This is a genomic window from Enterococcus casseliflavus, assembly GCF_029215545.1.
Lineage (GTDB): Bacteria > Bacillota > Bacilli > Lactobacillales > Enterococcaceae > Enterococcus_D > Enterococcus_D casseliflavus.
This window is the reverse complement of record NZ_CP119393.1, coordinates 3,529,215-3,586,885: the sequence shown is the minus strand read 5'-3', so window position 1 is coordinate 3,586,885 and position 57,671 is coordinate 3,529,215. Positions and strand designations below refer to the sequence as shown.

At 46.2% G+C, this 57,671-nt stretch carries 58 protein-coding genes (2 of these 58 cut by a window edge); 49 read left to right on the top strand and 9 right to left on the bottom strand.

What is annotated here, in order from left to right; genetic code table 11:
* Positions 1–245, bottom strand: partial view of an ABC transporter ATP-binding protein gene (locus P0G38_RS16855; RefSeq protein ID WP_275853401.1) — the start only. It extends 697 nt beyond the left edge of the window; 245 of the gene's 942 nt are visible here — the first part of the coding sequence; its start codon is at positions 243–245; its stop codon lies off the left edge, out of view.
* A gap of 95 nt (positions 246–340) precedes the next feature.
* Between P0G38_RS16855 and P0G38_RS16850 the strand changes: the two genes are divergently transcribed.
* The 5 genes from P0G38_RS16850 to cydC all read left to right on the top strand — a co-directional run bounded on the left by P0G38_RS16850 (position 341) and on the right by cydC (position 7,402).
* Entirely contained in the window at positions 341–1,300 is a 960-nt protein-coding gene (locus P0G38_RS16850) for a helix-turn-helix domain-containing protein (protein WP_275853400.1), read from the top strand.
* Positions 1,301–1,487: 187 nt separating this feature from the next.
* Positions 1,488–2,918, top strand: a complete 1,431-nt coding sequence (locus P0G38_RS16845) for a cytochrome ubiquinol oxidase subunit I (protein WP_005226527.1) — start codon at positions 1,488–1,490, stop codon at positions 2,916–2,918.
* The gene (cydB, locus tag P0G38_RS16840; protein ID WP_005226530.1) at positions 2,915–3,934 is read left to right on the top strand and encodes a cytochrome d ubiquinol oxidase subunit II; all 1,020 of its coding nucleotides are present in this window, start codon (positions 2,915–2,917) and stop codon (positions 3,932–3,934) included. The genes P0G38_RS16845 and cydB overlap by 4 nt, the downstream gene beginning before the upstream one ends.
* Entirely contained in the window at positions 3,931–5,652 is a 1,722-nt protein-coding gene (cydD, locus tag P0G38_RS16835) for a thiol reductant ABC exporter subunit CydD (RefSeq protein ID WP_015508716.1), read from the top strand. The genes cydB and cydD overlap by 4 nt, the downstream gene beginning before the upstream one ends.
* Positions 5,645–7,402, top strand: a complete 1,758-nt coding sequence (gene cydC, locus P0G38_RS16830; RefSeq protein WP_275853396.1) for a thiol reductant ABC exporter subunit CydC — start codon at positions 5,645–5,647, stop codon at positions 7,400–7,402. The genes cydD and cydC overlap by 8 nt, the downstream gene beginning before the upstream one ends.
* 55 nt (positions 7,403–7,457) lie before the next feature.
* On the opposite strand, the gene P0G38_RS16825 is transcribed toward cydC, so the two are convergent.
* Positions 7,458–8,438: a polyprenyl synthetase family protein gene (locus tag P0G38_RS16825; protein ID WP_005226544.1), complete on the bottom strand. Its 981-nt coding sequence runs from the start codon at positions 8,436–8,438 to the stop codon at positions 7,458–7,460.
* Positions 8,439–8,531: 93 nt separating this feature from the next.
* Here P0G38_RS16825 and P0G38_RS16820 point away from each other — a divergent pair, with 93 nt between their 5' ends.
* The 3 genes from P0G38_RS16820 to P0G38_RS16810 all read left to right on the top strand — a co-directional run bounded on the left by P0G38_RS16820 (position 8,532) and on the right by P0G38_RS16810 (position 11,752).
* The gene (locus P0G38_RS16820; protein WP_074535586.1) at positions 8,532–9,434 is read left to right on the top strand and encodes a prenyltransferase; all 903 of its coding nucleotides are present in this window, start codon (positions 8,532–8,534) and stop codon (positions 9,432–9,434) included.
* 31 nt (positions 9,435–9,465) lie between these two features.
* A complete protein-coding gene (locus tag P0G38_RS16815; RefSeq protein WP_015508719.1) occupies positions 9,466–10,674 on the top strand; it encodes an NAD(P)/FAD-dependent oxidoreductase in 1,209 nt (402 codons plus the stop codon).
* A gap of 136 nt (positions 10,675–10,810) precedes the next feature.
* The gene (locus P0G38_RS16810) at positions 10,811–11,752 is read left to right on the top strand and encodes an FAD:protein FMN transferase (protein WP_275853391.1); all 942 of its coding nucleotides are present in this window, start codon (positions 10,811–10,813) and stop codon (positions 11,750–11,752) included.
* Positions 11,753–11,814: 62 nt separating this feature from the next.
* On the opposite strand, the gene P0G38_RS16805 is transcribed toward P0G38_RS16810, so the two are convergent.
* Positions 11,815–12,729, bottom strand: coding sequence for a LysR family transcriptional regulator (locus P0G38_RS16805; RefSeq protein ID WP_275853389.1), 915 nt, complete (start codon positions 12,727–12,729; stop codon positions 11,815–11,817).
* Between the two features lie 262 nt (positions 12,730–12,991).
* Between P0G38_RS16805 and P0G38_RS16800 the strand changes: the two genes are divergently transcribed.
* The 7 genes from P0G38_RS16800 to P0G38_RS16770 all read left to right on the top strand — a co-directional run bounded on the left by P0G38_RS16800 (position 12,992) and on the right by P0G38_RS16770 (position 21,978).
* The gene (locus P0G38_RS16800; RefSeq protein WP_005226550.1) at positions 12,992–13,597 is read left to right on the top strand and encodes an NADPH-dependent FMN reductase; all 606 of its coding nucleotides are present in this window, start codon (positions 12,992–12,994) and stop codon (positions 13,595–13,597) included.
* Positions 13,598–13,615: 18 nt separating this feature from the next.
* Positions 13,616–16,042, top strand: a complete 2,427-nt coding sequence (locus tag P0G38_RS16795; RefSeq protein ID WP_275853385.1) for a flavocytochrome c — start codon at positions 13,616–13,618, stop codon at positions 16,040–16,042.
* A 90-nt stretch (positions 16,043–16,132) separates the two neighbouring features.
* Positions 16,133–17,362, top strand: a complete 1,230-nt coding sequence (locus tag P0G38_RS16790) for an L-lactate MFS transporter (RefSeq protein WP_005226552.1) — start codon at positions 16,133–16,135, stop codon at positions 17,360–17,362.
* A gap of 221 nt (positions 17,363–17,583) precedes the next feature.
* Complete coding sequence (locus tag P0G38_RS16785; RefSeq protein WP_275853382.1) at positions 17,584–19,686, top strand: SH3 domain-containing protein; 2,103 nt, start codon at positions 17,584–17,586, stop codon at positions 19,684–19,686.
* Positions 19,687–19,927: 241 nt separating this feature from the next.
* Positions 19,928–20,431, top strand: coding sequence for a general stress protein (locus tag P0G38_RS16780; RefSeq protein ID WP_275853380.1), 504 nt, complete (start codon positions 19,928–19,930; stop codon positions 20,429–20,431).
* A 268-nt stretch (positions 20,432–20,699) separates the two neighbouring features.
* The gene (locus tag P0G38_RS16775) at positions 20,700–21,266 is read left to right on the top strand and encodes a hypothetical protein (protein WP_275853378.1); all 567 of its coding nucleotides are present in this window, start codon (positions 20,700–20,702) and stop codon (positions 21,264–21,266) included.
* A gap of 298 nt (positions 21,267–21,564) precedes the next feature.
* Complete coding sequence (locus P0G38_RS16770; protein WP_005232820.1) at positions 21,565–21,978, top strand: phosphate-starvation-inducible PsiE family protein; 414 nt, start codon at positions 21,565–21,567, stop codon at positions 21,976–21,978.
* Positions 21,979–22,011: 33 nt separating this feature from the next.
* On the opposite strand, the gene P0G38_RS16765 is transcribed toward P0G38_RS16770, so the two are convergent.
* Genes P0G38_RS16765 through ccpN form a run of 3 tightly spaced genes read right to left on the bottom strand, consistent with a single transcriptional unit; the run spans position 22,012 to position 25,339 of the window.
* Positions 22,012–23,883 (bottom strand): fructose-1,6-bisphosphatase, encoded by a 1,872-nt coding sequence (locus tag P0G38_RS16765; protein WP_275853375.1) that lies wholly within the window; start codon positions 23,881–23,883, stop codon positions 22,012–22,014.
* Positions 23,873–24,691: a pyruvate, water dikinase regulatory protein gene (locus tag P0G38_RS16760; protein ID WP_005232818.1), complete on the bottom strand. Its 819-nt coding sequence runs from the start codon at positions 24,689–24,691 to the stop codon at positions 23,873–23,875. The genes P0G38_RS16765 and P0G38_RS16760 overlap by 11 nt, the downstream gene beginning before the upstream one ends.
* 12 nt (positions 24,692–24,703) lie before the next feature.
* Positions 24,704–25,339 carry a transcriptional regulator CcpN gene (gene ccpN / locus P0G38_RS16755; protein ID WP_005232817.1) on the bottom strand — a complete coding sequence of 212 codons (636 nt, stop codon included), beginning with the start codon at positions 25,337–25,339 and terminating at the stop codon, positions 24,704–24,706.
* Between the two features lie 190 nt (positions 25,340–25,529).
* Here ccpN and ppdK point away from each other — a divergent pair, with 190 nt between their 5' ends.
* Entirely contained in the window at positions 25,530–28,163 is a 2,634-nt protein-coding gene (gene ppdK / locus P0G38_RS16750) for a pyruvate, phosphate dikinase (RefSeq protein ID WP_275853372.1), read from the top strand.
* Positions 28,164–28,244: 81 nt separating this feature from the next.
* Here ppdK and P0G38_RS16745 read toward each other — a convergent pair whose 3' ends face one another.
* Positions 28,245–28,637 (bottom strand): YbaN family protein, encoded by a 393-nt coding sequence (locus P0G38_RS16745; RefSeq protein ID WP_005226569.1) that lies wholly within the window; start codon positions 28,635–28,637, stop codon positions 28,245–28,247.
* A 172-nt stretch (positions 28,638–28,809) separates the two neighbouring features.
* Here P0G38_RS16745 and P0G38_RS16740 point away from each other — a divergent pair, with 172 nt between their 5' ends.
* The 3 genes from P0G38_RS16740 (at position 28,810) to P0G38_RS16730 (ending at position 32,431) form a co-directional block, all read left to right on the top strand.
* Positions 28,810–29,619, top strand: a complete 810-nt coding sequence (locus tag P0G38_RS16740) for an aldo/keto reductase family protein (RefSeq protein ID WP_005226570.1) — start codon at positions 28,810–28,812, stop codon at positions 29,617–29,619.
* Positions 29,620–29,904: 285 nt separating this feature from the next.
* A complete protein-coding gene (locus P0G38_RS16735) occupies positions 29,905–31,950 on the top strand; it encodes a methyl-accepting chemotaxis protein (RefSeq protein WP_167822594.1) in 2,046 nt (681 codons plus the stop codon).
* A 271-nt stretch (positions 31,951–32,221) separates the two neighbouring features.
* A complete protein-coding gene (locus tag P0G38_RS16730; protein WP_005226572.1) occupies positions 32,222–32,431 on the top strand; it encodes a hypothetical protein in 210 nt (69 codons plus the stop codon).
* Positions 32,432–32,463: 32 nt separating this feature from the next.
* Here P0G38_RS16730 and P0G38_RS16725 read toward each other — a convergent pair whose 3' ends face one another.
* Positions 32,464–33,234: an OmpA/MotB family protein gene (locus P0G38_RS16725; RefSeq protein ID WP_275853364.1), complete on the bottom strand. Its 771-nt coding sequence runs from the start codon at positions 33,232–33,234 to the stop codon at positions 32,464–32,466.
* 13 nt (positions 33,235–33,247) lie between these two features.
* Complete coding sequence (motA, locus tag P0G38_RS16720) at positions 33,248–34,012, bottom strand: flagellar motor stator protein MotA (RefSeq protein WP_005232810.1); 765 nt, start codon at positions 34,010–34,012, stop codon at positions 33,248–33,250.
* Between the two features lie 620 nt (positions 34,013–34,632).
* On the opposite strand from motA, the gene flgB reads away from it, so the two are divergent.
* From flgB to P0G38_RS16570, 30 genes are all read left to right on the top strand, one after another.
* Positions 34,633–34,992 carry a flagellar basal body rod protein FlgB gene (gene flgB / locus P0G38_RS16715; protein ID WP_074535599.1) on the top strand — a complete coding sequence of 120 codons (360 nt, stop codon included), beginning with the start codon at positions 34,633–34,635 and terminating at the stop codon, positions 34,990–34,992.
* A 21-nt stretch (positions 34,993–35,013) separates the two neighbouring features.
* Positions 35,014–35,430, top strand: a complete 417-nt coding sequence (gene flgC / locus P0G38_RS16710) for a flagellar basal body rod protein FlgC (RefSeq protein WP_275853359.1) — start codon at positions 35,014–35,016, stop codon at positions 35,428–35,430.
* A gap of 7 nt (positions 35,431–35,437) precedes the next feature.
* The gene (gene fliE / locus P0G38_RS16705; RefSeq protein WP_015508729.1) at positions 35,438–35,761 is read left to right on the top strand and encodes a flagellar hook-basal body complex protein FliE; all 324 of its coding nucleotides are present in this window, start codon (positions 35,438–35,440) and stop codon (positions 35,759–35,761) included.
* A gap of 27 nt (positions 35,762–35,788) precedes the next feature.
* Positions 35,789–37,411 carry a flagellar basal-body MS-ring/collar protein FliF gene (fliF, locus tag P0G38_RS16700; protein WP_275853356.1) on the top strand — a complete coding sequence of 541 codons (1,623 nt, stop codon included), beginning with the start codon at positions 35,789–35,791 and terminating at the stop codon, positions 37,409–37,411.
* Positions 37,412–37,421: 10 nt separating this feature from the next.
* A complete protein-coding gene (gene fliG / locus P0G38_RS16695) occupies positions 37,422–38,426 on the top strand; it encodes a flagellar motor switch protein FliG (protein WP_005226586.1) in 1,005 nt (334 codons plus the stop codon).
* On the top strand, positions 38,410–39,168 hold the full coding sequence (locus tag P0G38_RS16690; RefSeq protein WP_275853354.1) for a FliH/SctL family protein: 759 nt from the start codon (positions 38,410–38,412) through the stop codon (positions 39,166–39,168). Before fliG ends, P0G38_RS16690 begins: the two co-directional genes overlap by 17 nt.
* Positions 39,165–40,517, top strand: a complete 1,353-nt coding sequence (gene fliI, locus P0G38_RS16685; RefSeq protein ID WP_195265588.1) for a flagellar protein export ATPase FliI — start codon at positions 39,165–39,167, stop codon at positions 40,515–40,517. The genes P0G38_RS16690 and fliI overlap by 4 nt, the downstream gene beginning before the upstream one ends.
* Positions 40,518–40,539: 22 nt before the next feature.
* Positions 40,540–40,959 carry a flagellar export protein FliJ gene (gene fliJ / locus P0G38_RS16680; protein ID WP_005226592.1) on the top strand — a complete coding sequence of 140 codons (420 nt, stop codon included), beginning with the start codon at positions 40,540–40,542 and terminating at the stop codon, positions 40,957–40,959.
* Between the two features lie 65 nt (positions 40,960–41,024).
* On the top strand, positions 41,025–42,398 hold the full coding sequence (locus tag P0G38_RS16675; RefSeq protein WP_142965139.1) for a flagellar hook-length control protein FliK: 1,374 nt from the start codon (positions 41,025–41,027) through the stop codon (positions 42,396–42,398).
* 12 nt (positions 42,399–42,410) lie between these two features.
* On the top strand, positions 42,411–42,842 hold the full coding sequence (locus P0G38_RS16670; protein ID WP_003129052.1) for a flagellar hook capping FlgD N-terminal domain-containing protein: 432 nt from the start codon (positions 42,411–42,413) through the stop codon (positions 42,840–42,842).
* Entirely contained in the window at positions 42,839–43,201 is a 363-nt protein-coding gene (locus tag P0G38_RS16665; protein WP_015508733.1) for a flagellar protein, read from the top strand. Before P0G38_RS16670 ends, P0G38_RS16665 begins: the two co-directional genes overlap by 4 nt.
* Positions 43,202–43,279: 78 nt before the next feature.
* A complete protein-coding gene (locus tag P0G38_RS16660; RefSeq protein WP_010748537.1) occupies positions 43,280–44,176 on the top strand; it encodes a flagellar hook-basal body complex protein in 897 nt (298 codons plus the stop codon).
* Between the two features lie 35 nt (positions 44,177–44,211).
* The gene (locus P0G38_RS16655; RefSeq protein WP_005226609.1) at positions 44,212–44,409 is read left to right on the top strand and encodes a flagellar FlbD family protein; all 198 of its coding nucleotides are present in this window, start codon (positions 44,212–44,214) and stop codon (positions 44,407–44,409) included.
* Between the two features lie 11 nt (positions 44,410–44,420).
* Positions 44,421–44,924: a flagellar basal body-associated FliL family protein gene (locus P0G38_RS16650; RefSeq protein ID WP_005472968.1), complete on the top strand. Its 504-nt coding sequence runs from the start codon at positions 44,421–44,423 to the stop codon at positions 44,922–44,924.
* Between the two features lie 14 nt (positions 44,925–44,938).
* Positions 44,939–45,304, top strand: coding sequence for a flagellar biosynthetic protein FliO (locus P0G38_RS16645; RefSeq protein WP_015508734.1), 366 nt, complete (start codon positions 44,939–44,941; stop codon positions 45,302–45,304).
* Positions 45,301–46,065 (top strand): flagellar type III secretion system pore protein FliP, encoded by a 765-nt coding sequence (fliP, locus tag P0G38_RS16640; protein WP_005232783.1) that lies wholly within the window; start codon positions 45,301–45,303, stop codon positions 46,063–46,065. Before P0G38_RS16645 ends, fliP begins: the two co-directional genes overlap by 4 nt.
* 25 nt (positions 46,066–46,090) lie before the next feature.
* On the top strand, positions 46,091–46,354 hold the full coding sequence (fliQ, locus tag P0G38_RS16635) for a flagellar biosynthesis protein FliQ (protein WP_005226613.1): 264 nt from the start codon (positions 46,091–46,093) through the stop codon (positions 46,352–46,354).
* 12 nt (positions 46,355–46,366) lie between these two features.
* The gene (fliR, locus tag P0G38_RS16630; RefSeq protein ID WP_005232781.1) at positions 46,367–47,116 is read left to right on the top strand and encodes a flagellar biosynthetic protein FliR; all 750 of its coding nucleotides are present in this window, start codon (positions 46,367–46,369) and stop codon (positions 47,114–47,116) included.
* Positions 47,117–47,146: 30 nt separating this feature from the next.
* Positions 47,147–48,214 (top strand): EscU/YscU/HrcU family type III secretion system export apparatus switch protein, encoded by a 1,068-nt coding sequence (locus P0G38_RS16625; protein WP_016609019.1) that lies wholly within the window; start codon positions 47,147–47,149, stop codon positions 48,212–48,214.
* Between the two features lie 19 nt (positions 48,215–48,233).
* Entirely contained in the window at positions 48,234–50,309 is a 2,076-nt protein-coding gene (gene flhA, locus P0G38_RS16620; protein WP_159161154.1) for a flagellar biosynthesis protein FlhA, read from the top strand.
* 30 nt (positions 50,310–50,339) lie between these two features.
* Positions 50,340–51,047, top strand: coding sequence for a sigma-70 family RNA polymerase sigma factor (locus P0G38_RS16615; RefSeq protein ID WP_005226623.1), 708 nt, complete (start codon positions 50,340–50,342; stop codon positions 51,045–51,047).
* A complete protein-coding gene (locus P0G38_RS16610) occupies positions 51,044–51,745 on the top strand; it encodes a flagellar hook-basal body protein (RefSeq protein WP_061053556.1) in 702 nt (233 codons plus the stop codon). Before P0G38_RS16615 ends, P0G38_RS16610 begins: the two co-directional genes overlap by 4 nt.
* A gap of 10 nt (positions 51,746–51,755) precedes the next feature.
* Entirely contained in the window at positions 51,756–52,538 is a 783-nt protein-coding gene (locus tag P0G38_RS16605; protein WP_275853339.1) for a flagellar hook-basal body protein, read from the top strand.
* 12 nt (positions 52,539–52,550) lie between these two features.
* On the top strand, positions 52,551–53,261 hold the full coding sequence (locus tag P0G38_RS16600; protein ID WP_005226626.1) for a cell division ATP-binding protein FtsE: 711 nt from the start codon (positions 52,551–52,553) through the stop codon (positions 53,259–53,261).
* 154 nt (positions 53,262–53,415) lie between these two features.
* A complete protein-coding gene (locus P0G38_RS16595; protein ID WP_005226627.1) occupies positions 53,416–54,711 on the top strand; it encodes a methyl-accepting chemotaxis protein in 1,296 nt (431 codons plus the stop codon).
* Between the two features lie 18 nt (positions 54,712–54,729).
* Complete coding sequence (locus P0G38_RS16590) at positions 54,730–55,233, top strand: chemotaxis protein CheW (protein ID WP_074535612.1); 504 nt, start codon at positions 54,730–54,732, stop codon at positions 55,231–55,233.
* Positions 55,205–55,714 carry a chemotaxis protein CheD gene (locus tag P0G38_RS16585; RefSeq protein WP_005226629.1) on the top strand — a complete coding sequence of 170 codons (510 nt, stop codon included), beginning with the start codon at positions 55,205–55,207 and terminating at the stop codon, positions 55,712–55,714. The genes P0G38_RS16590 and P0G38_RS16585 overlap by 29 nt, the downstream gene beginning before the upstream one ends.
* A 15-nt stretch (positions 55,715–55,729) precedes the next feature.
* Positions 55,730–56,740 (top strand): chemotaxis-specific protein-glutamate methyltransferase CheB, encoded by a 1,011-nt coding sequence (gene cheB, locus P0G38_RS16580; protein WP_275853334.1) that lies wholly within the window; start codon positions 55,730–55,732, stop codon positions 56,738–56,740.
* Positions 56,741–56,745: 5 nt separating this feature from the next.
* Positions 56,746–57,519 (top strand): CheR family methyltransferase, encoded by a 774-nt coding sequence (locus P0G38_RS16575; protein ID WP_005226631.1) that lies wholly within the window; start codon positions 56,746–56,748, stop codon positions 57,517–57,519.
* 21 nt (positions 57,520–57,540) lie between these two features.
* Positions 57,541–57,671, top strand: the beginning of a protein-coding gene (locus P0G38_RS16570) for a chemotaxis protein CheA (protein ID WP_010748546.1). It continues 1,921 nt past the right edge of the window; the window shows 131 of its 2,052 coding nt (coding positions 1–131); its start codon is at positions 57,541–57,543; its stop codon lies beyond the right edge, outside the window.

The following is a 57,671-nucleotide window of genomic DNA, read 5'->3' as shown; positions in this document are numbered from 1 at the left end:
TCGCGAATCGCTGCTGGATCTTTGGTCAAGTCGATCCCGTCGATCAGCGCGGTTCCTTGGTCAAAAGGTAGGATAGTGGACAAAATTTTGACTAAAGTGGTTTTTCCAGCGCCGTTTGATCCTAGTAAGACAAATACTTCGCCAGGAGTGACGTCAAAAGTGACCTCTTTCAAAACGGTTTTGTCTTTGAAGCTTTTTTGTAAATGTTTCACGTGAAGCATTTTCTTTTTTATATGGGTATCCATAGCTTTTCCCTCGTTTCTATAAGATAATTCAACTATAAAGGCTCTTTGGGAAAAGCAACTGCTTATTTCAATATATTGAAAAAGAAGGTGAAAAAATGAACAATTATGGTGCGACAGTGAAAGAGCTTCGCAAAAGCAAAGGCTTGTTGTTGAAGGAATTAGTGGATGAACAATTGTCGATGTCTTTGTTATCACAATTTGAAAATGGCAAAACGACGATTTCCTGCGAACGATTTCATCGTTTGCTAGATAAACTAGAAGTGAGTTTTGCCGAATTTCAGCTGCTGCATACGGGGGAGCATCATTCGGAGGCTCAAAAGCTAATGGTTGACTATGTCCGTTCGATGGGGATCGAATCCATTGATGAAGTACCTAAATTAAAAAAGAAATATCAAAAGCTGACCACGTACTTTCAACAGCATTACTCCTTGGAGCTGGACCACTTCTTACAACTGATCCGTTTTGACTACTTGATGAAAGAGGAGCTTTTTAAAGGGGTACCCATCGAGGAGGCTTACCTGAAACACAATTACTGTTTGGACTCTGCCAAGCATTACTTGCTGAATACCGATACATGGGGTGTTTACGAGCTGCGGCTGTTTGCCCGCGTAGCAATTTCGATGGAGCCAGCTTTGCTTTGGCGCTGCTTGACGATCGCCATCAAAAAGAGTCAGCGCTTTGCAAAAATCCCTGGTAACAAAGATATTCTATACAACACGTTTGAGACGGTATTTTCTGTCTTTGCTGTTTTCGACGAGGCGAATTATGCGGAAAAGACCTTTCATTTATGGCGAGATCATGTTTATGAAAAAGAACACATTGAACAAGCGATCTTTATGCCGTTTTTTGAAGGCTGGACGCATCTATTAAAACAAAATAAGGCACAAGCGGCGGACTTGATGCAGCAAACGTTAGATCAGCTGGAAAAATTAGGGATGAAGAACACGTTTGCTATGTATCAATTATTAAGCACATCTGTATTGAAAGAAGAGTTTCCAGGGATTTTATTGAGTGATCCATTGCTTTCTGAAGGAACCCGTTTTGGCTGGGAGTAGCTAGAAAAAGCTGTTTCCCGCCGATGAAAGCGCCTTATGTTTAAGAATCGGAGAGGAAGTGATTAAAAATCAGTAAATGCAAGCAATTTGCTTCTTTTTTACTGATTAGAGGAGTATATTCGAAGTTGGAATTTTTCTTTATTTAGAATTATTTTAATGTACTTTTTATGAAATAGGAGGATGTAGGATGGATATTGTGACACTAGCGCGAATCCAGTTTGCGATGACGACGATTTTTCACTTTTTCTTTGTACCGTTTTCGATCGGAACTGGTGTCGTCGTTGCAATTATGGAGACACTTTATGTGATCAAAAAAGATGAAAAATATCGCCGGATGACGAAGTTTTGGGGGAATATTTTTCTATTGAGTTTTGCTGTCGGGGTCGTGACAGGGATCATTCAAGAATTTCAATTTGGGATGAACTGGTCAGACTATTCTCGTTTTGTCGGGGATATTTTTGGTGCGCCCTTGGCTTTAGAAGCTTTGTTGGCGTTCTTCTTAGAATCGACGTTCTTAGGACTGTGGATCTTTACATGGGATCGGGTCAGTCCCAAGCTGCACGCCACCTTTTTCTGGTTGGTGACGCTAGGTTCGATGCTATCGGCGTTTTGGATCTTAGCTGCCAATAGTTTTATGCAGCATCCAGTGGGGTATACCTTGAACAATGGCCGGGCAGAAATGACTGACTTCGGTGCATTATTGGCAAATCCACAAGTGTGGTATGAGTTTTTACACGTGATCACCGCTGCCATCACGATGGGTGGGATCATTGTTGCTGGTTTATCAGCCTTTCGTCTATTGAAAAAAGACAAAGACATTGACCGCGACTTCTTCAAAAAATCAATGCGGATCGGTTTTGCGGTGGCATTGTTCGGTTCATTCACCGTCTTGCTAGCTGGGGATGAACAAATGAAATACTTGGTTGAAGAACAACCAATGAAATTTGCCGCAATGGAAGGAACTTATGAAGATACCGGGAGTCCTGCGGCTTGGACTGTCGTTGCTTGGGCGAATGAAGCAGAACATCACCAAGTCTTCGGTATTTCGATTCCCTATATGTTGAGTATCTTAGCCTTCAATGAACCCTTCGGCTCCATCGATGGGATGGATACGGTCAATCAGCAATTGATTGAAACCTACGGCGACCGTAATTACTACCCGCCGGTCAACACACTCTTTTGGAGCTTCCGGATCATGGCTGGTTTTGGTGCCTTGATGCTGTTGGTTTCTGGTCTGGGGTTGTACTTTACGCGTAAGAAGAAACCGTGGCTCTTTGAAAAACGCTGGCTGCTTTGGGTAGTGGCGATCACTTTGTTCACCCCATTTATTGCCAATACAGCTGGTTGGCTGATCACGGAGTTAGGACGTTACCCATGGACGGTTTACGGCTTGTTTACGATCGAAGATAGTGTGTCACCAAACGTTTCCGTGACCTCACTCTTGATCTCAAACATCGTTTACTTCCTCTTGTTCTCTGGCTTGGGCGGAACGATGGTCTATCTGGTGAAACGGGAAATGGATCATGGACCTGAAAAAGAAGCCTTCGGCGAAATCAGCCAAGGAGACAACCAAGAAGGGTACGAAGACCCATTTGATAAGGAGGCGTTTGAAGGATGACCGGTCTGCAATTACTATGGTTCACGTTGATTGGGCTTTTATTTTCTGGCTTCTTCTTCTTAGAAGGGTTTGACTTTGGTGTGGGGATGTCTGTGCAGACATTGGCCCACAATGAAGAGGAAAAAGACCAGATCGTTAAAACGATCGGGCCTGTCTGGGATGGCAATGAAGTGTGGCTATTGACCGCTGGCGGAGCGATGTTCGCCTCGTTTCCATACTGGTATGCTTCTTTGTTCAGCGGTTTTTATTTGATTTTGTTATTGATCTTAGTCGGGTTGATCATTCGCGGTGTTTCCTTTGAGTTTCGAGCAAACTTCCCGAAAGAACACAAAAACATTTGGAACTGGACGTTGACGATCGGCAGTACGATCGTACCTTTTTTCTTCGGTCTGATGTTTGTCAGCATGATCCAAGGAATGCCTTTGGGTGAAGATGGCAACATGACGGCAACCTTTACGGATTACGTCAATCCCTTTTCAATCGTTGGCGGGATCGCGTTGACTTTGTTGTGCTACTTGCACGGATTAAACTATATCGCTTTGAAAACGGAAGGTCCGATTCGGGCACGGGCACGCAACTATGCAAGTATTTTTTATGGCATCTTATATGCAGGCTTAGTCGTCTTTGCTGTGATGCTTTACTTCCAAACGGATTTCTTCGAGAATCATTTTGCGACGACGCTTGGTTTGTTGCTCGTGATCGTTGTACTGACACTGATTGCAAATATCGGCGTCTTTAAAGGCAAAGAAATGATGGCTTTCATTGCGAGCGGCTTGACGTTGATCGCTTTGGTGGCATTGATCTTCACAGGGTTATTCCCAAGAGTCTTGATCAGTTCGATCGATTCAAGCTATGACCTGTTGATCGCTGATGCGTCTTCAAGCCGCTACACATTGAAGATCATGAGTTATCTTTCACTGACGATCTTGCCTTTCGTCTTGGCCTATACGGCTTGGAGTTACTATATCTTCCGTAAACGGATCAGTCATACGGAGGCGTTGGAGGGGTATAAATGATTGATAAACAAATCATGAAGCTCCCAGGAATGAAACAACTTTTAGGGCTGCTTGCGGGACTTTCGTTCCTGCAGGCGCTCTTCATTATTGGGCAGGCGTATGGATTGGCACGTGCCATCACTGGCTTATGGGAAGGACGACCATTAGAGGAACAGTGGGGCTGGATTCTGCTGTTCTTTTGTTCGTTTATCGCCCGACAAGCCGTTATCTATTTCCGTTCCAAAAGACTCGATGATTACAGTTACCAGCAAGCCGCCGATCTGCGGGATCAATTGTTGGAGAAATTGTTTCGGGTCGGTCCTCAGATCGCACAACAGCAAGGGACGGGGAATGTAACAACGATGGTCTTGGAAGGGATCAACCAAGTCGAAAACTACTTGAAATTGATTCTTGCCAAAATCATGAATATGTCGATCATTCCTTGGGTCATTTTGGCACTCGTTTTTTATCTGGATTGGGAGTCGGGCTTGGTCTTGCTGTTGGTGTTCCCCTTGATCATCATTTTTATGATCATCTTGGGCTATGCCGCGCAAAGCAAAGCGGAAAAACAATACCGAACGTTTCAATTACTGTCCAATCATTTCATCGACTCTCTGCGAGGGATCGACACGCTGAAATTGTTTGGGGTCAGTAAAAAATATGGCAAGAGTATCTTTGCTTCCAGCGAACGGTTTCGGAAAGCGACGATGGCTTCATTAAAAGTCGGTATTTTATCGACCTTCGCCTTAGACTTTTTCACGACCTTATCGATTGCCGTCGTGGCAGTCTTGCTAGGCTTGCGGCTGATCAATGAAGGAATCTTGCTGTTTCCAGCGTTAACCATCTTGATTTTAGCACCAGAATACTTCTTGCCGATCCGCGACTTTTCCAGTGATTACCATGCAACCTTAGACGGGAAAAATGCGATGACTGCGGTGACGGAGATCTTGCATCAGCCCGAAGCCCAAGTACCGGCAGTAACGGTGCCTCGTTGGCAGGAAGACGCCCAGTTAACGATCGATCAGCTGGCGTTTTCCTACGAGGAAAAAGCGGCTTTGACGGATATCAACTTGAACGTGACTGGCTTCAAAAAGATCGGGATCATCGGTTTGAGCGGTTCTGGCAAGTCTACCTTGATCAATACTTTGAGTGGCTTTCTCGTGCCAGACAGTGGCGAGATTTCTCTTGGAGGGGCGAAGACCACGGCCTTTCGCCAAGCAAGCTGGCAAGAACAGCTGATCTATATTCCGCAAAATCCTTATATCTATCGGTTGACCTTGCAGGAAAATGTCGCGTTTTATCAGCCGACAGCTACCAAAGAAGCCGTACTGAAAGCCATTGAAGTGGCAGGCTTGACTGAGCTTTTAGCAGAGCTGCCGCAAGGGTTGGACACGATGTTAGGAGAAGGGGAACGGCATCTAAGTGGCGGACAAGCCCAACGGATCGCTCTAGCCCGTGCCTTTTTAGACCAGCAACGAAAGATTCTTTTGTTTGATGAACCAACGGCTCATTTGGATATTGAAACTGAAGTTGCCTTAAAAGAACGGATGCTACCGCTGATGGAAAACCGTTTAGTCTTTTTTGCAACCCATCGCTTGCACTGGATGGAAGAAATGGATGAAATCATCGTGATGGATCAAGGAAGAATCGTGGAACAAGGAACCTTGGCACAACTGCAGCAAAAGCAAGGTGCTTTTACAGAACTAGTCAATGGAATGAGGAGGGAACAGCTTGAATAAAATCGGCTTATTGCGCTCATTGAAAACTGATACGTGGGTCAAGCCTTTCTTGTCAAAATACAAAAACGTTTTGGCGCTGGCCTTATTCCTAGGCTTCTTGACCTTTTTCTGTGGTGGGGCACTGATGTTTAATTCTGGGTACCTGATCAGCCGCTCGGCATCGATCCCAGAAAACATTCTATTGGTTTACATCCCCATCGTACTGACCCGAGCGTTTGGGATCGGCCGTCCAGTCTTTCGCTATTTGGAACGGTTGACCAGTCATAGCTGGGTCTTGCGCATGACCTCTAATTTACGATTGAAATTGTACAACGTAGTAGAAAAAGATGCGATCTTCTTTAAGCAAGCGCATCGCACAGGGGATATCTTGGGCTTATTGGCAGAAGATATCAACCATATTCAAAACCTGTATTTGCGGACGATCTTTCCTACCGTGATCGCTTGGATCTTGTATGCGTTCTTGATCATTGGACTCGGCTATTTTTCTTGGTGGTTTGCTTTGGTGATGCTGCTGCTATTAGGGATCATCGTCTTTGTCTTGCCGCTTTGGTCGGTGATCATCAACGGCGCGCGGCAAGAAAAGCAAAAACACATGAAAAACAACTTGTATACGACACTGACGGATAATGTATTAGGGGTTTCTGATTGGGTCTTCTCTCAAAGAGGCAGCGAGTACGTGGCTGCCCATAAGGAACTGGAAACGCAGTTGCGGGCGGTGGATGAACAGATGCTGTCCTTTGATCGCCGGCGTGATTTTCTGTTACAAAGCATCTTTGGAGTGATCGCTGTCGCATTGCTGCTTTGGACCAGCATTCGCTTTCCAGGTAACCACGGAGGAGCAGCCAACTGGATCGCTGCCTTTGTCCTGTGTGTCTTTCCTTTAGTTGATGCATTTGCGCCATTACCGTCTGCTGCTCAAGAAACCAATCGCTACAAAGACTCCATCGATCGCTTCAATGCATTGCCAGAAGAAAATCGCCAAGTCTCCATGGAGCAACCGTCAGTACCTGAAGTGACGGGCCTCGTGTCGATCACAGTCAAGGACTTGCATTTTCAGTATCCTGAAGGCAAAGAAGTGCTTCATGGGTTGGATCTAACGATTCCTGCGCATCAAAAACTAGCGATCCTTGGTCGCAGCGGTTCTGGGAAAAGTACATTTGCCTCCTTGTTGCGAGGCGATCTGCAACCGACGCAAGGGTCGATCACCTTAAACGACGTGCCTGTGACGGCATTGAGTGAGTCGATCAGTGACTTGATCGGTGTCATCAATCAAAGTCCCTATCTTTTCCATACGACCGTCTTGAATAATATTCGGCTAGGCAATGAGTCGGCTTCGGAAGAAGAAGTCTGGCGCGTACTGGAGCAAGTCGGGTTGAAAGAAATGGTGGCAGCTTTGCCTAACGGCTTGGCCACGATGGTGGATGAAGCCGGCTTGCGTTTTTCTGGTGGAGAACGCCATCGTTTGGCCTTGGCGCGGATCTTGCTAAAAGATACTCCGATCATCTTATTGGATGAGCCAACCGTCGGCTTAGACCCGATCACGGAGCAAGGCGTGCTCGAAACCTTTTTCCAAGTGCTGGAGAACAAAACGATCATTTGGATCACCCACCACTTGCAAGGAATTTCGATGATGGACCGTGTGCTCTTTATTGAAGATGGTCAGTTGACCATGAGCGGAAAACCTGCCGAATTGGCAGCAGAAAACAAACATTTTCAACACTTATTGGCCATTGACCAAGGACGACGATAAAAAAAGAGCGTCCATCAATCAGTGATGGACGCTTTTCTTCTCATTGCTCTATGGCTCAGTAATTGCGCTGCAAGAGCAGTTCAGTTAATGAACGAATTTTGGCTTTGCTAGGTGCTTCGGGCAGCAGATCGATGTCGTCTAAGGCTTTTTGCGTGTAGGTGACCGCGAAAGCGCGCGCTTTTTCAACACCGCCGTAACGGACGACAAGATCCGCAACTTCTTGGGCTTCTGCCAAGGAGAGTGCTGCTTTTTTATTCAAATAAGGAGCGAATGCTGCAGGTGCCTGTTCTTTGGCAAATAGCAGCGGTAAGGTATAGACTCCTTGTGCCAAATCTTCTAGAATCGGTTTTTTCAAAGTGCCGCTATCAGAGGTGTAGTCGAGAATATCGTCGAATACTTGAAAGGCGATCCCGATGTTGCGACCGATCTCACCCGCCCGCTCTTGGTTTTCTGTGTCGAGGCCGCCAAAATGAGCGCCTTCGAGACAAGCGAGCCAAAACAGTTCAGCGGTTTTGCCGTTGATGCTTTGCAGATAGTCGTCAATCGATTCATGGATGTTGTAGCGAGTGTGCATTTGATCAAGTTCACCTAAAAGGAGTCGTTTCATGGCTTGTGCGTTGGTTTTTAAAAACGGGGAGCCATTCATACTTTCGATCAAAAGCTCAAAAAATTGGGTGAACAAAAGATCACCCGTGTAGACCGCGATATCCTTGCCGTATTTGGCTTGAACAGTGACTTGACTGCGCCGCAGCGGCGAATCGTCAATGATGTCGTCGTGGATCAAAGTGGCCATGTGTAAAATTTCTAGAGAAGCAGCAATTTTTGTTAATTGGTCGGTTTTTTTATAATGGGGATCGCCTAAGTCAGCAAACAAAAAAAAGAGCGCTGGCCGCAGCATTTTTCCACCTGAATAAGTAAAGTCGATCAAAACATCTTGTATCTCTTTGTTACGAACAGTAACGTGTTCTTCAATGATGGAACATACGGTTTTCAATCGTTGTTCGATCGTCGGATAATCGATCCAAAAGTCAAACATAGTATAACCCTTTCTAACAGTCATTCAGCCCTTATTCTAGCGTAAAGGGGCGTGATTGACTAGTTTAATGCACTCACTAAAGGAGGTGAAGTTGTGACGCTACCTGTATTTTTAGAACTTGTCGAATTTAAAGCAAAAACCGCCAGTATTTTGCCATTTTTCATTGGTGTCTGCTACAGCTGGTACAATTATCAAACGATTCATCTTGGCTATGTCCTATTGTATTTCATTGCCATGCTGATCTTCAATATGGCGGTGGATATTTTAGATAACTACAACGATTACCATCATGCCACAGAAGGGCATGATTACAAAGAAAAAACCAATATCATTGGTCGGGAACAGTTGTCTGTCAAATTGGTTTTTTGGTTGATGGTCTCCATGATCATCGTTTCCGCCGCCATGGGAATCGCCTTGGCAATGGTGGTTGGTTGGCCGCTCTTTTGGATGGGACTGTATTGTTACCTAGTCGGGATCTTTTATTCCTCTGGTCCACGGCCGCTTTCTAGTTTGCCTTTAGGCGAGTTCTTTTCTGGCTTTACGATGGGCTTTATGATCTCATTGATCTGTGTCTACCTTAATGCCTATCAAACCTTTGAATGGAACATTGCCACGATTGGCAGTATTTTCTTGATCTCATTACCCAACACATTATGGATCGCCAACTTGATGCTGGCAAACAACATTTGTGATCTGGAAGAGGATGAAAAAAATGAGCGCTATACGCTGGTGCATTACCTTGGTAAAGCCCGTGCGTTGAAATTATTTATCGCGATGAACGTCTTGGCGTTTGTTGCGATCATTGCCTCAGTTGCCCTCAACATTGCGCCTTGGTCACTGGTTCTGACCTTTTTCGCGGCGCCCTTTGTCTGGCAGCAGACAAAACGATTTATGCAAAAACAAATCAAAAGAGAGACCTTCATTTGTGCCGTTCGGATCCTTGCGGTCGGAGCATGCGTACAAGTGCTGAGTTTTGCGATTGGTTTGATTTTATAATTTTTACAGCAAAGAAAGGAAGTAAGGAAACATGAAGGAAGTTGTCATTTTAGGAGCAGGGTATGCTGGATTGCGAGCATTGCACGTACTGCAAGGAGCAAAAGAAGCGTTTCACATCACATTGATCGACAAAAACGATTATCATTATGAGGCAACCGATCTTCATGAAGTTGCGGCCGGTACGCAACCAAGAGACCGCATTTGCTATCCCATCAATGATGTCGTTCGTCCCCAAAAGACGAGCTTTGTTCAAAAGGAAGTGGCGTCGATCGATCGTAATCAGCAAGTGATCGTTTTTAAAGATCAATCCACGTGCACCTATGATTATTTGATCGTGGCATTAGGCTTTGAATCAGAATCATTTGGGATCCCTGGTGTCGAGGAGCATGCGTTGGAAATGGTGGATGTCGACTCCGCAGAAAACATCTATCATCATTTGTTGAAACAAATGAAGGCATACAAAGAAACACAAAATCCTGACTACCTAAAAATCGTTGTCTGCGGTGCTGGTTTCACTGGAATCGAATTGCTAGGTTCATTGGTGGAAAACCGTAAAACCTTCGCGAAAGCAGCAGGTGTCAAACCAGAAGACATCAAACTGTACTGTGTCGAAGCAGTGACTCGTTTATTACCGATGTTTGATGAAAAACTATCGGATTACGGGATCAAAAATCTCGTTAAGTGGGGCGTAAACTTCCTGACTGGTAAACCCATCAAAGCAATCAAACCAGGTGTCGTTGTCTATCAAAATGATGCCGATACAGGAGCAACAGCAGAATTATCAGCCAAAACCATCGTTTGGACCACAGGCGTCAGCGGCAGCCATGTGATGGCTGAATCAGACTTTTCTGCTCGTCGTGGTCGCGTGATGGTCAATCAAGACCTAACAGACCCTGATCATAGTAACGTCTATGTTGTCGGTGATGTTTCAGCAGTCATGGACCCAGCGACCAATCGCCCGTATCCAACAACGGCTCAAATCGCTTTGAAGATGGGGCAGCATGCGGGTAAAAACATCTTACGTCAAATGAACGGGGAAAAACCAGCAGATTTCCACTTTGAATCATTAGGTTCAGTGGCATCGATCGGCAATACCCATGCCTTTGGCTTAGTAGGGAAAATGGGCATCAAAGGCTATCCCGCTTCCGTGGTGAAAAAAGCCATTATGGACCGTTCCTTGTACCAAACCGGTGGGGTCAAAGAAGTATTGGCGAAAGGCCGCTTCGACTTTTATCATTGAGCAATAGAAACAGCAGACTGCGAGGGTGACCTCGCAGTTTTTTTTCAAAAAAAGCAGCAGGGGTATCCCACAGACTACTTTTTTCTCCCAGAAACTGCTATGATAGCCAAAAGAACAGAACAAAGGAGCAAGGACAATGCCAGAAGGCCAACGAGTGTTACAGGGAATGGGAACGGTGATCACGATTTGGGTGCAGCATGAAACCCCAGAAGCGATCTTAGAGGAAGCAGCCAAAAGAGCTGCGGCCTTTGAACAGCGTTTTAGTGCCAATGACCCGACGTCTGAGTTGATGCAGATCAATCAGCAGGCAGGACAAGGAGCGATCGCTGCCACACAGGAATTGTTTGAATTGATCGCACGAGGGAAAGCCCATAGCGTACCCAAAGATAGCTACTTAAATATTGCCATCGGTCCTTTGGTGCAGGAATGGCGGATCGGGTTCCAAGATGCCCATCTACCAACGCCTGAGAAAATCGCGGAGCTGCTGCCAAAGACTGATCCTGCCAAGATCATTTTGGATGAAACGCTGCAGACCGTCGGGTTAGCTGCTGGCATGAAGCTTGATCTAGGGGCTGTGGCAAAAGGATATTTTGCTGATTTGTTGATGACCTATTTCAAACAGGTTGGTGTCACAGCCGCTTTGATCGATCTTGGAGGCAATGTGGTGACTTACGGCGATGCCCCGAGCCATCAAGATGGCTATTGGCGGATCGGGATCCAAAACCCTTTCTTACCAAGAGGGAATTTTGTCGCAGCGTTGAAGGTTCGTAATCAATCAGTCGTTACATCAGGGATCTATGAACGAACCTATCAGGTAGCGGGCAAGACCTATCATCATATTTTTGATCGAGATACGGGCTATCCGTTAGAGTCAGCCATTGCCAGTGTCACGATTCTCTCCGACCAATCGGTTGATGGAGAGATTTGGACGACCCGCTTGTTTGGCAAAGAGCCACAAGCCATCTTGCAGGAGCTGGCGCCGTTAGAAGGGATCACTGGATTAGTCATTACCAAACAAGGAGAGCTGATCTATCCGCAAGAATTAGCCCGTTTGATCGAAACGCCAACAGCAGAATGAAAACAAGCAGCGATCACCTAGGAATATAGGTGGTGGCTGCTTGTTTTTTTGTAAAAAGAAAGCTAGACGTGTTGCAAAAAGGTCTCGATCAAGTCGGCTTCGCTGTTTGACAATGCCCGTTCGGCTTGATGGGCAATAAAATAGGTGAGGGACAAGAGTTCCTCTGGCATCGGATAAAGATTAAAAGGAGTCGCAGTCGCTGCTTGTAGCACGCTTTCTGGTACGATCGCAATCCCAAGGTTGTTTTCTGCCAATGCTGCTGCTGTATAAATATTGCTGCTTTCTATGAGAACGGTCGCCTCTACTTTGTATTTTTGCAGCAATTGATCGATTTGGCGCCGAATCGCCGAGCCGCTGGCAGTCAAAATCAACGGACTTTGCAGCAAGTCTTTGACTGCCAATGAATCAGGTGCTAAATACCGCTTCTCTGGTTGATACAGGGGAGAACAAGGCGGAATGATCGCTAGATACCGTTCTTGATTGGTACTGTGGACTGTTAGATTCGGTGCGATCGTCTCAGGATTTTGTCCGACAAAAAAGTCCAGCTGCCCATTCAACAGTCGTTTTTCATTGTGTTTGGGCAGGTCTTCCCGTAAGAAAAAGTGTACGTTGGGATAGTGTTCATAATATGCAGGCAAAAAGAGTGGCAGCAGATAGGAACCAAGGCTAGGCAAAATGCCTAAGCGCAAAGAACGCTTCTCGGTCGCGGTATACCAAGACAGCCGACTTTTCAATTTGGCAGACTCTGTTTCCAAGGTTTCCAGATATTGATAATAGATTTTACCAGCTTCCGTCAGTTGAAAATGACCCGGCTGCCGATTGATGATGGGGGTCCCGAGCTCTTGTTCGGCACGTTTCACGGTTTGTGTCAAGTAAGGCTGTGAGATGTAGAGGTCTTTGGCGGCTTTGGTATAGTTGCTATGCTTTAACAAGGTATCGAGGTATTGCAGCATCAGATGGGAATCTTTAAGTGCCATTGCGTGGTCCTCCTAGTCATTTTTCTTATTATAACAAATTTGTTATCGATAGATAGTTAAATAAATATTTCACAAATAAAGAATTCAGTCGTACACTAAATGGGTACTTGGGGAAGATTTTTTTGTTTAGGAAGAAGCCTTTCATCTCAGTAGGTCTAAAAAATCAACTTGAGAAACGATTGAAAAAGAAATCAAAGCCAATGGTCAAAAACTTTTTATTTATTATTAAATGTTAAATTATTCACAATTAGGAGAGATGATAATGAAATTGATTGGAATCGTAGGAACCAACTCGACGCGTTCGACCAACCGTCGCTTACTGCAATTTATTCAAAGCCATTTTAGTGACCAAGCGGAGATCGAACTTTGCGAAATCAGTGATCTGCCGGCATTTAATGAACCAGAAGATCGGACGGCACCAGCGGCAGTCCAAGCCTTGTCAGAGAAGATCGAAGCAGCCGATGGGGTGATCATCAGTACACCAGAATACGATCACTCGATCCCAGCGGTGCTAAAAAGCATGATTGAATGGCTTTCTTATACGACGCGGCCTTTGATCGATAAACCAGTGATGATCACAGGTGCTTCTCTTGGTGCATTAGGTTCATCGAGAGCCCAAGCCCACTTGCGTCAGATCTTAGATGCACCAGAAGTAAAAGCTCGAATCATGCCGAGTGCGGAATTTTTATTAGGGCACTCCATGCAAGCCTTCGATGAACAAGGAAACTTGATCGATAGCGAAAAAGTTGCCGAACTAGAAGATTGTTTCAATGAATTTGTCTTGTTTGTCGAAATCACGAACCGTCTGGTCAGTGAATATTCAACGGCTAAAGAACGAGCAAAGAAATTTTCGTGGGAACAAGCATAAGAAAGAGAGGAACCAGTCATGAAATTTGTCGGCCTAATCGGAACGAACGCCAAAAAATCCACCAATCGCCAATTAGTGGCGTTTATGCAGCGAGAATTTGCTGCCCTAGCAGAAATTGAACTACTGGAAATCAAGGATGTCCCAATGTTCAATGAAACACAAGATCAAACCAATAGTGAAGTGATCCAACGGTTAAATAGCAAGATTTTAGCAGCCGATGGGGTGATCATTGCGACACCAGAGCATAACCATTCGATTCCTTCCGCATTGAAAAGCGTCTTGGAATGGCTCTCCTTCAATCTCCATCCCTTTGATGGCAAACCGGTAATGATCGTCGGTGCATCCTACGATGTACAAGGCTCTTCGCGAGCACAGCTTCATTTGCGCCAAATCCTTGATGCACCGGGTGTCAATGCGACAGTCATGCCAGGAAATGAGTTCTTGCTGGGACGTGCCCATCAAGCCTTTGATGAACAAGGCAATTTAAAAGATCAACGAACGGTCGATTTTTTGGAAAGCTGTTTCCGCAAGTTCGTTCGGTTTACGGAAGTCGCTAATTTGTTGAACGTACCAGAAGAAGTCGTTTATGAGCCTGGCGAATACACCGTCACAGCACCAGGACATAACGGGGATCTACCAATGGTCGTCAAATTGAGTGAAGAACGGATCGAAGCTATCGATATCGATACTTCTGGTGAATCCGAAGGGATCGCTGATGTCGTTTTCGTACGGATTCCTCAAGAGATCATTGAAGGGCAAACCTTAAATGTCGATGCGATCTCTGGTGCTTCGGTTACTAGTAACGGTGTCGTTGATGGCGTAGCAAAAGCCGTGAAAATGGCTGGTGCGAACCCAGATGTCTTGCGCAAACGGCCAAAAGCCGCCAGTGCTTTGCAAACAGAAGATGAAACGTATACCACCGATGTCGTTGTCGTAGGTGGCGGCGGCGCGGGTCTGAGTGCGGCTGCCAGTGTGCTGCAAGCCAATAAAGACGTGATCTTAGTAGAAAAATTCCCAGCGATCGGCGGCAATACCGTACGTACTGGCGGACCGATGAATGCCGCGGATCCAAAATGGCAAAACGGCTTTTCCGCATTGCCTGGCGAACGCAGTGCTTTAGAAGAAGTGCTGACGATCGATGAACAAGAGATCGATGCAGAATACTTGCCAGATTTCAAAGCTTTGAAGGCACAAATCACTGCGTATCTTTCAGAAACGACGCCAGAAAAAGAATACTTGTTTGATTCTGCTTTGTGGCATCGAATTCAAACCTATTTAGGCGGAAAACGCAAAGATTTGAATGGTCAACCGATCTATGGGAAATACGAGCTAGTGAAGATCTTGACGGATCAAGCATTGGACTCAGTGAAATGGCTAGAAGAAATCGGCGTAGAATTTGATATGAACAATGTCGATATGCCAGTAGGAGCGAAATGGCGCCGAGGACATAAACCAGTCAAAAACGAAGGGTATGCCTTTGTCTCTGCTTTGCATCAATTCGTGAAAGAACATGGGGGAACGATCTTAACCGATACGCCTGTCAAAGAATTATTGATCGAAGATGGCAAGGTTACTGGAATCATCGGGGAAGGCCGTAACGGTCAAAAAGTCACGATCCATGCCAAAGCAGTGATTTTAGCTTCTGGTGGGTTCGGAGCGAATACGAAAATGTTGAAACAATACAATACCTATTGGACAGAGATCGAAGACGATATCAAAACGTCAAATTCACCAGCGATCACTGGTGACGGGATCAAACTAGGGGAAAGTGCTGGCGCGGACCTTGTTGGCATGGGCTTTTCGCAAATGATGCCCGTATCTGATCCAAACACAGGGGCTTTGTTCAGTGGCCTGCAAGTGCCACCTGCTAACTTTGTGATGGTCAATCAAAAGGGTGAACGCTTTGTCAATGAATACGAAAGTCGCGATGTATTGACCCAAGCGGCGATCGATAATGGCGGATTGTTCTATTTGATCGCGGATGAAGAGATCAAGAAAACCGCTTATAACACGAGCCAAGAAAAAATCGATAAGCAAGTAGCTGCTGGTACGCTGTTCCGCAGTGAGACCTTGGCTGGCCTGGCAGAGCAGATCAATGTTGATCCAGCCGTCTTAGAGACGACCGTTGCGAAATACAACAGCTATGTGGATGCTGGGAAGGATCCAGAGTTTGGCAAGGATGTCTTCGACTTGAAAGTGGAAAAAGCACCTTTCTATGCCACACCAAGAAAACCAGCGGTTCACCACACGATGGGGGGATTGAAGATCGATCCGCAAACCCATGTGTTGACGAAGGAAGATCAAATCATTGAAGGGCTGTATGCAGCAGGGGAAGTTGCTGGGGGGATCCATGCTGGCAATCGCTTAGGCGGCAACTCGTTGACAGACATCTTTACTTTTGGCCGAATTGCTGGAAAAACAGCAGTCGCAGAACATCTCGAATAAAAAGCCTTGCGCGTTGTGTCTCGACACGCGCGCTAGCTTTTGAAAAAACATGTGAATAAAGTAACATGCTTAAAGCAAAGGAGAGAAAAAATGGAAACAAAAATCAATCGCTGGCTGATTCTGATCGCTTCGACCGCGGTATTGCTGTGTACGGGCGCTGTTTACGCCTTTAGTGTTTTTGCAGGACCTCTTAGTCAATTAAAAGGCTGGTCCATGGAAGAGATCATGTTAGCCTTTACCATCAATGCCGCAGTTGGCCCGATTACCATGATTTTGGGTGGTTTGCTGACAGACCGCGGAGCCGCTAGATGGGTCATCGCTGGTGGAGGCGTGTTGTTCGGAGCGGGCTTCTTCCTGACGGGATTGGTCAACTCACCCGCCATGTTGTACCTGACTTATGGAGTCTTTGCTGGTTTAGGGCAAGGCTTTGCCTATTCGGCTTGTTTAAGCAATACGATTCGGCTATTCCCGGATAAACGGGGACTGGCGTCGGGCTTGATCACAGCAGGTATGGGTGGGGCAGCGATTATTGCCGCACCGATTGCAAATCGTTTGATCGAATCACAAGATGTACTAGCAGCGTTTCGGATTTTAGGGATCGCCTATATCGTGATCGTCTTAGTGGCTAGTCTGTTTATTCGCAAGGCACCAGAAGATTATCGCCCAGCAGGTTGGCAACCAGCTGCGCAAGGGAAAAATGGCCCACAAATCAATCTGAATTGGTTGGACATGCTAAAGACCCCAACCTTCTACTTGATTATCGTTATGTTAGGTGCAGGGGCTTTCTCAGGTTTGATGATTGCTTCTAACGCATCAGTGATCGGGCAAAGTATGTTCGGTTTGACGGCAGCCGCCGCTGCTTTTTATGTCAGCTTGTACTCATTGAGCAACTGTTTTGGTCGTGTCCTTTGGGGCACCGTTTCTGATAAAATTGGTCGGACGAATACGTTGATGATCATCTATGGCGTGGTGGCATTGTCCTTATTCCTATTGACACTTGGTCAGACAACCGTGATCTTCACTGTCGGGATCATCGGTTTAGGACTGTGCTTCGGGGGCGTGATGGGGGTTTTCCCATCGATCGTTATGGAAAATTACGGACCGATCAATCAAGGAGTCAACTATGGAATCGTCTTTATTGGTTATTCTACGGCGGCATTCTTTGGGCCTAGAGTGGCAGCAGCAATCGCTGAAAGTAACCAAGGAGATTATACAAAAGCCTTTTATACGGCAATTTTCTTGGCGGTTTTTGGGCTCGTTCTCAACATTGGCTATGCGATGCTGAAAAAAGCCAAAAAGCCCGCACCTGTTATTAAATAACAATTCAACCAAAGCAGTCTTTTTGATAAAGGCTGCTTTTTTGGTGCCAAAACCACTCTTTTTTCTTTTTTTAAAACAGAGGATTGACTGATGAAGCAAAAGAGAGAACTGTTTCATAGCAAGAAATTATCTCGTTGATTTCACTGTTTTTTCATCTTAACCCCCCATTTTTTAATAAATCGTGTTACAATAAAAAAAGGCTAATACGACGGAGGGATTAAATGACAATTCGTAAAGAACGACGCCGCTTAGAAAAGCGCTTGAAGCGCACACAATATACCCAAAAAAGTATTACGATGGCTACTACTTTAGTAGCGGGATCAACGTTTATCCCGACCTTAGGGCATGCGGCTGAAACGGCAACGACAGAAACTAGCAATGACCTCAAGGTCGTTGAACAAACAACAAACACGACACCAGAAACCGACAGCACACCGATTGAGGAAACGACAGCATCGACGACAGCACCTGTTGTGACCGAAGAAACTTCGGAAACGACGGAGGAGTCAGGGACGGAAGTGGTCACTGAGGGATCAGAAACAGCGACGACAGAAAGCACAACAGTCGCTAGTGATGAAGTCTTAGAAGCAGATGAAGTACCATCAGCCCTTTCGGATTTGACCAGTCGGGCATTATTTTCACGGGCTACGATCGATCCGGCTGCCTTTATCAGTCAGATTTGCGGCTATGCAACGGAAGTAGCGGCAGCAAACGATCTGTATGCCTCTGTCATGATGGCACAAGCGATTTTGGAATCTGGCTGGGGCGCATCAACTTTGACGACCACGGCCAACAATATGTTTGGGATCAAAGGTAGCTATAATGGCCAATACGTGACAATGGATACGTATGAAGATGATGGTTCAGGCAATTATTATTTGATCAGCGCCAAGTTTCGGAAATACCCATCATTAAAAGAGTCTTTTGAAGACAATGCGTATGTGTTGCGCAACACGAGTTTTTCTAGCGGCAACTACTATTACAGCGGTGCGTGGAAAAGCAATACGACCTCTTACACGCAAGCGACCGCTTGGCTGCAAGGGCGTTATGCAACAGATACTTCTTATGCCAGCAAATTAAACAATTTGATCAGTACGTATAATTTAACGCAATATGACACTGGCAGCTCAAATGCAGGCGGCGGCAATAGCAATGAAACGATCGTCAGTGATGAAACAGCGATCAATCAGCAAATGAAAACCACGTCATCCATGAATATTCGTTCCGATGCCTCCACCAGTGCCTCTATTACTGGTTCGTTAGCAGCCAATACGACGTTTACGGCAACGGCGACCAAAACGGGTACCAGCGTCAACGGCAACACCACGTGGTATAAAATTTCTGGCAAAGGCTGGGTCAGCGGTGCATATTTGACGAAGGTTTCGACCGATGCTTCAAATAACAATAGCGGATCAGGCAACACCGGTTCTGACAATAGCAATTCTGGCACGACGATCAACAAAAAAATGAAGACGACGGAAGCGATGAATATTCGTTCCAGCGCTTCTACTAGCGGATCAGTGGTAGGATCACTTAGCAAAGGCACGACCTTTACAGCCACTTCCATGAAAACCGGCACATCAGTCAACGGCAACAAAAATTGGTACTATGTCTCTGGCAAAGGTTGGGTCAGCGGTGCCTACCTTACTGAAGTGACCAACAATAATGCTTCTGAAGCAGAAAAAGAAGACAACAGTTCAAGCATCAATCAAAAAATGAAGACGACGGCCGCATTGAATGTCCGCTCGGATGCTTCTACCAGCAGCCGTGTCGTGACGACGCTTGGTCAAGGGGTGACCGTTACCGTGACAGCGAAAAAGAACGGCACTTCAGTGGAAGGCAATAAAACGTGGTACTACGTTTCTGGCAAAGGTTGGGTCAGTGGTGCCTACTTGACAACAACCAGCAGCTCTTCCAATAACAGCGGTTCAACGACGACAAATCAGAAAATGAAAACCACCGAGATTTTAAATGTTCGTTCCGATGCTTCTACCAGCAGCAGTATTACTGGTTCTTTAAGTAAAGGGGCAACCGTCACGGTTACCGCAACAAAAACCGGGACGACCGTCAATGGCACGAACAAATGGTATTATGTTTCTGGCAAAGGCTGGGTCAGCGGTGCCTACTTGACAGCTGCTAGCAGTGGGTCTTCTAATACGAATACCAGCAGTAGTTCAACGAAGACGCACACGGTGAAATCAGGTGACAGCCTATGGTCACTGGCACAAAAATACAACACCAGCATCAGCCAAATCGCATCATGGAACAAGATCAACAGCAGCTATACGATCTATGTCGGGCAAAAGTTGATCGTTTCCAAATAATAAGCAAAAGCAACCGCGTGTATGCCATTGGCTCACGCGGTTTTTTATGCTGGATCAAGCGTTCACTAAGCTGCTAGCGGTTTATCAAGAAACCACATGTTTTTCGTAAGCGCAATCAAACTATTTGGTCAATCAGGGAACCCTGCGTTAGAATGAAAGAAGCAATAGAAATTGCTAGTTTTAAAAGAATTGCTTCAGAACCAGAACAATCGAAGCGTACACAAAATAAGGAGGATTTCACATGCACAACAGAAACCTAACGATTATTGGCAGTTACGACACTCGAACAGAAGTATTACCGGTTATTGAGCAATTGACAAACGAAGGCTATGGCAAAGACGATATCGTGCTGTATGCGAATCAAACAGTCATCGATCAATTTGGGTTAGAATCCATCGATGATGTGGAAGTGGAGCATGCTGCTAGTGAAGACGAAGATCGTTCGCTTTGGGAAAAAATCAAAGATGCGTTTTCTTTTGGCGATTCAGATCACAGAGACGATGAACATGATCCATTATACGGCTACCGAGATGACATCGAACGAGACAAACTCGTTGTCGGCGTCTACGATTATCAGCCGATGGACAAAATAACGGATCGTGATGCAGATACTGAGCCAATCATCGATCAACCGTTACGAGGTGAAACAGCGATGCCCGATGAGTCCGTTCATCCAACACCGCGCATGGGAGACAGTGATATTGAAGCACCGATCCATGACCCGAATCATCTGCGAAACTTATAAGTAAAAGAATTTCTTAAGTAAAGGAACCATTAAAGCCAGAGGAACGAGCATCCGTCGCGCCTGCCAACCCTTAGTGAAGGGATGGGCCCGCAGGTGATCGACCGTCGCCCTCGGGCTTTTTTTGTTGCGCAACGGGCATTCATGTCTTTGTCATCTTTGAAAATAAAACTTAATTTGTTGACGATTGCTTTTTTTTGTATAATATAAGAATGAGATAGATCATTGACGGAAGGTCCAACCATATTTTTGGGAAAGGATGGGGAGTGCGATGAAATTCAAGTTCAATATGCAGTCGGCATTAGTCAGTTGTTTTGTTGCGGTTTTTTTGAGTGTGGCGATCAATCAAGATGCCAATGCTTTTGTTGCCGCGCCCTTTGTTCGAGATTCTTCCAGTAGTTCCTCCGAGCCACCTTACCAGACTGCAAGCAGCAGTATCGAAGAAACCTCTGATTCCAGTCAGATTTTTTATGAAGCCAGTGTTAGTTCGTATACACCGTCTTCAACGACTAGTCGCTCGATCGAAGCGTCGACAAATGAAGGCACGTCTGTTTCTGTAAGCGAAGTAGAGACAGAGCTTAGCGTCAGTACTTCTGCAAGTAGCGAAAGCAGTTCGAGTACCGCGCCGAGTGGCGGCTCAACGACCACCAGCGATACCTCCAGCAGTAGCGCTAGCAGCAGTTCTTCAAGCTCTTCGTCTACGAGTTCGACCAGTACTACAACAAGCAGCTCCAGCAGTGAAACGACTGAGCCGTCTTCAGAGACCTCCAATAGCGACGAGGAAGCCGCGGAAGATACGAGTGAAAATGTTGATCTAACAGTCGAAGGGGCTCACTGAGCCTGACTGTAAAAATCAATCTCATCTTAAAGGGACCATTTCAGCTAGGCCTTGTGCCTAGCTTTTTTATTTGCTTATGTTCAGAGCCATGAACACACCAAGTGAACGAAAGATGCGCGATTTCTCACTCTGAGACATCAAAAAATAGCAAAGAGGAAGGTTTTTTGGAGGATTGCTGGAACAGAAAAGAGCTGTCTTACGTTTTTATTCACTGCCTCCATAAAAAAAGCTGCACTTGCAAGCATATCATAAAGTGATTCTGAGTAGTTTCGCTATAATAAGTGCGAGGAGGGGTGTTATGGGAAAGTATTTTAAGCACTTCGAAAAATTGATTAGTGTTGTGGTTGATATTATGTTAGGACTGTTGGTTCTGTTGGTTTTGGTGGTGATGGCGGAAGCAATCTACAAAATCGTTGTCCATGTGATCCCACTGCATGAAGTTAGCGATCTTTCTTTATTGATCGAAGAGATCGCGACATTGTTTATTTTACTGGAAATTATTTTGATGTTATTGCGTTACGTAAAAGAAGGTCACCATATTCCGGTGCGTTACTTGATTTTGATCAGTATCACAGCAATTTTAAGAGAGCTGCTTTTAGCGCAAGGAAAAGGGTTAGAAACGCTCTTTTTGGCGTTAGCGATCTTGGTCTTGATCATTGTGCTGCAGGCGTTGGAAAAACTCAAAGCCTTTCATAGTTCCAAAGGACTGTAAAAAAAATCATCCGATTGGTTGACGAATGACTCGTCAAGGGATCGGATGATTTTTTAATTCTTCAAAAAGCACTCGGCTTTCTTGCTGCAGCCGCTTGCCGATATCTGTTTGGCCTACCGTTGTTCTTTCCGTTTGCCGCACGACGATTTTTTTCTGAGTGACGATGTCACGTCGCTGCTGGATGGCTTGCTGGCGATCTGTAAAGGGTTGATGCGCCGCCAAGGTCATGCCGAAGGAATTTGACAACAGCGTGTAACCAGCAATGCCTGTGACGGATTGGTAGGAGCGAGAGAGTCCGCCATCGATCACCAATAAACGACCATTTGCCTTAATGGGCGTCTCTCCTTTACGCACTTTGACAGGGGTGTGGCCATTGATGATGTGGCCTGTCGGCGGCAGACCGAAGGCAGCTAGGACACGGCAGCAGAAGTCTTCGTTTTCCCTTAAAGAATAATAGGCATTTTTTTGTTCCGTATGAGTGTTGCGATCTGCTATAAAGTAGCGCTCAAAGGTTTTCATGGCTTTTTTGCCGAAGAGGGAAGAGCCTTCGCCACACCAAAGATACCAGATCATATCGGTGGCAAGGTCTGTTTGGTTTTCTGGTTGGGCAAAACTTTCCTGCAAACATTGCTGAAAAAAGTCCATCAACGCTTTGCCTGCTAAGGGCTGCTGCTGGAAAGTAAAGGCCAGGAAATCGCCGTTTTCCTGACAAGGCAGGCAGCCGTGATACAGCAGGTTGTCGTTGAAGCGCTGGTACAATGTGCCATGCTCGACTAAAAAGCACATATGCGCAGCTAAGCGGGGCGAGCGTTGAAATTGACTCAGCAAATCTTGCAGTACCTCATGTTCTTCTGCTGTCAAACGGTAAGGATCATCGGGATCTACTAGTTGAAAACAGCCGTTGATCAAAGGATAGGTCTGGCCTAGCTGGATTTGTTGCCGATCTTGAGACAAGCGATGCAATAGGCAGCGCTCTGCCATCGCAAATGCCGGTCGCCGCTGGATCACGGCTGCTTCGACTTTGAATTGGATGATGGCAAATGCCTGTTGCAAAAGCATGGCTGCTTTTTTTTGCTGGCTTGATAAAGGGTCCACTGTTTTTTGCGGATAAAAGCCTTCATTTTCTGTGTAATATTTTTGGCTAAAAGCCAGTGCTTTTGATAGATCGATGCCATAACCATCTTGTAATAATGCCAGATTGCCGTAGCGAGCAGCGATGCGGATCGTATTGGCCAAACAGGGCAGCGAGCCGCAAAAGCTGCCGATCCACAAAATATCATGGTTGCCTAGCTGAATATCCAGTGAGGGCAAAGTCATCAAGCGATCGACGATTTTGTCTGGCGCTGGTCCGCGATCATAAATATCGCCTAAGACGTGGAGATGATCCACTACGAAGCGTTGAATCAAGTACGCCAGTTCTTGGCAAAAAAGCGGGGCTGCCTCTAATTCAATGATCTTATCAAAAATCGCCCGATAGTAAGCTTCTTTATTGAAGTCAGCATCATATTGGTACAACAGTTCTTCTAAGATATAAGCAAAAGAAGACGGCAGTGCTTTGCGTACCTTGGAGCGTGTGTATTTACTGGAAGTAAAGCGGGCAACTTTCACTAGCTGTGCCATCTTTAAGCGCCAATCGGCAGGGGTCCATGCCTGTTCTTGTAATAGCTCCTCTGGATAATAAATGACAAAACAAAGTTCGGTCTGTTCTTCTTTCGTCAAGACGCCAGTAAACAAAATCTCGACTTTTTCTCGGATACTGCCAGAACCATTCCGCAAAATATGGTCAAAGGCATCGTATTCGCCATGCAGATCGCTGACAAAGTGCTCGGTGGCTTTCGGCAGCTGCTGGATGGCTTCCAAGTTGATGATCTCGGTCAGGTTTGCCAAGGCGTCTTTATTGAACATGGGCCTGTTCTTTGGCTTGTTCTTCAATCAGCATCGCGCTTTCTTCAATGGAACGTTTGCTGACATCGATCACCGGAATGTTCAGCTTTTTGAACCATTCATTCGCGTAGGCTAATTCTGCTTCGATTCGTTCACAATTGGTGTAATGGGTTTCTTCTTTCAAGCCCAATGAATGCATCCGGGACCGCCGGATTTCCGTAAGGGATTCTGGATTCGTAGTCAAACCGACCATTTTCCGTGGGTCTACTTGGTGCACTTCGGCTGGCAAAGCGACTTCAGGAATCAAAGGCAGATTCGCCACTTTGTAGCCGCGATTTGCCATGTATAGGCTCAATGGGGTCTTTGAGGTTCGCGAAACCCCTAATAGGACAAAGTCAGCATCGAGAAATCCCCGTGGGTCTTTGCCGTCGTCGTATTTCACCGCAAATTCCATCGCGGCCACCCGGCTGAAATATGCTTGGTTCAAGCGATGCAAGGCACCAGGCTCTTGGACGGCTTCTACACCGAATGTTTTTTCCAGCATCGTGGTCAAGGGCGACATAAAGTCGACATGCTGCAAGCCAGTCCGTTTGGCAAAGGCATCAACAAAAGCGACTAATTCTTTATTGACTAAGGTGGTAACGACGATCGATTTGTCTAGCAAGGCATCTTTGAGGATCTCGCCTAAGCTCTCTTCATCATTAGTAAAGGGAAAGAGCTGGATATCTGAAAGGTCGATCGTGGGAAACTGCGCGGAAACGGCGGCGATCAGCTTTTGTGCCGTTTCGCCTACGGAATCTGAAATCAAATATATTCGAACGTTCTTCATTGTTTTTGCCCCCTAAAAGTGTGTGTTGTCACTGTCATTGCCTGCTTGAATAAAGTAATTCATCAGCCGCGTCTTCGTGATTTTGCCGATGACTTTTTTTGGTTCCTGTGGATCGACCACTGGCAAGGTATCGACTTCATGTCGTCCTAACAACGTACCAGCCGTCAAGATCGTTTCTTCCGGTGTGATGGTCACGATGTTTGGCATGCGAGTCATGATCATCGCTACGGGTGTTTTTTCCGGTGCGGCATTGCTGATCGCAAAGCGCAACAGATCTTTGCGGGAGAGTACCCCAATCAGTTCGTCTTGGTCATTTTTGACATAGAGGGAACCGACATCGTACATAAACAAAGTCGTGACTGCTTCATAAACGGAGACCGTTTGTGAGATCAGCAACGGTGGGATCATGACTTCTGCAACTTTGGTATGGTAGAGTTTTTCGAAAAGCAAAGGCTCAACGGTTTGTCCTGTATAGAAATAGCCGACTTTCGGTCGGGCGTCTAATAAACCGGTCATGGTCAAAATCGATAAGTCATTCCGCAAGGTTGCGCGGCTCAAACCCAACTGCTTCGCAATGGTCTCCCCACTGATCGGCTGATGCTCTTTGACGATCTCAATGATTTTCATTTGTCTTTGGCTTAATTCCAATGTGTCACCTTCTTTCTTTTATGTGCTATGCTATTGATTATATGATTTTCCGAATGAAAAGGCAATCCTTCTCTTTTAAAAAGGATAAATCCCTTAAAAGTTTTCTTTTTTTGGCTTGACGATTAAATGTGTCATACTATATACTGCTAATTAATCGAAATAGTATATAACATTTAAAAGGAGGAACATGATGGAAAAAGCAGTCGTATGGTTTTCAGAAGGCACGAAAGAGCAAAAAGCATTATTAGGCGGGAAAGGGGCAAATCTTGCGGAGATGACCAATTTGGGTTTGCCTGTTCCTCAGGGATTTATCGTCCCGGCCACCATTTGCCTGACCTATTTAGAAGAACAGGTTCTTCCTGAGGCGATCATCAAGCAAGTCAAAGCTGCCATCGAAGAATTGGCAGTCCGCAGGAACAAAACATTTGGCGGACTGCACTCGCCGTTATTGGTTTCTGTCCGCAGTGGTGCCAAGTTTTCCATGCCAGGGATGATGGATACGATCTTAAACCTTGGGTTGAATGATGAAACCGTCCAAGGGTTGGCTCAGCAGACGGGGGACCCCGTCTTTGCTTATGATTGTTACCGCCGTTTGATCCAGATGTATGGGGATGTGGTGAAAGGTGTAGCAAAAGAACACTTTGAAGCCTATTTGACAGATTATAAGAAACGGCAGAATTATGTGTCAGACCAAATGATGACCGGCAATGACTGGCAAATGATCTGCCGCGTGTTTCAAAGTATTTATATGGAACATACCCAAGAAGCGTTTCCCCAAGACCCGTTTCAGCAATTATTGGCAGCCATCACGGCAGTTTTTCGCTCATGGAACAACCCACGGGCTAAGACCTACCGTTCCCTCCATCGCATCCCTGACGATCTAGGGACTGCCGTAACGATTCAAGAAATGGTTTTTGGCAACAGCGGGATAAATAGTGGGACGGGTGTCGCCTTCACCCGCAATCCAGCAACCGGGGAACCGGGACTTTTCGGCGAATTTCTAGTGTGTGCTCAAGGGGAAGATGTTGTTGCTGGCATTCGTACACCACAACCGATCCAAGCGTTGGCGCAACAACATCCTGTGATTTATCAGGAACTAAAGCAACTGGCTGAGGGTTTGGAGGATCACTATCAAGACATGCAAGACATTGAATTTACCATCGATGACGGCCAGTTGTTTGTCTTGCAAACAAGAAACGGCAAACGAACCGCCGCTGCGGCAGCGCAAATTGCAACGGATATGGTCGCAGAAGGTCAGATCACCATCAGGCAAGCCTTAGACCGAATCACACCAGAAATGATCGATCAATTGTTGCACCCGTTATTTGCCCCCGAAGCCTTGCAGCAAGCCGAAGCTTTTGCGCAGGGCTTGCCGGCTAGTCCAGGGGCAGCTTCAGGACATGTCTATTTCACTGCAGAGGCGGCGGAAAAAGCCAGCCGCACAGGAGAAAAAGTCCTGCTGCTGCGGCAGGAAACCTCACCTGAAGACATTGAAGGCATGGTGGTGAGTGAAGCGATCATTACCGCTCGTGGGGGGATGACTTCTCATGCGGCGGTGGTCGCCCGTGGTCTGGGGGTCTGCTGTGTGGTAGGGTGCGAGGCACTAAATGTCGATGCATTTTTGAAACAGGCCCGCTGCGGCGAGCTGCTGATTGAAGAAGGTGACGTACTTTCCGTAGACGGCAGCACTGGCAAACTGTATCAAGGGCAGCTGCCTATGACCAGTGTACAGGAGCGGGTTTTGCTGGATCAGCTTTTGACGTGGGCACAAGCCCAGGCAGATCTAAAGGTTTACGCAAATGCGGAAACGAAAAATGACATTGAGGCTGCGCTGGCCTTTGGGGCAGCGGGCATCGGTCTGGCACGGACGGAGCATATGTTTTTTGGGGAAGCGCGTTTGTGGAAAATGCGGGAAGTCATTTTGGCAGAAACGAAGGCGGAACGATTGAAGGCGTTGGCTGAGATCAAGGCTTATCAAAAAGCCGATTTCCAAGAAATGCTGCAGGCCGCACAAGGAAAGAAGTGCACGATTCGTTTATTAGATCCACCACTTCATGAATTTTTGCCCCATGAGCATGAACGCCTTGAAATGGCTCGCCGTAGTCAAAAATCATTGGCAGTGATCGAGCGGCGAATTGACGAGCTGCAAGAGGTCAATCCCATGATGGGGCATCGCGGCAGCCGTTTAGGACTGAGCTATCCAGAAATTTATGAAATGCAAACAGCGGCGATTTGTGAAGCGGCTGTGGAATTGCGGCAGCAAGGAGTCGAGGTAGAGGCGGCGATCTTATTGCCCCTGATCAGTTTGCCAGCAGAGCTGCAGGTGTTGAAAGCGACGTTGACACAGGTGATCGCTCAAGCAGAAGCAACCCTGCAGCAACCATTGCACATCGAGATCGGCATGATGATCGAGACACCTAGAGCGTGCTTGATCGCTGGGGAGTGTGCTGAAGATGCTGCGTTCTTTAGTTTTGGTACCAATGACTTGACCCAAATGACGTTTGGCTTTTCGCGGGATGATGCAGGCAGCTTTATTCAAGCCTATTTGCAGTCGGGGATCTTACAAGAAGATCCTTACCAGCACTTAGATCAGGCGGGTGTTGGCACCTTGATGCGCCAAGCGATCACTGGCGTAAGAGATCGTCAGCCAGAGCACTCGATCGGTGTTTGTGGCGAAGTCGGCAGCGATCCCTATTCCATTGCATTTTTGCGAGAGATCGGCATCGACTATGTTTCTTGCTCCCCATACCGAATCCCTGCTGCCTGGTTAGCGATCGCCCAATCCGCCCCCATCATCGAAGAGGCGTCAGTGGGCTCCCGCTAAAATAGGAGAAAAAAATACACCGCAGTCCACTAGCAAGGCTCGCCTGCTTGGTGGATTACGGTGTGTTCGTGCAGCTTCACCTTACAGGGGCTGATCCGTTTTTTGAATCGCGGGTTTGCGTCCTTTTAAATACCAAGTGATCCCAATAACATGGGCGAGGTAGATGGCAGCGAGGACGAAACGTACCAGCAGATTAGGGATCAATAGTGCAGGAATTGCAAAGACTACCAGCATCATGGCAAACATCCGAACCATTCCCTTGGTACTCAGCTGTTTTTGTACGAGTGGTTTTTCAATGTATTTTTGATAATTTTCTGATTGAACCAAGCGTTGATAATAGGTATCGGAACTCCGCAGCCAGAAATAAGCCGTCAGCAAGTAAAAGACCGTTGTGGGTAAGAAAGGTAAAAAGATTCCTAAAGTACCTAGACCGAATGTCAGTGATCCACAAAGAAAAAATAGTGTTTTTTTCAAAAGTAACCCTCCTTATTTGGGTGTTTCGTGTCTTACCCTCAGTATAACGGAGGAGGGGCAGCTTGAACATGCGTTTTGTGTTTTTCCCCGTTTTTTAGCGACAATAAGAGTTTTTCTTCCCCATACTCCTGCTTTTTTGATAGACTAGAAACAACACAAAGGGGGAAGCAGCATGGAAACGATTGAATTGAATACCGGCATTCAGATTCCAGTGATCGGCAGTGGGACGAATACATTTGGGAAAGAAAACCGAGAATACCAAGGTGCGATCAATGATGATACGACAGAGCTGTTGACTGCCATCAAGCTTGGGTATCGGCATTTTGATACGGCGATTTCTTACCGCAACGAAGCCGTGGTAGGCAAAGCCATCAAGGAAAGCGGGATCGACCGCAGCGAATTTTTCCTGACTTCTAAGATTCCTGGCAAACCAGAGCATACGCAAGATGCAGCTGCCGTGAAAGCGTCTGTCGAAGCGAGTTTAGCAGCCTTGCAGACGGAATCGATCGATCTTTATTTGATCCATCATCCGTGGGACAACTTGGCAGAGATCGCCGCTGTCTGGGCGGTTCTTGAGGCTTATGTCGATAAAGGAGTCTTAAAAGCGATCGGGGTGTCCAATTTCCAAGAAGAAGAACTTAGCTATTTATTGGCAAACAGTCGCATCAAACCAGCGGTCAATCAAATCGAATCGCATCCAGGCAAGTGGAACGATGCGATCATCGCCTATTCCTTAGCCAATCAGGTAGTTCCAGAAGCCTGGGGGCCACTTTCACGGATTTCAGAAGCGGCTCGGGAAACCTTGACCCAAATCGGTGAAGCGTATCAAAAAACCTGGAGCCAAGTGGTCTTGCGTTACCAAATCGAGCGTGGGGTGATCGTGATTCCGAAATCCCATTCAGAAAAACATCAAGCCGAAAATTTAGCGCTCTTTGATTTCGCTTTGACTGCGGAAGAAAAAGCCGTCATCAAAGAATTATAGGCAATAAAAAGCAGTCCCATTAAAGGGGCCCCTACAGCCAGTGCGGAAACTTCCGTGCTGGCTATTTTTATGCAGTCGCAACGCTCCTTCATGACTGAGGAGCTTTTCTATTCGTTAGATCAGCAACCGTAAGCCTTAGCAAAAAAGAAAATGCGCTTGCAGCCGTTTCTGCCAATGAACCCTCTTAATCATTCAAAGAAATAACCGATTATCCTTACTAAGGGTCGTCTACGGACGAGTCTTCATTGGATCGTGTGAAATTGGAAATGAAGGAGTGGCACAGTTGTGAAAAAAAGAAAAAAGACGATAGGAATTTATGTGATGATCACCTTGATGCTGGTTGCGGGGATCCCGATCATTGTCATGCTGACAAGTTCCTATTTAACCACCAAGAACTTATTGATTGAACGAAATGATTTGAACAAAGAAAGTGCCGTCAATTTGATCTTGGCGGAAGAAAAGAGTTTGCGCCGATCGACGGAAAGCAAATTGAAGTCAATGGCTGAACTGCCAGCGATGAAAACAGAATTCAGCACGGGACGCATCCGTTCAGATCTTTCTTTAGCGATTGCTGGAAGCAACAGCTTCTTAGCGGTGACTTTTGGAACAGAAGATGATGAATATGTAACCTTCAATCCCTTACCAGATGATTATAAGCCTACGATTCGGCCATGGTACAAAGGGGCCGTAAAAGCCGAAGGAGAAGTGTATTGGACAGCACCTTATTTAGATACAGTGTCGAATCAATTTGTGACGTCGGCTTCGATCAGGGTCAAAAATTCCCATAATCAAGTGGGGGTTTTAAGCGTCGATGTTTCCTATGAAAGCATTCAAAACATCTTGTCTTCCTTTACCGTAGGGCGGACTGGGAATGTCACCTTAGTTTCAGAATCTGGGGTCATCGTGACCTCAAAAAACACCAAACAAATCGGTAAGAATATCAAAGAAGAAGAAGTGTTCCAAAAAATCAAAGAAGCTAAAAACCCGACAGGCATGGTTGGCTTAGGCGACTCGAATAAAGTCAACGATGTGTTGTATGACAAGTCTGCTGATTCCAATGTTTGGGCGTACTCCGAAGTCAAAGCTAGTGATCTAGACAAAGAGTTAGGAGCGTTAGTCCGCACCACCATTATCGTTACGATCTTGATGCTGCTCTTTGTAGGACTGGTTTCTTATGCCGCGATCAAAGTAGTCGCAGCGATCATCGATTGCTTCAATCGTTACTTTAGAAAAGTCGGTGAAGGCAAACTAGAGAAGATGAGCAAAACCAAAAGAGCCAAAGGCGAAAAATGGACATGGGATCAATTGGCACGCCGAGTTGTATATCCAGACAAAGCAGGCAATGAGATTCAGCAAATGGCGGACAATTACAATGTGATGATCGAAGGCACGGGTGCATTGATCCAAAAAGTACAAAAAGAAAGCAACAGTGTCGCAGGAATGTCGGATTCTTTATTAGAATTGTCAAAACAAACCAATATTGCGACAGAAGAAGTCTCTCAAACCATTACGGGTATTGCTGAAGTGACCGGTGCGCAAGCCCAAGAAACAGAATACAGCGTGTCACAAATGCAAAATCTGTCGCAAGTCGTGAAAGAATTACGAGAAAATGTTGGCGGCATGAGCAGCAAGTCACAAGAATCTACGAAGATCAATCAAGAAAACTTAACGATCATGGATCAAGTCGATGACAGCTGGCGACAAGAGTTGGCACAGATGGAGCGTTTGATGTCGAACATGACGGGAATGAATGATAGTATCCAAAACATCAACTCGATCATTGGGGTCATCAACGATATTTCTTACCAAACCAACTTGCTAGCCTTGAATGCATCGATCGAAGCCGCAAGTGCAGGTGAGTCGGGCAAAGGCTTTGCCGTCGTGGCTGCTGAGATCCGTAAATTGGCGGAACAAAGCAAGGCCTCTACCAAAGAGATCGAAGCGATCATTGAAGAAATTCGTGAGCAGTCTAGTCAAATGGTCAAACAAACGTCGGCATCTGTCAAAGGCGGCGTTCGCCAAACCAACTTGATCAAAGAAGCAATCTCGTCTTCAAAAGAAGTTTTCCAACGCAGCAGCTATATGATCGAAGGCATCCATCATATTGAAGCAGCCAGTGCCCGTATCGAAAACATTCAAAACAGTGTACTGGAAAACTTAGAAAACATTTCCGCATCAACGGAAGAAAATGCCGCTGGTACACAAGAAGTTTCCGCAAATGCAGAAGAAGTCTTGGCAACCATGGATGAATTTACCAACCATGTGGCAGACCTCAGAGACATTGCAGAAGAGTTGAAGCGATTGACCAATCGGTTTGAAGTGGAAAAATAAATGATTGACTAGCGAAAGCTGATCATCCCCCCATTACCAATAAATTCGTTGGTAATGGGTTTTTTTTGATGTGTATGGTTAAATCAGAATTGTCCAACTGCAAAAAAGAAGGTCAGGTAGGAAACCGTAGGGTGAGGCATGCAGCATCTGTTATAATGAGAAGAAGCAACCAATGGCTGTCGACTTTTGCCAAGCAGCAACATCAGACTGGTGAACTGTGATTGCTCATTAAGAAAGCGTACACTTTAAGTTGAGAAAAGGAGGGGTACGGTTGCTGAAGATTTTTGGAAAAGAATACCAATTGATTCGTCTCGCCTCTTGGCTGATGCTAGTTATGGGTATCATCATTTTAGGCTTAAAAGGGTTGCTTTTTATGGTTTTTGAGATTCCTTTTATTGACCGTTCCACATTGGTGGGCATTGTCATCATTTGTTACGGCTACTACAATTTATTTATAGATAAAAAAAACGATCGCCTTTGAAAGGGGATCGTTTTTTTAATTGGAAAGGTTATTTATTGAGCAGCTGCCGTTTCAGTCCGCTGAATGATCATCTCCACGCGGCGGTTTTCCGAGCGGCCTTGGGGGGTGTTATTATCGGCTTTCGGTTCGGTATCGGCAAAGGCTTGGATGGCAGCATTTTTTTCTAAAACGGCGCCTTTGCTGATGAAGTATTCCATAACGGTAATGGCCCGAGCGGAACTAAGATCCCAGTTAGATTGGTAGCGGCCATTGCCTTTTTCGGGTACGTTATCGGTATGTCCGGCGATCACGATTTTGTTGGCTTTTAGTTTTTTCAGTGAGTCCGATAGTAGATCCAGTGACTGACGAGTGGTGTCCGTGATCTCGGCGCTGCCAGAGGCAAACAAGATACTGCTGGCAAGCGTGATATGCAAGCCATCGGATTCCAAGCGGACTTCTGTCTGCTCTTTTAAGCCAGAAGCTGCCAGCTCTTGTTCCAGCTGGTCGCTGATTTTTTCTAGTTGCTGATTTTCCAGTTGGGTCCGAACCGCTGCTTCTTGCGCTTGTGCTTCGGCAGAAGTGGCGGCTTTTTTTCGCGGCGTGGTCTCGCCCATATCGATCACCGACCCAATCACAGATGAATTGCTGTGGTGGCTGGAAAGGATGGTGCCAAATTCGCTTTTGATTTCTTGGAACTTCTCATCATCGACTTTCGCCATGGCAAACATGACGATGAACAAAGCCAGCAGCAAGGTCAACATATCCGAGTAAGGCAAAAGCCACGCTTCGTCTACATGTTCTTCATGTTTCTTTTTTCGCTTCATGTCGCTTCACCCTTTATAATTGTTCTTGCCGTTTTTTCGGATCGATCAAGCTGTATAATTTTTTCTCAATGCTTTTCGGCGATTGTCCGGCTTGGATCGCTAAGACCCCTTCCACGATGATCGACATCATTTGGACCTCTTGCTCCGATTTCAAGGTCAGGCGTGAGCTAAAGGGAATGAACAGGACATAGCCGAAGAAAATACCATAAAGGGTCGCCACGAAGGCCGCCGAGATCATGTGCCCCAGTGCCTCTACATCCTCTAAATTACCTAGCGCCCCAATCAGCCCGATCACGGCTCCTAATACCCCTAAGGTCGGGGAACTCGTGCCGGCGGTTTTAAAAATAGCCGAGCCGATGCGATGCCGTTCTTCGATCCCATAGATCTCATTTTCCATGATTTCTTGGATCTGTTCGGCAGCGATGCCATCAACCACCATTTCCAAGCCCTTTTTTAAAAAAGGATCTTCTAAGTTTTGGATGGCACCTTCAAGAGATAACAAACCATCGCGCCGGGCTTGGTTGGCTAATTCAACGATGGTATTGATGGTTGTTTTTAAGTCGTATTCTTTATTTTTCAGCAGAACGCCGAAGATCTTCGGGATTTTTTTGATATCACTGCTGGGAAATGAATTGATAACGGCTGCGATCACACCAACGAAAATGATGATCGCGGCTGCCGGATTGATCAAAACGGCCACATTGGCACCTTTTACAATCATCCCAACCACCACAGATATCAATCCTAAAATAATACCGATCAGCAAGAAAAAATCCATTTGTTGCGTCCTCCTAAATTCTATTTCCAGGTTTTAAACCCTCATTTATTTTATCGGTGAATTAAAATCATTCTTAATAGCAAAAAAAAATAATCCTAAAAATAACTAAAATAAATTTTCAGCTTCTTCTTTTTTTGTTGTTTTTTGGACAAGTTGCGGCGAATTTTTGAAATGGTACAGCTTGCAATTTTTGTGAATATTTATAGATGGTACCGTTTTTTTTCGTGAAGCGTTTCTCAGGGTTTGTCATGTCATTCAGCACAAATGAAAATGTTTTAATCAATTTTTCGAATAATGCTTGTTTTTTTATCAAAAATCATCTTTTGATCAAAAAGCATAGATATGCTTGTAAAACGCTTTATATCGATCGTTTGCTTTTTATAACTGGGGACGAAATTGCGATGAAACAGTGTTTAACAAATAACATAACATGCTTGTAACTTAAATGTCATATCCGTAAAGTTGCAAAAATCAAATTGTAAAATAAAAATAATTCTACTATAATGACATCACGTCTTCTTGTTTTTTTAATCTATAACAAAAAAATAAATAAATATATTTGTTTCTGTTCCATCGCTGAAAAAAACGTTTGGTACAGAAGGTGGAAGGAGCAATTATTGTTGGATACCTATGATTTATTAAAAACAGCCATGAACGTTTCTGCCCAACGCGCAGAATTGATCTCGTCTAATATCGCTAATGTCAACACGGATGGGTACAAAGCAAAACGCATCGTGTTTGAAAGCGAATTAAAGCAGGCACTCACTTCATCAGGGACGGACGCTGCAACCGAAGCGTCAGTTTCTCAAGTAAAACCGAAAATCACTGAAAATGCAACTACCAGCATCAAAGACAACGGCAATAACGTGGATCTTGAAGTGGAGATGTTGGATCAAGCAGCCAATGGGTTATATTACAGTGCATTGACCGCACAAGTCAACGGTCGCTTGCAAATGATGAACCTTGTATTGAGTAATTGATAGAAAGCGCAGGAAAAACAAATGGGTATGTTTAATGGACTAACGATCAACGCGAGCGGTCTAGCATTGGAACGGTTAAAACTAGATACGATCTCTAGCAATATCGCAAATGTAAATACGAATCAAACACAAACAACCGCTGCTTATCAAAAAAAGAGTATTCTTTTTTCAGAAAATTTAAAAAATAGTCGCGAAGGAACACCGGCTACATACGGTGTCAAAGTGACGGGGATCGCTGCCGATGAGACGGAAAAACTGACCTATGATCCTACCAATCCCGCTGCCAACGATGAGGGATATGCCGGTCAATCAAATGTGGATATTGCCGATGAAATGGTGGCAATGTTGCAAGCGGTTCGAACGTACGAAGCCAATGTTTCTGCTTCAGAAATGAATAAAACGATCTTGAAAAAAGCATTAGAAATATCAAAGGGGTAACGAGAAAATGGATGGACTTTTAACGACAGGATTAACGGACTACCAAAACGTTTTGCGGACACTAGGCACGGGGGCTGCTTCAAACGAGACCAGTGCTGCAGGCGCCAAGGAAAATCAGTTTTCTTCTTACTTGACCCATGCGGTCGATCAGTTGAATCAAAAAACGGCGGTCATGGATCAAGATACTGTAAATTTGATCACCGGCGATGAAAGCGATCTAGGGAATGTGATGATTCGCATGACGGAGGCGCAATTGGCGCTACAAACAGCCGTTCAAGTACGAAACAAGTGTTTAGAAGCTTACAATGACGTGAAAAATATGCAGTTTTAGCAGTGGGTGAGGGAATAAGGATAAATGATGGATAAAGTGAAAGAATGGACAGAACAACTCAAAGACCGTTGGAAAATGCAAAGCTCTTTAAAGAAAATGATCGTTGTTCTTTCCGTTATCAGCGTTCTCGGAATCACAGCAGCTGTGTATTATTTAAATACGCGAATTGAATACGGTATCTTGTTTACGGATCTAAGCGATGCCGATGCGGGAACGATCAGCAAGGATTTGGAGGAACAGCAGATCGCCTACAAATTAGCCGACAATGGGACGACTATTTTGATCGACAAGGACCAAGTCGATGAATACCGCATCAATCTTGCCGTGGACAATAAATTACCAAATACCAGTACAGGCTTTGAATTATTTGATGATGCCAACATGATGACAACCGACGAAGACCGCAAGATCATGTATCAGCGGGCAGTAACGGGCGAACTGCAACGGGCGATCGAGTCGATCGATGCGGTCAAATCCGCCAAAGTTTTACTCGTGATGCCAGAAGAAAGTGTCTTTTCTTCTGAGGAAAGTGCGCCAACTGCTTCTATCGTGTTGACCTTAAAAAATCAGCAGATTTCAGACGAGTCCGTGCAAGGGATCGTTACCTTGACTTCAGGGGCAGTGGAAAAGCTGAAGCCAGAAAATGTAAAAGTCGTTGATAGCGCGGGCAATACCTTGACGAGAACCGAAGATGAAGCCAGTCAATTAAGTGGCCTGAACAATAAATACATTGCCATCAAAGATTCCTACGAAAAAACACTAGAAGAAAAAGTAGCGAAGCTGCTGACACCGATCTATGGCGCAGACAAATTCCAAGTGTCGATCAATTTAGACTTGAATTTTGACTCGATCGAGCGGAAGAAAGTTACTTATGATGACCCAGAGATCAAGAGTGAGACAGTGCAGGCTGCTGGTTCGCAAGGGACCGTCCAAGAAGCCCAAACAGGGACGGTGGATGACAATGTCTCCAATGTGACGGGCACGGATGGAGAGGGAAACAATTCCTACAGCCGTTCGGTGGAAAACGAATTGGATACCGAGACCACCACGACCATTACGGCCCCTGGCATGATCGAACGAATGACTAGTTCGATCGTGATCAATGCGAACCTTTCGCAAGCGGATCAAGCAGAATTGCAGCAGTTGATTGCTAGTGCCGTCGGCTATGACAATGACCGTGGTGATCAAATCGCGATCCAAGGATTTGACTTTGCCCAAGCAGAGGTTGATCCAGCCGTTGATCCGCAAGGGAATGAACCGATTGCAGCTGCCAAAGGTTATCTCAAGTATGCCATCATCGGCGGCATCGTGTTGACCTTATTCTTAGTGATCTTAATGATCGTTGGCGTGATCCGACGTCGTCGTAAAGAAGACGAGTTGGAAGTCGATGTGACGGAGGAAATGGTCACTTTTGCACAACCGTCAGCAGTTAGCACTGGTACAAGTCCGTCAGTTGCACAAGAAGTCGTTTTTGGCGGTGTCGGCAATCGGTCTGCTGAAACGAAACCAGCGGTGCCAGAAGCATCCACACAAGAAGCCGCAGCAGAACATTCAGGAGAACCAACATTGGATCAAACGGCTAGAAATTATGCCGAAAGCAATCCTGAAGTAGCGGCGGAATTGATCAAAGCTTGGATGAAAGAAAAATAAGGGGGCAGCCATGGATACAATAGACGGGGTAAAAAAAGCAGCGATTCTTCTGATCTCTCTAGGATCAGATACCTCTGCAAAGATCATGAAGCTGCTGCCAGAATCATTTATACAAAAGGTGAGCTATGAGATCGCCAATATCGACTTTGTCAGTCCCGAAGAGCGGGATCAAGTGTTGGAGGAATTTTCTCATACCGCAACGGCTCGCAAATATGTCTTAGACGGCGGGATCGATTATGCCAAAAATTTGCTGAACCAAGCATTAGGCCCTCAAAAAGCCAAAGAAGTCATTGACGTATTGACTCAGATTCAGCTGCGGGAACGGCCCTTTAATATCGCTCGCAAAGCCGATGTTCAACAGTTGACCAATCTGTTGATCGGCGAACATCCACAAACGGTAGCGTTGATTTTGTGCTACATGCAGCCGGACAAAGCGGCCAGCGTCTTGTCACAGTTTCCCGATCATTTGCAAGTGGAGATCGCTGAACGGATCGGGACGATCTCCAGTACGTCGCCTTTGGTGATCGAACGGATCGAAAAAGTGATCGAGAACAAATTCTCGAATTACATTGAGAACGATACGGAAAATGTCGGTGGTGTGCATACACTGGTAGAAATCTTGAACTCAGTCAGCCGCAGCACCGAAAAGAACATTTTGAACGACTTAGAAAAGCGGCAACCGGAACTATCCAACGAAGTGAAATCCAGCTTGTTTACTTTCGAGGATATCGTGACCCTCGATCGCTTGGATGTTCAAAAAGTCTTGCGAGATGTTCAAAACGATGTGTTAGTCTTAGCGCTTAAAGGCACGACCGATGACATCAAGAACTTTATTTTCTCCAACCTCTCATCACGGGCGGTGGAAAATCTGCAAGAAGAAATTCAATTTATGGGTCCTACCCGCTTGTCTGCTGTAGAAGAAGCCCAACAAAGTGTGGTGGCTGTGATTCGACGGCTAGATGAAACCGGTGAGATCTACATCGGAAGGGGCGACCAAGATGCAGTGGTCAAATAGCAGTTTATTGAAGCAGCAGGCGGTCAAAACGACCGAAGCTGCGCGCAGTATTTTGACGGATACGACCATCAAAGCGCCGATTGAGAAACCAAGCTTAGACCCAGAACTGCAAGCGGCTAGACGTGCACGCCAGTTGGAGCAGGAACGGCATCTGCAGCAAATGGAAGCCTTGAAGCAGCAGATTTTGACCGATGCACAAGAACAAGCGGCGCAAATTCTAGCAGAAGCGAGAACGGAAGGCTTTCAAGCAGGACAAGCAGACGGCTTTCAACAAGGCTATCAAGAAGGACTCAATGCCAGCAAAGAAGCCGCGCAAGCATTGATGGCCCAAGCCCAAGCCAATGTCGCTGAAGCCGTTTCTGAGATCAACACCTTTCGCTCAGAGAAAAAGCAAGAAATGATCGCTTACGGCACGGCAATCGCTGAAGCCTTGATTAATCAACGTTTTACAGATGAGCAAGCAGGCTTCCTGCCTTTTGTGGAGTCTGTGCTATGGCAATTTGAACAACCCGATCAATTTGTGACTGTTCGCAGCCAAGAGCAGCATCTTGCAGGGGTGCGAGAATTGTTGGAAACCAAAAAGCAGACGATCAGCGGGTTTCGCTATTTACTCATGGCAGATGACAGCTTGGCGGAACACGATTTTTGTATCGAATCTGAAAATACCTTGGTGGTTTTTGAACTGAGGAAAGAAATCGCTCGCTTTTTGAGCCAATTTCTAGAAAGCAGTGTGAAGGAATGACGTTTGAATTACCGATCACAGCGCTGCGCAAAACGGCGCAAGCACAGCCGTTTTTTACCACCTACGGCAAAGTCAGCGAAGTCGTAGGTCTGCTGATCAAAGTCGAAGGGCTGGCGGTTTTCATAGGGGAAATCTGTGAAGTCGCATTGCAAAACAAGACACATACAGCCTTAGCTGAAGTCGTAGGCTTTGTAAAAAAAAACGTGCTCCTGATGCCCCTTGATCAGCTAGAAGGCATCGGACCGGGCTGTTTGGTGCGGCCAACTGGCAAATCGTTGACGGTAAAAATCGATGATACACTGCTAGGGCACACCTTAGATGGACTAGGGCGACCGTTAGATATGGCGCTGGAGCTGGAAAGTGCGCCAGAATATCCAGTTAGTCAAGATTCTCCTGACCCCTTTCGCCGTCAAAAAATCGCTGAGATCATGCCGACAGGTGTCCGGGCGATCGATGGTCTTTTGACCGTCGGCCTTGGCCAACGGATCGGCATTTTTGCCGGCAGCGGGGTCGGTAAGAGTACTTTATTGGGGATGTTGGCTCGTTATTGCGAAGCCGATGTCATCGTGATCGGCTTGATCGGCGAGCGGGGACGAGAAGTCAAAGAATTTATTGAAAATGATCTAGGCCCAGAAGGTTACCGCAAGTCGGTCGTTGTCTGTGCCACCTCCGATATGCCGCCTCTCGTACGATTAAAAGGGGCTCATGTGGCAACAGCGATCGCTGAGTATTACCGCGATCAAGGGAAGAAAGTCGTATTGATGATGGATTCGGTGACCCGTTTTGCGATGGCACAGCGGGAGATCGGTCTATCGACAGGCGAGCCGCCGACGACCAAAGGCTATACCCCTTCTGTGTTTACAGCTTTACCCAAGTTGTTAGAACGCAGTGGGATGTCGGACAAAGGCTCGATCACGGCCTTTTATACTGTCTTGGTAGAAGGGGATGACATGAATGAACCGATCGCTGATGCGGTGCGGGGAATTCTTGATGGACATATTCTGTTGTCCCGAAAAATCGCCGCTCAAAATCATTATCCTGCCATCGATATTCAAAACAGCCTCAGCCGCTTGATGAAGACCCTTGTTTCTGAGGAACAGCATAAACATGCGGGGGAACTAAAAGAAAACATGGCCGTTTATGCAGAGGCCAAGGATTTGATCGATATCGGTGCCTACAAAAGCGGCAGCAATGCGTTGACCGACCAAGCGATCGCGCTGCATCACCCCATCCTGCGGTTTTTACAGCAAAAAGTGGATGAGCGGATCCCATTTGAACAAACGATTTTTGAACTGGCGCATTTGTTCAGTGAAGAAGCGCTGATCGAGCGCCAGCGTTCGACCATGTAAAACAGATCATAAAGGAGCAGCTATGCAAGCATTTCACTTTTCCTTAGAAAAAGTATTGGATCACCGAAAAACCATTGAGCAAGAAGCCAAACGCGCTTACGCCCAAAAACAACAATTGTTGATTCAGCAAGAACAGCACCTGAATACGCTGACACAGGAAAAAGCCCAGCTTTTTGATGTCAATGAGATGACCATTGGGCGGATGCAAGTGCAACAACGCTATTTGCTTGCGTTGAATGCCACCATCGATGAGGTTCAGAACAAAATGTTTCACGTGAAGCAAGAATTGGCAGAGTCTTTATCGGTGGTGGTAGAAGCGCAGCAGGAACGCAAGATCGTGGAAAAGCTGCGAGAAAAACAATTTGCTGAATACACCTATGAACAGCAATTGGAAGAGCAAAAACAATTGGATGAGTTCGGCAATCGCGCCTTATTTTCTTAAAGCACTAATGGTTTTAGTGATGAGACGACCTTGGTTTCAAAGCATCAGCTGAGAGGAGGTGAACAATGAAAGAGATCACAACAAGTGCCGCAACCGCTGTACCTATCGGTAGCAAATCAAAAAAGACGGAGGCGTCACCAGAAGTCTTCAGTTTGCTGATGCAACAGCTGACAGAACAGACAGCAAGCAATCTGCCAGCATCCTTCGAACCATCAGGTATGACGGAGCAAACCGCCACCGCACCAGAAATGGGGATTGCCAGCAGTATGGAACATCTGCCGCAGGAGCCAGAAATCACTCCAGCAGTCGAACAACCTGCAACGACACAAGCGCCAGGAATGAGCCAGATCAGCCAGGCACCTTTTGCAGGCTTGGTTCAAGAAGCGCCACAGGCATCAATGGCAACGACGGAGCAGAACCAAACGAGCGCCACAGCAGCTTCTCTCGACAGTGTTTCAGCAGCTTTTCCAGCACCAATAGACGTAGCCACCACAGTCATCAACCCCTCCGAGCCTGCGCTTGAAGGTCTAGCTTTGATGACAAATGACAGAAGTGAAGCCGCAGCAACAACGCTTGAAACACCTTTGCCAGAAGACTTAGTAGGCGAGGAGCAGACCACGGCAAAAGAAATCGCTCCTTTCAAGGAAATCAAGGAAGTCGATTCAGTAACACAAGCCGCGATTGCGCAAACGACAGAAGCACAGCTGAAACAGTCCACCGAAGGGACCGCGCAATTGGGCCAAACGGGACCATTAAATCAAGTGTCGCCAGTGACCAACCAAGCGACGGATACGACTAGCACCTTGCAACGCACGAATGAAACAGTCGCCAAAAAAGCGGAAGCTGTTTCTGCACAAGCCATTGCTTCTTCAGCAGCAACCGACAATGAAATAGCGGCACCAGCACTGCAGCTACTTGATGTTTCTCCCCTTTTGACCAAGCAAGGACTAACGCCAACAAAAGCGAGTATGGAGCAAGCGGTCCTGCCCTTAGCAAAAGCGACTGCCCAACTCGTCCAAACGAGCAGCACGGCAAGCGAGAAAAAAATCACGCTGCAATTCGTTCCCGAAAAATTAGGCACGATCCAACTTTCCCTAGAAACGAATGCCCAAGGCAGCCGCTTAGAACTGACCGTTCAGCAGCCACAAGCCAAAGAATTATTGCTGTCCATCAAGCATGAGCTAGAGCAAGTTTTGCAAAAGCAAGAGCAGCCGATCCTAGCGATCAAAGAACCTACGTTAGCTTCTGTCCAGCAGGCTAGTCCGCTGGCAAATCAATCCTTTGCCGGCAGTATGATGGCAAGTGACAGTCAGTTAAGCCAACAGCGGTTTTTACAGGCTCAAAAAGGACAAAGCAAAAAGCCATTTCATCAAAGCAATACGGCTGAGGAAGAGCCGCAATTAGCACCGATCGATCATGCGATCAGTATTTTAGTGTAAAGGAGGAGACCTATGGCAGATGAAATTACAGCAGCTGCGGCCGGTATTGCCAATACATCGGCATTAACGCAAACAAAAAAATCTTCAGATATCTCCATGGATGATTTTTTGAAGATCTTAGCCGCATCTATGAGCAACCCATCGATGGGAGGCAGCGATTCTTCTGGTGGTGGTAGCACCGACTATATCTCGCAACTGGTTCAATTTACGACCTTAGAGAGCTTGAATGAATTGAGCGAAACGTTGACGACCTCGGTGATTTTACAGCAACAGCAGCAAGCCTTTAGCTTGATCAATAAACAAGTCACTCTGATGGACGGCACAGAAACATTGTCAGGAACCATCGAAAAGGTCCGCTTTGCCAATGGCTACGCCACGATCGTCGTAAATGGCAAAGAATACAGTATGAGTGCGATCCAAGAGATTGGTGGCGAAGCAAAATGAGTTTGACGATTCAACAGGGGCTGCAAAAAGTTGCCGGGGAGCCTTATCAACATCCCCGCAAAGGCGTGGACAAACAAGCCTTTTCTGCAATGCTTGAACAAAAACAAAGCGACATCAAAGTCTCCCATCATGCGCAAAAGCGTTTGACCGCAAGAGAATTGACCTTACAAGACGATGATTATCAATCCCTTTCAACGGCGCTTAGTGAGCTCGCGGAAAAAGGCAGCAAAGAATCACTGCTCGTGTACAAAGATATGGGCTTGATCGCCGATGTCCATTCACGAACCATCATTACGGCGATGGGGATGAATGAGCTTCACACCGTCACCAATATTGACAGCGCCACATTTATCAAATAGCAGCTGGACTGAAAAGGGGCTGCAAGTATTTTCTGAATGACAGAGGAAAATACGCCAACCATAAGGAGGAAAACAAGCATGTTACGATCATTATATTCAGGTGTCAGTGGAATGAAAAATCTTCAAACGAAAATGGACGTGGTTTCCAATAATATCGCCAACGTCAATACGGTTGGATTCAAATCAAGTCGAGTACTTTTCCAAGACATGATGAGCCAAACGATGTCTAACGCAACTGCGCCAGGCAACGGCTTAGGCGGGATCAACGCAACGCAGATCGGTTTAGGGGTTCAGACGGGCTCCATCGATACTATCAATACAGTCGGTGCCCCGCAATCGACAGGTCGCAGCATGGATTTTTATATCAGCGGACAGGGCTACTTTATGGTACAAGGACCAGGAGCAAATGGCGAAACCTATTACACACGAGATGGCGCATTCGTGCGCGACAGCAACGGAACCTTGACCAATAGTGATGGGATGCAAGTCCTAGGTCGTTCAGTCAATGGCGGTCAACCAGTTGTCTATGATGACAACTTTGATGAAAACACGGCATTGAGCGGACAAGATGCGGTATCTCCCTTGTCGATCCCAAGCACACTGACCGTCAATGGGGAAACCTTGACCTATAACTCCATGGCGATCGATGCCAATGGCTTAGTGTTGGCAAAATACGGCAATCAAACCTTTGTGATGGGAAAAGTCGGTGTCGCAACCTTCAATAACCCAGAAGGCTTAGAAAAAGTCGGCGGCAACAACTATATCCAAACCAGCAATTCAGGGAATCCGATCGTTGCAGGACCTGGCAACAATGGCGCAGGAACGCTGCAAGCAGGTGCCTTGGAAATGTCCAATGTCGATCTTTCGACAGAATTTACCGAAATGATCATTGCGAGCCGTGCCTATCAAGCAAATTCAAGAAGCATTACGACTTCTGATGAAATGCTGCAAGAATTATTGAATCTAAAACGTTAAGAACGTGACGCTTCATCATTGAGAGGAGTTTGACCATGATTCTAGTGACAGCATTGAATGGCAAGCCATTCTATTTAAATCCAACATTGATTTATCGGATCGAAGAAATGCCGGATACATTGATCACACTGACAGACGGCAAAACATTAGTGGTGACGGAAGCTGCGCAAGAAGTTGCGCAGCGGGTGATCGAGTATCATACGGTGATCCATTCGAATCAAGTGAAAACGTAAGGGTGGGAAAGATGGCAAAAGAAGAAAAAGCACCAAAAGCAGAAAAAGAGAAAAAAGGCTTGAGTATGGTTGTTTTACTGCCGATCCTCTTGATCGTGGTAGTCGGCGGCAGTATCGGCGGGACCTTAGTGACGAATCACTTTTTGACGGGGGAAAAAACAGCAGCTGCTGAAACAGCAAAAGACAGCAGCAAAATCTCCTCAGACGAAGCGATCGTGGCATTGGATGAATTTTTAGTCAATCTGGCCAAAGAAGACAACCAAGAGCAGCAATACATGAAGGTCAATTTATCGATTTTAGTGGCGGATGAGGAAAAAAGCGCGGAAGCCACGAAAAATGTGGCCGTCATTCGTGACAGCGTCGTAAATTTATTGCGCCAACAAAAGGCCAGCGGTATTTTGAGCTCCGCCGAAAGTGTACCGAATTTAAAAAAAGCATTGAAAGAAACAATTAATCAGGAATACGGATCAGAAATCGCCAAGGATGTTTATGTGACGGATTTAGTGATCCAATAGAAAGAGGCATGTTGATGGAAACATTTTTATCGCTGGTCAAAATGATTGGGTTTTTGCTGCTTATTCTTTATTTGATCAACATCAGTTTGAAATATTTGAATCGTTACACGAACCAGCACAATCACCAGCTGCGTATTTTGCAAAAAATCGCCGTCAGCAAGTCGTCTTCGATCGGGATCGTCCAAATCATGGACAAATGTTATGTCATGAGCTTTTCTGAACAGCAAAACCAAATCATCAAAGAGTTGACGCCAGAAGAAACGGCCACTTTTTTACAGCAAAGCCTAGAAAGCACCCAAGTGCAAGCTGGTAAAGACTTTTCTGAATGGCTCAACAAAGCCAAGGCGGAAATTGCTGGAAAACGAGGCAAGCAAAAATGAAGATCAAAGGCAGAGATATCAAGATCATGGCTGCGGTCCTTTTCAGCAGTCTGATGCTTCCGCAGACGGCATTTGCGCTAGACACGGAAGACGTCAGTTCCACCATCAACAATTTATTGTCGAATGGGAATGGCTCAAGTGATACGATCAATACTTTCTTGTTGCTGACGCTGCTTTCCCTTTTACCAGTCTTGCTGATCATGATGACTTCTTTTACTCGTATCATCATGGTCTTGTCCTTTGTGCGCAGTTCGTTAGGTACACAGCAAAACCCGCCCAATCAAGTGTTGATCGGGTTGGCCTTATTCTTGACATTTTTTATTATGAAACCTGTGTATACCGACGTCTACCAGCAAGCGATCGAACCGTTTGATCGACAAGAGATCAGCCAAGCCGAAGCCTTTGACCGCTCAGAAAAACGGATCAAGGCCTTTATGATGGTACAGACACGGGAAAAAGACATTGCCTTGTTTGCGGAAGCTGATGGGGAGACCGAAAAGTATCATTCTTCTGACGATGTTCCTCTGACCGTTATGGTACCGGCGTTTATTATCAGTGAGTTACGAACGGCTTTCAGTATCGGCTTTTTGATTTTTATCCCCTTTTTGATCATTGATCTGGTCGTCTCCAGTATCTTGATGTCGATGGGGATGATGATGCTGTCGCCGATCATGATCTCACTGCCCTTCAAGATCTTACTATTTGTTTTAGTGGATGGCTGGTATCTGATCGTGGAGTCGCTGATCAAGAGCTTTCAATAGCCGCTAAGAAAGGAGCCAAGAGGAAATGACAGTAGAAATGGTACTTGATGTGCTAAGGGAAGCCTTTCTTCGAATTTTAGCGATATCTGGCCCTGCCTTATTGGTCGGCATGCTCGTTGGATTGGTGATCAGTATTTTTCAAGCCACTACCCAAATCCAAGAACAAACGTTGAGCTTTGTGCCGAAACTATTAGCGATTTTTTTGACCTTGATCTTGGCGGGGAATTTTATGCTGAATCTCTTGTTGAATTTTACCAAAATGATCTTCAAGATGATTGCGGCAATGTAAGGAGGAAACCTGATGGCGCCGATTCAAGCGACGGTGTTGATTTTTTGTCGAATATTGGCGTTTGTCGTCCTTTGTCCGATCTTCTCACAGCAAAATTTTCCGTCACTGGCAAAAATCGTGATCGGCATGGCGTTGACGGTCCTATGTCTGCCGACGGCACCTGCGATTCCCGAGCTTTCCCTCTTTATGCTGACGGTTTTCGTCATCAAGGAAGTACTGTTTGGGATGGCGATGGGCTATTTGAGTCAGCTGGTCTTTACTGGTGTGGAAATTGCGGGTCAACTGATCGACTTTCAAGTAGGCTTTTCGATGGCGCAAGCCTATGATCCGACGTTGCAAATCGCCTCTTCCCAGTATGGCAAAACGTACTATTGGCTGACGATCGCTGTGTTTTTTGGACTTGATCTGCATCATCGACTGATCACAGCACTGCTGTTGTCTTTTCGGATCGTGCCCTTAGGCTCTGTGGTGATCCAAGGAACGACGGTTGAAGGCATCGTCAAACTTTTCAGCCAAATGATGGTGATGGCTGTCAATCTTGCGGCACCAATGATCATTGCGCTGCTGTTGGTGGACCTGGTGCTAGGTGTGATTTCTCGGTCGATTCCCCAGATCAATATTTTGATGATGAGTCTTTCGATGAAAACCGCCATCAGTTTTGTGGTGTTTCTCTTGCTACTACCCAATGTCCTTTCGTACTTAGGCAAACACTTGCCAGATACGGTCCGCTATTTGCAGGAGTTTATCGAGTCCTTTCAATAAAGTAACAGGTAGCCAGCAGGAGGTGAGAAGATGGCAGAAAAAGATGGCAAAACCGAACTACCTAGTGCCAAGCGGCTGCGGGATGCCCGCAAACGCGGGGAGGTCCCTAAGACCCAGGAATTAGCAGCAGCTGTTTCGCTATTGGTCTTCTCGTTTTTGATCCTGTCTTTATGGCAGTTTTTCGCAGCTTCTTTTTTGCCTTATTTTTCCCGAAGTTTGGCGCAGCTGGCTGATTATCAAACTAGTTTGGCGGATCTGCCGAAACTGGGGGTGCAGAGTATCTTGCTGCTGCTTTTGTTGTGTGCGCCCGTCTTTCTGGTCGCGCTCGGAGTCGGGCTTATCACGAATTATGCCCAAGTTGGTCTGTTGTTTTCTGGCAAGGCCGTCAAACCAGACTTTAAAAAGCTCAACCCCATCAGCGGGATCAAGCAGCAATTCAGTTTGCGCTCGTTGATGAATTTAGGCAAAACATTGGCGAAATTCGGCGTGATCGTCTACTTGTGCTACCAACAATTTTTAGCCGCCGTCCCTGTTTTACTGGGTTTGAGTGAAGTGGGGTTGGAAAAAACGATCCTGTTCATGCTGCTGCGGGCCAAAGAATTGTTTTTACAGATCTCGATTTTCTTGATCGTTTTGGCCGTAGTCGACTACGGCTACCAACGCTATAGCCATCGTAAGAATTTGATGATGAGCAAGCAGGAAGTCAAAGAAGAGTTCAAGCAAATGGAAGGTGATCCGCAAGTCAAAGCACAGCGCAAAGCGAAGTACCGTGCGATGACCCAAAATGCCATCGCCAACGTCAAAGAAGCGACGGTTTTGATCACCAATCCGACCCATTTCGCCATTGCGATTCGTTACGATGCCAGTAGTGAAGGGGTGCCGCGGGTCCTGGCCAAAGGGGCAGATCAGCTGGCGCAGCGGATGAAAGCAGAAGCACTGAAAGAAAATATTCCACAGATCGAAAACCGTGAAGTGGCACGAGCCCTTTATCGCCAAGTAGAACCCGGGGATCTGATCCCGGTTGAGATGTATGAAGCCATTGCCGAAATCATCGCTTTGGTCTATCAGTTAGAAGAAAGCCAACGCGGCAAGATTTAAGGAAACAGGAGGAACAAAAATGAATGAGGCTGCCTCAAAACCGAAAAAAGGCATTGGTCTGGCGGATATCTTAATCTCGGTGATCGTCCTAGCTATTATTGGTTTGATTATTATTCCATTACCGAGTGCACTATTAGATATTCTGATCATTATCAATTTGACGATCGCGATCAACATTTTACTGATCACCCTGTTTACCAAATCAGTGTTGGAATTCACTACGTTTCCAACCTTGCTGCTGATCACAACGATGTTTCGTTTAGGTTTGAACCTATCTTCCACACGGTTGATCTTGACCCAAGGAAATGGCGGACACGTGATCGATGCCTTCGCCAATGTCGTTGCCGGCAGCAATTACATCGTGGGGATCATTTTGTTCGTGATCATCATGGTGGTTCAGCTAGTCGTCGTGACCAATGGTGCAGGGCGTGTCTCAGAAGTGACTGCTCGCTTCACATTAGATGCGATGCCCGGCAAGCAAATGGCGATCGATTCCGACCTAAATGCCGGTTTGATCACGGAAGCGGATGCCCGCAAACGACGAAAAGATCTGCAGCGAGAAGCTGATTTCTTTGGTTCGATGGATGGTGCCAGCAAGTTTGTCAAAGGGGATGCGATCGCAGGGATCTTGATCACTGTCATCAATTTAGTCGGCGGGGCGATCATTTTCTCCATGGGGGGACAAATGACCGTCATGGAAGCCTTCGCCCAATTCGGGAAACTGGCAATCGGGGATGGCTTGGTCAGCTCGATTCCCTCTTTATTGATTTCCATTGCTTCTGGGGTGATCGTGACTCGTTCTGATAACGATAGTTCGTTTGGTTTAGATATTGCGTCAGATGTGATGCGTAATCCCCAACTGTTTCGGATCGTGGGGGCGATTCTCTTCGTCTTAGCCTTAGTTCCTGGGTTTCCGTTTGTGCCTTTTGTGTTGATTGGCTTAGGCCTTTTCGCAGCCAGCTTTCTGGTGACGCAAAAAGAAGAAAAGCAGCGAGTGGAACAAAAACAATGGGAACAAAAATTGGCACTGGAACGCAAAAAAGAAGCACAGGAAGAAGACGATTCCGTGGCTTCCTTCCAAGTGGAACCAATCTCAGTGGAAATCGGGTATGGTCTGATCCCTATCGTGGATAGTTCGATCGACAACAGCTTGATGAACCGCATCGTGGCGATCCGTAAACAGAGTGCTAGAGAATTAGGGATCTTAGTCAGTCCCGTTCGTATTCGCGACAATCTCTATTTGGATGCCAACGATTACGTGATCAAGATCCGCGGCAACGAAGTCGGCCGCGGCGATATTTACCCGAATAAAGTCATGGTGATCAGTCCGAATGAAGAGCCGTTTCCTTTTCAAGGAATCGCAACAAAAGAACCAGCCTTTCATCTGGATGCTATGTGGATCGATGAATCCGATAAGGAGATGGCGGATCTGCAAGGGTTTACGATTATCGAGCCGTTGACCGTGATCGCAACACACTTAAAAGAAATCATCTATGCCCATGCACCAGAGCTGTTAGGTCGCCAAGAAGTCAAGAAATTATTGGAGGGCATCAAAGAGCAGTATAATGTCGTGATCGATGAATTGATCCCCGATATTTTACGGCTCGGCGAGGTCCAAAAAGTTTTACAAAATTTATTGGATGAGCAAATTCCCATCAATGACTTAGCAACGATCTTAGAAACCTTAGCCGATTACGGCGTTGTCACGAAAGACGTAGAAGTTTTGACAGAATATGTCCGCCAAGCATTGAAACGGACGATCGCTGCCAAGTATGCCAATGAGAACCACGAGCTGCAAGTGGCGGTGATCCAGCCGAAACTAGAAGAAATCATCGCTCAAAGTATCCAAAAAACCGCAACTGGCTCGTACCCGGTCTTAAAACCAGATACCGTGACCAAGCTGTTGGATTCCATCAGTGGGATCCAACATGCAGCGATCGCTCAAAATATCAATTTCGTCATTTTAGCATCGCCTAAGATCCGGTTAGCATTCAAAAAAATGATCGTTTTTAATTTTCCAGATATCGCCGTTCTTTCTCTGAATGAGATTCCCAATGAAATTGCGATCGAAACGGTGGGCAGTATTGACATTTAAGCAGAATTTTCTTAGGAAGGGGCATCGCCGATGTATGAAGTCGATCGAGAAGCGGAGATCATCAAGTATCTGCCGCTAGTGGAACGGGTGGTTCAGCGCCTGTCTATCAAAACCGCCGATTATGAATCAGGCGATCTCTACAATATTGGGGTGATTGGGCTGATGGATGCCTTGCGGAAATTCGATCCCTCAAAAAAAGTTCCTTTTGAAAGCTATGCAGCGATTCGCATCAAAGGGGCAATTATTGATGAAGTACGCAAGCACGCCAAAATCTCCCGATACAAAATGGCGGCAGTCAATCAGTTTTATCAAGCACGGCAAGAGTTGGAGCAAAGCCTCAAAAGAGAAGCGACCGACACCGAGATCTGCAAACAGCTGGGAATCAACCAAAGTCAACTAGCGGATATTTATGAGAGTCTGCACTACTTAGCCAGCGTCTCTTTGGAAGATACCTTGTTTGCTTACCAAGAAGAAGGCATGACCTTAAAAGATATGGTTCGGGATCCAGCCGAAAATGTCGAAGAGACCTTGGTCGCTGAAGAAAAACGCACCGCCTTGGTGGCGTGCATCAAAAAATTAGGGGAACGGGAACAATTGATTTTAAGTTTGTACTATACCGAAGAACTGACGTTAAAAGAAATCGCTGAAATCTTAGAAGTCTCGATTCCGCGAGTTTCACAAATTCATGGCAAAACGATTGCCAAATTGCGCACATTGATTGAGGAGGAACTGGCATGATTCGAGGATTGGATGTCTTATCACGGAACATTTCATTATTACAAAAGCGACAAGAGACGACGAGCGGCAATATTGCCAATGTCAATACAACAGGGTATCAAGCAAAAACTTTGTTCCAGTCGGCGCTAGATGAAGTCGCATTGCATAATTACCAAAGCGGGCCCAATGCGGATACTCGTCGCGATATCGGTGGATTGTCTTTAGGGACCCAATTGGCTGGCAGTACCATCAGTCAAGACCAAGGCGCCGTCAAACAGACGGGACAAGCCAGCGATTTTGCACTGCTTTCCGAAGGCTACTTTGTCGTTCAAAACAATGCGGGGCAGCGGTTGTATACGAGAAATGGCGACTTTACCGTCAATCAGCAGAATCAATACGTGACACAAGAAGGCTATCTTGTCTTGGGTGCCAATGGACAAGCAGTCAGCGCCTTGGGACCAGCGAACTTTCAGATCCAAACATTTCCCCCAGAAGCATTGACTACAGCTGGTCAAAACTATGTGACTAGCAACGCAGCAGGAACCACGGTGAATGCACCCGTGATCCAGCAAGGTGCCTTAGAACAAGCCAATGTAGCGGTTGCCGATGAAATGGTGGCGATGATCCAGACTTCTCGCGAATTTGAAGCCAATCAGAAAGCCTTGAGTTCAACGAATCAGACATTGCAAAAAGCGGTCAACGAATTAGGAAAGATTTGAGGATGAGTCAATGAATATCAGTGGATTATTAGGAATCAGCCGTTCTGGGTTGAATCATTTGCAGACAAACTTAGACACGACAGCCAACAACATCGCCAACGTCAATACTAATGGCTATCAAGCACAAACGACCCATTTTCAAGCATTGATGGAAAATGCCATCGGTGCAGAAGAAACGCTATTTAATGGCAACGCCGCCCAATATGGTGCGTCAATGGGGGCAAAAGCGACTACGACTACCAGTTTTGCCCAAGGCAATCTGGCGGGCACCGCTCAGCCATTAGATCTCGCGATCCAAGGCAATGGCTTTTTCGGGGTCCGGGACCAAACTGGTCAATTGCTGCTGAGTCGAGCAGGCAATTTTCATTTAAGTGAGAACAAGCAATTAGTCAATAGTGAAGGGTACCCTGTGGCAATGACCACAAACGTACCGACCCCTCAGTGGCCAGATGCGCAGCAAATCGCAATAGATGCCAGCGGTCAGCTGACGACGGAGGAAAATGGTCAGACTCGCGTGTTGGGGCAGCTGACCCTTTATCAGCCGACGAATACAGAAAACATCACGCCAGGGGGCAACCAACTGTACCGTGCTGGTGATCAAGCGTTGCTTACTTCGCAAACCAATCCGGCAGCCTTTGGCAGCGTCTTGCAAGGACAGTTAGAACAGTCGACGGTGGATCTAGCGACGTCCATGACAGACTTGTTAACGACCCAGCGTGCGTATGGATTGAATACGAAAGCCATGCAGACAGCCGATGAGATGTGGTCCGTGATCAATCGTTTTACAGATTAGAGGAGAAAGAACATGATTCGCTTAACCAAGGTCAGTAAAAAATTCAGCAATGGCACGTTGGCATTGGCCGATATTTCTGTTGCGATCCCTCAAGGAGAATTTATCTATGTGGTGGGTCCCAGCGGTGCGGGCAAATCGACCTTATTCAAATTGCTCTTGAAAGAAGAAGAGCTTTCGGCTGGTTCTATCCAAGTCGGCAATGTCTTGTTGGAACAACTCAAAGACCGTCATCTCTATATGGTTCGACGACAAGTCGGTATCGTCGGACAAGAAGACCTTTTGCTTCCTTATCTGACGGTTGCCAAAAACGTTGACTATGCGCTGCAAGTACTAGGCACTCCCCGCAAGCTGCGTCAGGAAAAAACCGCCAAAGCGCTGCAACTGGTGGGTATGTTTCCTCAAAAGGATCACTATCCTGAAGAGCTTTCCGTGGGACAGCGCAAAAAAGTAGCGATCGCGCGGGCGATCGTCACAGAGCCAGCAGTCTTGATCGCCGATGAGCCCACCGCCAATCTGGATGCCAAATCAGCCGTTGAAGTCATGAAACTACTCTTGCGGATCAATCAAGTCGGTGCCACGATCCTCTTGGCGACCCACGACAGCACGATGGTCAATACGGTCCGTAATCGGGTGGTCGAGCTGCAAAACGGTCGCTTGGTTCGTGATGAATATCAAGGCGGCTATACGCGCTTTGCTGATCCAAAAGATACATATGTCTGGTGAAGATGCTTAACTTTTCTAGCAAAAGATCCGATTAAAGAACTAGAAGATTGTTTTCATAATCGGATAAAGAAGGAGTGACCCAACGATTATCAAGTGAAGAGCGAATCTTGATAAACAGCACGACTGATCATTTTGCATAGGAAAGGATACTGTTATGAAGAAGAAGGTACAAGCTATCATCAAAAAAATCCGCTTGGCGGCGTTGATTCCGCTAGGATTTACCCTGATCGTATTATTAGGATGCTATTTCTTCGTGATCCGCACCCACGGAGACGGACAAGCAGCAAAAAGTTTCTTTATTTTTTCAGTAATCGTACTGCTGCTAGAAATCGCAGTGTTAGTAGGAATGACCTATTTGGTAAAAAAAGAGACCCACTCGGGCATGGATACGTTATTGACAGAACTAGAAGCAGTCGGTTCTGGCGATCTGTCGCATATCGATGAGATCGGCAGCAGCGACCAGACTTCTCTTTTTGGGCAAGTTCAAAATCGTTTTCAAGGGGTTTTAAACACCTTCAAAGCGGTGATCGTTGGCATGCACGAAGAAAGCAGCCGAATGGAAAAAATGGTAGGCGGCCTAACGACAACCTCAAAAAATGCCAAAAATTCAATTGAAAATGTGCGTCAGACGATGAATGCCATCGCAGATGCCACTAGTTCACAAGCCTCCGAAGCGGAACAAACCTCCTTTGATATGGACGAGCTAGCCTTAAGTATCGAAGAGATCCACAAAGAGATCGAATTGATGAACGGCTATGTCGGTCAATCCCAAAGCAGCAATGTCCACAATTCAGAAATGATGTTCCATGTGTTTGAAAGCTGGGAGATCGAACGGCAAAACCAAGCGGAATTAGTGGAAAGCATGAACGACATGAACGAAGATGTCCAAAGCATCGGTAAGATCGTTCAGCTGATCAATGACATTTCTGATCAGACCAACTTACTGGCATTGAATGCATCCATCGAAGCAGCTCGAGCTGGAGAAGCGGGCCGAGGGTTTGCCATCGTTGCGGAGGAAGTCCGCAGCTTGGCGGAACAAAGCAGTCAATCAACGAAAAGCATTCGTTCGATCATTGAAACGATCCGCAAAAAATCGGAAAAAGTGGTCTCTGCAGTGACGGATTCCTTTGAAAGTGGCGAAAAACAAACCAACAATATCAACAAAGCGATCGAGTCAGCCAATGAGATCTCTGATATTGTCGAAAAATTGGTTTCAAGTATTCAAGCCGTGGAAGCCCATATTACGGGGATCGTTGAGAAAAAAGACATGGTTCAAGTTTCCGTCAGCAACATTTCGGCTGCTGTTTCGGAAACCTCTGCCGGCACCCAAGAAGTAACGGCAAACTTAGAAGACTTCTACTTAGTCATCGAAGACTTTGAACGGAATGTGCAAGAGATCGAAACGATCGCCACTATCCTTAAATTCCAAGTGGATAGTTTCAAATTCTAAAAAGGAGCAGTGACGCCAATGGAACAATACGTTGTATTTAAAAGTCATCAACAACTCTTTGCCTTGCGTATCGACTATGTGGTACGGGTCATTGAGGCTGCTTCTTTTACACAGCTGCCAGAAGTGGCGGATTTCGTGCTGGGGATCCAGCCTTTTGAAGAGGCGATGGTGCCGATCATTGACATCCGCAAAAAGCTGTTTGATGAATTTACACCGGAAACTGGGCAAAATGTGGTCTTGTTGTGTCACTGGCAAGAGCAGGCGATCGGCCTTTACGTGGAAGAGATCGTCGGCATTTTACCGCTCGTTGAAAGTCCTAGCAATGCGGAACTAAATACATCAGGACTCAAGCAAAACTATATCGAAGCCTTTCTGAAAAAAGACGATGAACTTGTGCTGGCATTGGAGCTGCCGTTTCTCTTCAGCTATGAACAAGCCGCTGAGATGACGGCGGAGTTAGACGCCTATCAGACAGAGGAATTGGCAGCCGTCAATGACCATGACAATGATGACCGTGAATGAGGAACTGCATGTGGGGATCTCGGAGTATAAGATCGCCCAAGCGCCGACGCGTTTGATCACGGTGGGTTTAGGTTCTTGCATCGGCACGATCATTTACGATGAAGCCAGTCATATCGGCGGCTTGAGTCATATTATGCTGCCAGATAGTCAGCCTTTTTTGCACAAGCGGGAAATCAAGCCCGAGAAGTTTGCGGACTTGGCATTGCCAGCGATGGTGGCTGAGCTGGAACAAAAGATCCGTCGGCCTCGCTTTCAAGCGAAAATCGTTGGCGGCGCCAATATGTTTCAGTTCCAGACGCTTAACGCTGCCAGCAATATTGGTCAGCGCAATATTGAAGCCGTCGAGGAAGTCTTGGCTCGGCTAAACATTCCGATCGTAGCCAAACATGTTGGCGGCAGCGCTGGTCGAACGATGATCGTGGATCTTCAGGATTTCAAGACCATGGTTCGGCAAGTCAAACAAGAAATCGTTTATTTGTAAAAGGAGTACAGGGACATGAAAAAAGTAATGATCGTCGATGATTCGGCATTCATGCGGAAAGTAGTGACAGATTTATTGAATCAGCTGCCTGATATCGAGGTGACCGTCGCTGCCCGCAATGGCAAACAAGCATTGGACTATCTGACCAAAGAAGCGATCGATTTGGTAGTAATGGATGTGGAGATGCCAGTGATGAACGGATTAGAGACCTTGCGGAGGATGAAACAGCAATCAGCCATTCCCGTCATCATGCTTAGTTCATTAACCAATCAAGAAACCACGATTGAGGCTTTGGCGCTTGGCGCCCGAGATTTTGTGGAAAAACCCGTCAGTCTATCGATGATCGAAAAAGAATGGATCGCTGAATTTCATCAAAAGATTTTGGCGATGGATCATGAAGTCGGTACGGTTCACCCGCCAGTACCAACGATTGCCCAGCCCACTAAGCTGACACAAAACAGCTTGCCGGTATCACTTGATGCGCTAGTCATTGGTGCTTCAACAGGCGGACCCCGTGCTTTGCTGGGGATAATCCGCCGTTTGCCTGCACGTTTGCGTTGTCCCATTTTGATTGTTCAGCATATGCCGGCGGGCTTCACTGCTTCCTTTGCAAAACGCTTAGACACAGAGACAACCGTCCGAGTACAAGAAGCAGTCGATGGCATGCGGATCGAAAATCAAGTGTATCTTTGTCCAGGGGATTACCACATGACGGTCAAACAAGGGCACTTGCAACTGGACCAGCGAGAAAAACGGCACGGGACGCGGCCAACCGTCGATTATCTTTTTTCCTCAGCAGCTGATTACTATGGCCCGCAACTAGCGGCAATCGTTTTGACGGGGATGGGAAAAGACGGCACCGCTGGCTTACGACAGATTCAAGCGGCTGGGGGCTATACGATCGTTCAAGACAAAGAAACGTGTACAGTCTTTGGGATGCCGCGGTATGCCATTGAACAAGGAGTCGTGGATGAAGTCCTGCCGTTGCAGGGCATTGAAGCAAAAATTGCACAGATGGTCAGGTGAAGAAGATGGAAGAAGAATTTGCCTTATTTAATGCGTGGGTGGATCGCCGATTAGGGATTCCCTTAGCCGCATACAAAGAAAATCAAATGCAGCGCCGCATCCTTACGATCATGGAAAACAGCGGGGCAAAAACGTTGAGGGAATACCAGCAGTTGATCGAAGGAGATGACGGGGTGCGGGCGGCTTTTTTAGCCCATATCACCATTAACGTAACGGAATTTTATCGCAACAAAGAACTGTTTGACGCCTTTGAACGCGTCTTGAAAACCATTGTTCTCCCGAAAACTACGCTGCCAAAAATTTGGAGTGCCGCATGTTCGATTGGGGCAGAACCCTATACGATCGCCATGCTGCTAGAAAAAAACCAAATTGCCGCAGCCAATGTCTTGGCCACCGATATCGATACGCAAATTTTGGCAAAAGCCAAGCAAGGACTCTATCGAGACCACGAATTGCGGAATGTCTCAGCGGCAGAACGTACCCGTTTTTTTGATGCAAAAGAAAAGAACCAGTTTCAAATCAAACCAGAAATCAAACGGCGAGTTCATTTTAAGCAACACGATCTTTTGAAAGACCCGTACAATGGGCCTTTTGATGTGATCGTTTGCCGCAATGTGACGATTTATTTCAAAAGTGATGCTCGGGATGCCGTCTATCAAAAATTCAGCGATGCATTGGTTCCAGGGGGCATTTTGTTTACGGGAGCGACAGAAACGATCAATTTTGCGGAACAATTCGGTCTCAAGAAAATCGATTCGTTTATCTATCAAAAAGTATAATTTTGTAAAGGAGGGACCCATTTGGATGACAATAGTGTCTATCGTACCCTTTTCTTTGAAGAAACAGACGATCATTTAGCGCAGTTGAATGATCATGTCTTGCAATTGGAAAACGATCCAAAAGATAGCGCCTTGCTGAATGATATTTTCCG

Coding starts and splice junctions, on each gene's coding strand:
- P0G38_RS16850 (WP_275853400.1), top strand. CDS start 341: ATGAACAATTATGGTGCGACAGTGAAAGAGCTTCGCAAAAGCAAAGGC.
- P0G38_RS16845 (WP_005226527.1), top strand. CDS start 1,488: ATGGATATTGTGACACTAGCGCGAATCCAGTTTGCGATGACGACGATT.
- cydB (WP_005226530.1), top strand. CDS start 2,915: ATGACCGGTCTGCAATTACTATGGTTCACGTTGATTGGGCTTTTATTT.
- cydD (WP_015508716.1), top strand. CDS start 3,931: ATGATTGATAAACAAATCATGAAGCTCCCAGGAATGAAACAACTTTTA.
- P0G38_RS16825 (WP_005226544.1), bottom strand. CDS start 8,438: ATGTTTGACTTTTGGATCGATTATCCGACGATCGAACAACGATTGAAA.
- P0G38_RS16815 (WP_015508719.1), top strand. CDS start 9,466: ATGAAGGAAGTTGTCATTTTAGGAGCAGGGTATGCTGGATTGCGAGCA.
- P0G38_RS16810 (WP_275853391.1), top strand. CDS start 10,811: ATGCCAGAAGGCCAACGAGTGTTACAGGGAATGGGAACGGTGATCACG.
- P0G38_RS16805 (WP_275853389.1), bottom strand. CDS start 12,729: ATGGCACTTAAAGATTCCCATCTGATGCTGCAATACCTCGATACCTTG.
- P0G38_RS16800 (WP_005226550.1), top strand. CDS start 12,992: ATGAAATTGATTGGAATCGTAGGAACCAACTCGACGCGTTCGACCAAC.
- P0G38_RS16795 (WP_275853385.1), top strand. CDS start 13,616: ATGAAATTTGTCGGCCTAATCGGAACGAACGCCAAAAAATCCACCAAT.
- P0G38_RS16790 (WP_005226552.1), top strand. CDS start 16,133: ATGGAAACAAAAATCAATCGCTGGCTGATTCTGATCGCTTCGACCGCG.
- P0G38_RS16785 (WP_275853382.1), top strand. CDS start 17,584: ATGACAATTCGTAAAGAACGACGCCGCTTAGAAAAGCGCTTGAAGCGC.
- P0G38_RS16780 (WP_275853380.1), top strand. CDS start 19,928: ATGCACAACAGAAACCTAACGATTATTGGCAGTTACGACACTCGAACA.
- P0G38_RS16775 (WP_275853378.1), top strand. CDS start 20,700: ATGAAATTCAAGTTCAATATGCAGTCGGCATTAGTCAGTTGTTTTGTT.
- P0G38_RS16770 (WP_005232820.1), top strand. CDS start 21,565: ATGGGAAAGTATTTTAAGCACTTCGAAAAATTGATTAGTGTTGTGGTT.
- P0G38_RS16765 (WP_275853375.1), bottom strand. CDS start 23,883: ATGTTCAATAAAGACGCCTTGGCAAACCTGACCGAGATCATCAACTTG.
- P0G38_RS16760 (WP_005232818.1), bottom strand. CDS start 24,691: ATGAAGAACGTTCGAATATATTTGATTTCAGATTCCGTAGGCGAAACG.
- ppdK (WP_275853372.1), top strand. CDS start 25,530: ATGGAAAAAGCAGTCGTATGGTTTTCAGAAGGCACGAAAGAGCAAAAA.
- P0G38_RS16740 (WP_005226570.1), top strand. CDS start 28,810: ATGGAAACGATTGAATTGAATACCGGCATTCAGATTCCAGTGATCGGC.
- P0G38_RS16725 (WP_275853364.1), bottom strand. CDS start 33,234: ATGAAGCGAAAAAAGAAACATGAAGAACATGTAGACGAAGCGTGGCTT.
- motA (WP_005232810.1), bottom strand. CDS start 34,012: ATGGATTTTTTCTTGCTGATCGGTATTATTTTAGGATTGATATCTGTG.
- flgC (WP_275853359.1), top strand. CDS start 35,014: ATGGGTATGTTTAATGGACTAACGATCAACGCGAGCGGTCTAGCATTG.
- fliE (WP_015508729.1), top strand. CDS start 35,438: ATGGATGGACTTTTAACGACAGGATTAACGGACTACCAAAACGTTTTG.
- fliF (WP_275853356.1), top strand. CDS start 35,789: ATGGATAAAGTGAAAGAATGGACAGAACAACTCAAAGACCGTTGGAAA.
- fliG (WP_005226586.1), top strand. CDS start 37,422: ATGGATACAATAGACGGGGTAAAAAAAGCAGCGATTCTTCTGATCTCT.
- P0G38_RS16690 (WP_275853354.1), top strand. CDS start 38,410: ATGCAGTGGTCAAATAGCAGTTTATTGAAGCAGCAGGCGGTCAAAACG.
- fliI (WP_195265588.1), top strand. CDS start 39,165: ATGACGTTTGAATTACCGATCACAGCGCTGCGCAAAACGGCGCAAGCA.
- fliJ (WP_005226592.1), top strand. CDS start 40,540: ATGCAAGCATTTCACTTTTCCTTAGAAAAAGTATTGGATCACCGAAAA.
- P0G38_RS16675 (WP_142965139.1), top strand. CDS start 41,025: ATGAAAGAGATCACAACAAGTGCCGCAACCGCTGTACCTATCGGTAGC.
- P0G38_RS16670 (WP_003129052.1), top strand. CDS start 42,411: ATGGCAGATGAAATTACAGCAGCTGCGGCCGGTATTGCCAATACATCG.
- P0G38_RS16665 (WP_015508733.1), top strand. CDS start 42,839: ATGAGTTTGACGATTCAACAGGGGCTGCAAAAAGTTGCCGGGGAGCCT.
- P0G38_RS16660 (WP_010748537.1), top strand. CDS start 43,280: ATGTTACGATCATTATATTCAGGTGTCAGTGGAATGAAAAATCTTCAA.
- P0G38_RS16655 (WP_005226609.1), top strand. CDS start 44,212: ATGATTCTAGTGACAGCATTGAATGGCAAGCCATTCTATTTAAATCCA.
- P0G38_RS16650 (WP_005472968.1), top strand. CDS start 44,421: ATGGCAAAAGAAGAAAAAGCACCAAAAGCAGAAAAAGAGAAAAAAGGC.
- P0G38_RS16645 (WP_015508734.1), top strand. CDS start 44,939: ATGGAAACATTTTTATCGCTGGTCAAAATGATTGGGTTTTTGCTGCTT.
- fliP (WP_005232783.1), top strand. CDS start 45,301: ATGAAGATCAAAGGCAGAGATATCAAGATCATGGCTGCGGTCCTTTTC.
- fliQ (WP_005226613.1), top strand. CDS start 46,091: ATGACAGTAGAAATGGTACTTGATGTGCTAAGGGAAGCCTTTCTTCGA.
- fliR (WP_005232781.1), top strand. CDS start 46,367: ATGGCGCCGATTCAAGCGACGGTGTTGATTTTTTGTCGAATATTGGCG.
- P0G38_RS16625 (WP_016609019.1), top strand. CDS start 47,147: ATGGCAGAAAAAGATGGCAAAACCGAACTACCTAGTGCCAAGCGGCTG.
- flhA (WP_159161154.1), top strand. CDS start 48,234: ATGAATGAGGCTGCCTCAAAACCGAAAAAAGGCATTGGTCTGGCGGAT.
- P0G38_RS16615 (WP_005226623.1), top strand. CDS start 50,340: ATGTATGAAGTCGATCGAGAAGCGGAGATCATCAAGTATCTGCCGCTA.
- P0G38_RS16610 (WP_061053556.1), top strand. CDS start 51,044: ATGATTCGAGGATTGGATGTCTTATCACGGAACATTTCATTATTACAA.
- P0G38_RS16605 (WP_275853339.1), top strand. CDS start 51,756: ATGAATATCAGTGGATTATTAGGAATCAGCCGTTCTGGGTTGAATCAT.
- P0G38_RS16600 (WP_005226626.1), top strand. CDS start 52,551: ATGATTCGCTTAACCAAGGTCAGTAAAAAATTCAGCAATGGCACGTTG.
- P0G38_RS16595 (WP_005226627.1), top strand. CDS start 53,416: ATGAAGAAGAAGGTACAAGCTATCATCAAAAAAATCCGCTTGGCGGCG.
- P0G38_RS16590 (WP_074535612.1), top strand. CDS start 54,730: ATGGAACAATACGTTGTATTTAAAAGTCATCAACAACTCTTTGCCTTG.
- P0G38_RS16585 (WP_005226629.1), top strand. CDS start 55,205: ATGACCATGACAATGATGACCGTGAATGAGGAACTGCATGTGGGGATC.
- cheB (WP_275853334.1), top strand. CDS start 55,730: ATGAAAAAAGTAATGATCGTCGATGATTCGGCATTCATGCGGAAAGTA.
- P0G38_RS16575 (WP_005226631.1), top strand. CDS start 56,746: ATGGAAGAAGAATTTGCCTTATTTAATGCGTGGGTGGATCGCCGATTA.